33 protein-coding genes are annotated in these 40,923 nt (G+C 48.7%); 9 read left to right on the top strand and 24 right to left on the bottom strand.

All coding sequences use genetic code 11. The features are described 5' to 3' along the window. Positions 1 to 297: 297 nt before the first annotated feature. Complete coding sequence (gene recO / locus P8O70_13775; GenBank protein MDG2197927.1) at positions 298 to 1,053, bottom strand: DNA repair protein RecO; 756 nt, start codon at positions 1,051 to 1,053, stop codon at positions 298 to 300. Positions 1,054 to 1,236: 183 nt separating this feature from the next. Then, positions 1,237 to 1,962 carry a hypothetical protein gene (locus P8O70_13770; protein ID MDG2197926.1) on the bottom strand — a complete coding sequence of 242 codons (726 nt, stop codon included), beginning with the start codon at positions 1,960 to 1,962 and terminating at the stop codon, positions 1,237 to 1,239. A 213-nt stretch (positions 1,963 to 2,175) separates the two neighbouring features. Here P8O70_13770 and P8O70_13765 point away from each other — a divergent pair, with 213 nt between their 5' ends. Further along, entirely contained in the window at positions 2,176 to 3,606 is a 1,431-nt protein-coding gene (locus P8O70_13765; protein ID MDG2197925.1) for a hypothetical protein, read from the top strand. A gap of 12 nt (positions 3,607 to 3,618) precedes the next feature. Here P8O70_13765 and P8O70_13760 read toward each other — a convergent pair whose 3' ends face one another. From P8O70_13760 to ahcY, 9 genes are all read right to left on the bottom strand, one after another. Further along, positions 3,619 to 4,971: a FliI/YscN family ATPase gene (locus P8O70_13760; protein ID MDG2197924.1), complete on the bottom strand. Its 1,353-nt coding sequence runs from the start codon at positions 4,969 to 4,971 to the stop codon at positions 3,619 to 3,621. Then, on the bottom strand, positions 4,961 to 6,316 hold the full coding sequence (locus P8O70_13755) for a FliH/SctL family protein (protein MDG2197923.1): 1,356 nt from the start codon (positions 6,314 to 6,316) through the stop codon (positions 4,961 to 4,963). The genes P8O70_13760 and P8O70_13755 overlap by 11 nt, the downstream gene beginning before the upstream one ends. 78 nt (positions 6,317 to 6,394) lie before the next feature. Next, positions 6,395 to 8,008: a flagellar basal-body MS-ring/collar protein FliF gene (gene fliF, locus P8O70_13750; protein MDG2197922.1), complete on the bottom strand. Its 1,614-nt coding sequence runs from the start codon at positions 8,006 to 8,008 to the stop codon at positions 6,395 to 6,397. Between the two features lie 205 nt (positions 8,009 to 8,213). After that, positions 8,214 to 8,519: a flagellar hook-basal body complex protein FliE gene (fliE, locus tag P8O70_13745; protein ID MDG2197921.1), complete on the bottom strand. Its 306-nt coding sequence runs from the start codon at positions 8,517 to 8,519 to the stop codon at positions 8,214 to 8,216. A 64-nt stretch (positions 8,520 to 8,583) separates the two neighbouring features. Continuing rightward, a complete protein-coding gene (locus P8O70_13740; GenBank protein ID MDG2197920.1) occupies positions 8,584 to 8,871 on the bottom strand; it encodes a hypothetical protein in 288 nt (95 codons plus the stop codon). A 41-nt stretch (positions 8,872 to 8,912) separates the two neighbouring features. After that, on the bottom strand, positions 8,913 to 9,362 hold the full coding sequence (gene flgC, locus P8O70_13735; protein ID MDG2197919.1) for a flagellar basal body rod protein FlgC: 450 nt from the start codon (positions 9,360 to 9,362) through the stop codon (positions 8,913 to 8,915). Further along, the gene (gene flgB / locus P8O70_13730) at positions 9,362 to 9,775 is read right to left on the bottom strand and encodes a flagellar basal body rod protein FlgB (GenBank protein ID MDG2197918.1); all 414 of its coding nucleotides are present in this window, start codon (positions 9,773 to 9,775) and stop codon (positions 9,362 to 9,364) included. The genes flgC and flgB overlap by 1 nt, the downstream gene beginning before the upstream one ends. A gap of 560 nt (positions 9,776 to 10,335) precedes the next feature. Further along, positions 10,336 to 14,154 carry a DNA polymerase III subunit alpha gene (gene dnaE / locus P8O70_13725; GenBank protein MDG2197917.1) on the bottom strand — a complete coding sequence of 1,273 codons (3,819 nt, stop codon included), beginning with the start codon at positions 14,152 to 14,154 and terminating at the stop codon, positions 10,336 to 10,338. A gap of 208 nt (positions 14,155 to 14,362) precedes the next feature. After that, a complete protein-coding gene (gene ahcY / locus P8O70_13720) occupies positions 14,363 to 15,664 on the bottom strand; it encodes an adenosylhomocysteinase (GenBank protein ID MDG2197916.1) in 1,302 nt (433 codons plus the stop codon). Between the two features lie 244 nt (positions 15,665 to 15,908). Here ahcY and P8O70_13715 point away from each other — a divergent pair, with 244 nt between their 5' ends. Continuing rightward, complete coding sequence (locus P8O70_13715; GenBank protein MDG2197915.1) at positions 15,909 to 17,507, top strand: HAMP domain-containing sensor histidine kinase; 1,599 nt, start codon at positions 15,909 to 15,911, stop codon at positions 17,505 to 17,507. Between the two features lie 3 nt (positions 17,508 to 17,510). On the opposite strand, the gene P8O70_13710 is transcribed toward P8O70_13715, so the two are convergent. Then, positions 17,511 to 17,711 (bottom strand): hypothetical protein, encoded by a 201-nt coding sequence (locus tag P8O70_13710; protein MDG2197914.1) that lies wholly within the window; start codon positions 17,709 to 17,711, stop codon positions 17,511 to 17,513. Between the two features lie 240 nt (positions 17,712 to 17,951). Here P8O70_13710 and P8O70_13705 point away from each other — a divergent pair, with 240 nt between their 5' ends. Continuing rightward, positions 17,952 to 18,407, top strand: coding sequence for a hypothetical protein (locus tag P8O70_13705; protein MDG2197913.1), 456 nt, complete (start codon positions 17,952 to 17,954; stop codon positions 18,405 to 18,407). A 17-nt stretch (positions 18,408 to 18,424) separates the two neighbouring features. Here the strand turns inward: P8O70_13705 and hemH are convergent, their stop codons facing one another. The 3 genes from hemH to P8O70_13690 form a co-directional block, all read right to left on the bottom strand. Beyond that, complete coding sequence (hemH, locus tag P8O70_13700; protein MDG2197912.1) at positions 18,425 to 19,444, bottom strand: ferrochelatase; 1,020 nt, start codon at positions 19,442 to 19,444, stop codon at positions 18,425 to 18,427. Between the two features lie 17 nt (positions 19,445 to 19,461). Continuing rightward, entirely contained in the window at positions 19,462 to 19,839 is a 378-nt protein-coding gene (locus tag P8O70_13695) for a protein-disulfide reductase DsbD family protein (GenBank protein MDG2197911.1), read from the bottom strand. Positions 19,840 to 19,979: 140 nt separating this feature from the next. Then, positions 19,980 to 21,938 (bottom strand): SurA N-terminal domain-containing protein, encoded by a 1,959-nt coding sequence (locus P8O70_13690; GenBank protein MDG2197910.1) that lies wholly within the window; start codon positions 21,936 to 21,938, stop codon positions 19,980 to 19,982. 108 nt (positions 21,939 to 22,046) lie between these two features. Between P8O70_13690 and rodA the strand changes: the two genes are divergently transcribed. Genes rodA through P8O70_13675 form a run of 3 tightly spaced genes read left to right on the top strand, consistent with a single transcriptional unit; the run spans position 22,047 to position 26,406 of the window. After that, on the top strand, positions 22,047 to 23,159 hold the full coding sequence (rodA, locus tag P8O70_13685) for a rod shape-determining protein RodA (GenBank protein ID MDG2197909.1): 1,113 nt from the start codon (positions 22,047 to 22,049) through the stop codon (positions 23,157 to 23,159). Between the two features lie 23 nt (positions 23,160 to 23,182). Continuing rightward, the gene (gene gltX, locus P8O70_13680) at positions 23,183 to 24,628 is read left to right on the top strand and encodes a glutamate--tRNA ligase (GenBank protein MDG2197908.1); all 1,446 of its coding nucleotides are present in this window, start codon (positions 23,183 to 23,185) and stop codon (positions 24,626 to 24,628) included. A gap of 8 nt (positions 24,629 to 24,636) precedes the next feature. After that, a complete protein-coding gene (locus tag P8O70_13675; protein MDG2197907.1) occupies positions 24,637 to 26,406 on the top strand; it encodes an SUMF1/EgtB/PvdO family nonheme iron enzyme in 1,770 nt (589 codons plus the stop codon). Here the strand turns inward: P8O70_13675 and ftsY are convergent, their stop codons facing one another. Together ftsY and P8O70_13665 are read right to left on the bottom strand one after the other, a co-directional pair. After that, entirely contained in the window at positions 26,407 to 27,663 is a 1,257-nt protein-coding gene (ftsY, locus tag P8O70_13670; protein ID MDG2197906.1) for a signal recognition particle-docking protein FtsY, read from the bottom strand. Between the two features lie 83 nt (positions 27,664 to 27,746). Continuing rightward, on the bottom strand, positions 27,747 to 29,426 hold the full coding sequence (locus P8O70_13665; protein MDG2197905.1) for a hypothetical protein: 1,680 nt from the start codon (positions 29,424 to 29,426) through the stop codon (positions 27,747 to 27,749). A 147-nt stretch (positions 29,427 to 29,573) separates the two neighbouring features. On the opposite strand from P8O70_13665, the gene P8O70_13660 reads away from it, so the two are divergent. Then, positions 29,574 to 31,283 carry a hypothetical protein gene (locus P8O70_13660; GenBank protein ID MDG2197904.1) on the top strand — a complete coding sequence of 570 codons (1,710 nt, stop codon included), beginning with the start codon at positions 29,574 to 29,576 and terminating at the stop codon, positions 31,281 to 31,283. Between the two features lie 33 nt (positions 31,284 to 31,316). On the opposite strand, the gene hisI is transcribed toward P8O70_13660, so the two are convergent. The 4 genes from hisI to P8O70_13640 all read right to left on the bottom strand — a co-directional run bounded on the left by hisI (position 31,317) and on the right by P8O70_13640 (position 34,910). Further along, positions 31,317 to 31,703, bottom strand: a complete 387-nt coding sequence (gene hisI / locus P8O70_13655) for a phosphoribosyl-AMP cyclohydrolase (GenBank protein ID MDG2197903.1) — start codon at positions 31,701 to 31,703, stop codon at positions 31,317 to 31,319. A gap of 4 nt (positions 31,704 to 31,707) precedes the next feature. Next, positions 31,708 to 33,219 (bottom strand): lysine--tRNA ligase, encoded by a 1,512-nt coding sequence (gene lysS / locus P8O70_13650; GenBank protein MDG2197902.1) that lies wholly within the window; start codon positions 33,217 to 33,219, stop codon positions 31,708 to 31,710. A gap of 76 nt (positions 33,220 to 33,295) precedes the next feature. Then, entirely contained in the window at positions 33,296 to 33,529 is a 234-nt protein-coding gene (locus P8O70_13645) for a hypothetical protein (protein ID MDG2197901.1), read from the bottom strand. Position 33,530: 1 nt separating this feature from the next. Beyond that, positions 33,531 to 34,910, bottom strand: coding sequence for a TrpB-like pyridoxal phosphate-dependent enzyme (locus P8O70_13640; GenBank protein ID MDG2197900.1), 1,380 nt, complete (start codon positions 34,908 to 34,910; stop codon positions 33,531 to 33,533). Between the two features lie 566 nt (positions 34,911 to 35,476). On the opposite strand from P8O70_13640, the gene amt reads away from it, so the two are divergent. Beyond that, positions 35,477 to 36,694: an ammonium transporter gene (gene amt / locus P8O70_13635; GenBank protein ID MDG2197899.1), complete on the top strand. Its 1,218-nt coding sequence runs from the start codon at positions 35,477 to 35,479 to the stop codon at positions 36,692 to 36,694. Between the two features lie 91 nt (positions 36,695 to 36,785). Here amt and pyk read toward each other — a convergent pair whose 3' ends face one another. Further along, complete coding sequence (gene pyk, locus P8O70_13630; GenBank protein ID MDG2197898.1) at positions 36,786 to 38,195, bottom strand: pyruvate kinase; 1,410 nt, start codon at positions 38,193 to 38,195, stop codon at positions 36,786 to 36,788. Between the two features lie 19 nt (positions 38,196 to 38,214). Further along, positions 38,215 to 39,045, bottom strand: coding sequence for a VWA domain-containing protein (locus P8O70_13625; protein ID MDG2197897.1), 831 nt, complete (start codon positions 39,043 to 39,045; stop codon positions 38,215 to 38,217). Between the two features lie 3 nt (positions 39,046 to 39,048). Here P8O70_13625 and P8O70_13620 point away from each other — a divergent pair, with 3 nt between their 5' ends. Next, entirely contained in the window at positions 39,049 to 40,197 is a 1,149-nt protein-coding gene (locus P8O70_13620; GenBank protein ID MDG2197896.1) for a cysteine desulfurase family protein, read from the top strand. Positions 40,198 to 40,231: 34 nt separating this feature from the next. Here the strand turns inward: P8O70_13620 and P8O70_13615 are convergent, their stop codons facing one another. After that, on the bottom strand, positions 40,232 to 40,750 hold the full coding sequence (locus P8O70_13615; GenBank protein MDG2197895.1) for a hypothetical protein: 519 nt from the start codon (positions 40,748 to 40,750) through the stop codon (positions 40,232 to 40,234). Between the last annotated feature and the right edge of the window lie 173 nt (positions 40,751 to 40,923).

Here is a 40,923-nt window from a genome sequence, read left to right as displayed (position 1 = left end):
CCAAAACCTGAACCAACTCCTGAACCAAAACCTGAACCAACTCCTGAACCAAAACCTGAACCAACTCCTGAACCAAAACCTGAACCAACTCCTGAACCAAAACCTGAACCAAAACCTGAACCAAAACCTGAACCAACTCCTGAACCAACTCCTGAACCAAAACCTGACCCAACAGGTCCTATTAACGATCAAGTCAATGATGCTGTTGGAGACTCAAATAGCGGTCCTACTACAATTCACATCCAATTGAATTATCAGAAGTAGGGCTGAATCCATTATTCTGGAAGACTAAAAAGACTACCGAATAGAAATCAATCCATGAGACTTAGGCTCTCGCCCTAGATGAAAGCGCAGGTAAATAAATATAGCCTTGTGGAGTTCGCGCAGGTTAAGCTTGGTCGGTTGCCACTGTAAGTCACCTGCCGAAAGCCTTCTCAGCCCAATCACAGTTCCACTTGAGAGCCATGCAGCATCTGAATTGGGTTCCGTATGGCCTGGACTGCGAATTCCGCCAAGGTGAGCGTCCAGTTGATAAAATACTTGCTCTGAAGGTAAGAAATCAGGAGGTAGTGGTTGGCCACTGATCTGACAGCAGTCCAGTTGAGGCTGAACACCGAGCAAACAGAGGAAATTCCACTCCCAGATCGCTTTGCAGAATAGATCAGCAGGTTCATTCTGTAGAGTCTCAAGGATGCCGGCCAGCCAGTTGAAGTAAAGCGGAGCTTCTGTGGAAGGAATTTCAGTGAGTAGGAGAAGTTCTGCAAAATAGCTGGCGTAGAGGAAGCGAGAATAATCTTTTCGGATAGCTGAAAACAGATCCAAAGCCTCACAATGTTCAACCTTCACCATGGCCGTCCGGCGTCGCTCAACATAATCGAATTGGGCTAATACCAAAGGCTCTGTAGCCGCCCTGTTTTGTGACTTTAGACTTCGAGCACCATAGACAATCCCCGAAACCTTGCCTTGTTCACGCGTCAGAAACGTTAGAATACGATCCCGTTCTCTAAAATCTACAGGACGTAGAACAATACCCTCTTCATTGTGACGATTCATCCTTCAGTACCAGCCAGAGTCTCGATCTATCATCCAGGGTTCCTATTTGTCAGTGGTTCCTTTTAGCAGTAAGGGATTCAACTGCTCCGCTTCTTGTTATTTGATTGGTTTTTGGGAAGCAATCCACCCAAACGCTACTGCTTTAGGCGATTGTGATGATAGATCTTGGAGAGTAGGAATGAATTAGAAGTGATAAGTGCTGTAAAATCGGAAGGATTGCTCTAGACGAGCTTTGCCTGTGGAACCAGGATAGCTAATGTCGATACCACTTTCTGGTAAGGCAAACGTGGACAGGTCGTACCAGGCATACTCGATCCCCACATGAAGAGAATCGTCAATCTGGATGGATACAGGAATTTCTAAACCGTTCAGAGATGGCTGAGCTCTCGCATTTTCTACCGAATCTGTGAGATGTCCAGATCCCCAGACACCTAGCACAAGTTCCGGTGCCAACATCAAAGTGGGACGATCAATCAGTAGCCAACCTGCTGTTAAAGCAAAGGTCTGTTGTTTATAACGCACCTCGTCAGTAGCGCTGGCACCGCCAGCAGCCTCTATTAGTAACCATTGTAGACCAAGAGTATATCCTATAGATTCAACCCAATGATATTGAACTGACAACGCAGTGCCATTCAGAGAAGTTTTTGGCCCACGGTTAGTATATGATCCTGCAGCGATACCGACCCCAATGCTGATTTGTTGCCGATAGCCTGCCTCATCAGCAACTTTCTCTTGACTTACAACTATTGTTTCCTCTGGTACTTCTTGAATAGATACAGCGGGCAGCTCTTCCTCAGTAATTTCAGTCTCTTCCTCACAAGTATATGCAATGACGCTTGCATCCAACCCGAGGCGCTGCATTTCTGCACGTTCCTCGTCAGTACAGTTTCCCCAAGCAGTACTCGTCAATAAAATGATTCCTATTATTGCTGTGCAGCAATTAGCAGCCCTCATCTATCATATTCTCTAAAGGTTGATTAAGATCTTGGCACCTGATGCAACAATCATGAAAGCACTGATTGTGGCCAGAACCTCTATATGTCAAATTCTACATTCCTTGCATCCCACAAAAACATTATCATCTTATAGATTTTTATTCTTCTGTGTTGAGTCCACAAAATCATGAATTACCCAAAATACTTTTGCCTAACCCTGCTGCTCATTGGCTACGGCTTCTTGACCAATTGTAGTGAGGAAGAATCACCTTCTTCTCCAACACCATCACCCGCAGCACCAAGTAATTATGGTAAAGGAGGTGATGTTTTAATAAATCCAATTAGTGACACACGGATCTCCAGTAAGCCTATCTTTACCATTACTTTTGGTGATGTAGTCCATTCCGTTATAATGGATAGTGTGGATTACCCCGGCAAACCAAACAGTACACTGAATTCATCTCAAAACAGCACCCTATGCCTAAGAGCAAACAGTAATAGTAATTGTGAGGCTTTAAGTGTTGTCTTTAACAACAATTCCACAATCGCCACTATTACTCCGCTGAACCACTTAAATGAAGGTAGTTATATTTTTACAGTTGCCGGGAGCATTCTAACATCCATTGGTTCCCTTGGAGAGGATCAGACATTTCGGTATACTGTGGTATACCCTCACGGGGGCGCTATCCAAAATCGCTTAATAAGCTTAGTTGGTGATGGGAATACGCTAATTGGAAGCTCACTTTTGGATGGTCCTAGAGGTCTAGCTACTGATGGCACATACCTATATGTTGCTGATACTTACAATGAAAAAATTCAAAAAATTACGCTGGCTAGTTCAGTTACAAACTTTTTTAACTTGAATTCATTGCAAGATGAAGTGCAGACGCTTCTCAAACCCGTGGATGTAACCGTTTCGTCAACACATCTCTATATCTTGGATCAAGGATTTCGTCGTGTGCTTGAAGTTCCGCTAGTAGGCGGCACTCCAACTTCAATTGCTGGTGGTGGAAGTGCAGGCTACGCAGATGGTATTGGCATCTCAGCACAGTTCAACTCACCCAATGCAATCACGAATACCAAGGATTCAGAAGGGATGGAGCACATCTTTGTTGCTGACACTTGCAACAATACCATCCGCCGGATTGATCCGTTTACGAATATTGTTACTTCTTTGCTGCCGCCAGAACCTGGATGTGGTAGTGGCTCAAGTGATTCAGACAAGTTAAAAGCACCTGTGGATCTAACTACAAATGGAGAGTACCTATACATTGCTGACAGGGACAATTCTGCAATTAAACGAATTGATCTCAACGATTGTAAGGCACATGGATGGCAAAGTTGTGTACTAAATCCATTACCAATACCAATTTCTTTGAACAAACCCATTAGCATAATTACGGACGGATCATACCTCTATGTAGGAACTAATGACCATAAAATTCATCGCTACGATCTAAATGGCAGTCCTGAATACAATGATCTATTCCCAATCAGCGCTATTACTCCGCAAAGTCTAACAACTGACGGACAAAGTCTGATTTATTCAGAAGAAGGAAGAAACCGAGTTGTGCGTTTACACTCAAAAGGGTTCGACAATGAGGAGGTCCTAAATTAGGAGAGAAAGAGTCTACTGAAGGCGATCACCAAAAATGTTCTGCAACTGAGAAATACATTCTTCGAAAGGAGTATTTTCGCGCATTCCCTGACGAACAAACTCCAGCATCATGGGGTATTTCTGGATGGCATAGTCAATCTCAGGATTACTCCCTCGAACATAAGCCCCAATATTGATCAGATCCTCCGCTTCTCGATAGGTGGCTAAGGTACCACGAAACAATTGTGCCATCTTTTGATGTAATTCTGAGGTCACTTCCGGCATCACCCGACTGGCTGAGAGTAGCAGATCAATTGCTGGATAGGTTCCCTTCGCAGCAAGATCACGGCTGAGAACGATGTGACCATCCACAATTGCCCGAGCTGCATCACCGATTGGATCATTCGCATCGTCTCCCTCTACTAATACGGTGTAGAAGCCTGTGATGGATCCGGATTCTCCTTGAGTTCCCGCTCGCTCAAGCAAATTAGGCATCATTGCGAATACTGACGGTGGGTAGCCCTTGGTGGTCGGTGGTTCTCCAGCTGCCAATCCAATTTCTCTTTGAGCCATCGCAAAGCGTGTCAGAGAATCCATGGTTAAGAGCACATCCTTGCCTTGCGCACGAAAGAACTCGGCAATCGCAGTGGCTACAAAAGCACCTCGCAGTCGTAGTAGAGCTGGCTGGTCTGATGTTGCGACCACAACGATGGAACGGGCCATGCCCTCTGATCCTAAAATTCCTTCAATGAAATCTTTGACCTCACGTCCACGCTCCCCAATCAGAGCAATCACGTTTACGTCCGCATCGGTGTAGCGGGCCATCATTCCAAGCAGCACAGACTTACCAACCCCAGAGCCTGCTAAAATCCCAACGCGCTGTCCACGACCACAGGTCAATGTCCCATTGATAACTCGGACGCCTACATCAAGTGGTTCGAAAACACGAGGTCGATTGAGAGGATTGATTGAAGGGGGATAGAGAGGTGTTTCCGTGTGCGTGAATAGTTCTCCTTGGCCATCAATCGGTCTCATCAGTGGATCAATCACACGACCCAAAAGACCTTCTCCAACACGAATGCTTGGATCTCTGTGGTTGTAGAGGATTCGACAGTGAGGCCCTACATTGGTCATCTGCTCAAGCAGCATCACCAAGATTTTGTCTTCTCGAAAACCGACTACCTCAGCTGGGACAGAAACACGAGTTTGCGGATCGTAGAGAAAACACATGCTGCCCTTTGAGCAGCCAGGATTAGTCGCCTCAATCAAGTGACCAATCATCTGGGTCACTCGGCCTTCCGCTCGTAAAGGCTTGAAGCTCTGTACTGTCTTCAGGTAGGGACCAAGGTGGGAGTAGCGTATCTGCTCAGCAGCTTCAGCGTTCATCAGAATTTCCAAACAACTCGTTGGGATCTATCACTGTGTCTGATTCTGTGGGAGTTTTTGTCTGTGAGGGTCCTCCAAAGAGTTCAGCCGGATCTATTTCAGCATTTGTATCGACAGTATCTACCGACTCTTCTTCCACTTTCATTCCTGATATCGATTCAGGACCCTCCTCAGCGACCATGGAATTTTCTTGCTCTTCAGGCGCTGTCAAAACGTGTTGTCCTTCGGGTTCAGTCCCTTGTACTGTGGGATCACCTGCTGCGGTTTGTAGTTCTTCCGGTACAGTAAAATCGTAGGCATCCATATCTACAGAGTGCATCTGCACCTGACGTTCTGCCAGTCGTTGACTCAGTTCCTCCTCAATTTGTTCAAACTGCTGCTGGAAGGTGAAGTTTAGCACGTCATCATCAGTTTCAATGAAGACAGATCCTGGCTCCGCTTCTTGATTGACCTTGAGCACAAGGGTCTGCTCCTCCCCCATGTACTGATCAAGGTTAACCCCAGTATTTTGCATAAATTCGTAGTCTTCTGGGTGCAGAAACACCTGAATCTTTCCCTTTGATTCAATTTCCCGGAGTGCCTTGACCAAGATATTCTGCAGCATCTCTGGGTTGATCATCAACTCTTGTACTACCACCTGCTTGGCAATCAGGACCGCCAATTGGACCAACTCCTGCTCTGCTTGAAAGCGGACAACCTGCCGCAGATTGGAAAGCTGTTCAATGACACCATTCATCTGATTGGCTAGATATTCTGACTCTTGGAAGCGTTTCTCCATTCCCGCCTGTAAGCCTGCATCAAAACCTTCCTGATATCCTTGTTCTTTGACCTTATCTGCTTCTAGATGAGCTTCTCTGAGGACGGCCTGCCGTTCGTCCTCCATAGTTTGCTTTATTGTGAGTGCTTCTTGCTTGAACTGCTCTGCCTCCAGGTTTGCTTTCTCAGTCTTCAGCAAAAGTTGCTGTTTATAAAGCTGAGCTCCCTCTCGAATTGACTTGGCAAAAGCTTCTGCATCCGTCAGTAGCGAGTTCTCCCGGATGAAGTTATCTGTTGCAAAAACACTCGCCAGTTCTTGCTTTTCCTCGTCTGAATAAGACTCCTCTCCAGTGTCCAACTCACCAAAAGCGGAACCATGCGAAGATTCCTGGTAAGAGGTGTCATAACCCTCGAAGTATTGGATGGCTTCAAATTCTTTCCCCTTGGCAAGGTGCTCAGGGACTTCACCAGTTGGTACTGGAGTAGGAACTACGTCAGGTTTATGATGAGGACGGCCTGGTTCTTCACTCTCAACATCCTCATCGAAACTGGGTAGCGTGAATTGCTCAAGGGCCTCTAGTGAGCTCATAAGACAGGAGTTATTAGGGGAAAAAGTGATAGAGAACGGCAGGGATTCCGAGACAGCCACCAAGACTGTCTTGGTTTATTACTTCTTGTCGCGTAGCCAAGTACGTACGAGGCCTGCAGTCTTGATCGGATCTCCCTTGGCCATCTCGAGAATTTTTTCTCGGGGAGGTAGTCCAGATTCGCGTTCGGTTGGAATCTCAAGTTCCTCACCTTCCAGTTCACCAATGGTTGCTGGCAGGCCCATCAGTAGATCAAGATCTGCAGGCTTAGTGCTCAAACGCTGGACCATCGGGCGGATGACCAACATGATCAGTGCTAGTACAGCAGCACCTAAAGCAATATAGCGGATGAGATCCAAGATGAACTGATTACGCACTCGAGTTGCTTCCAGTTCAGCTGCCTTATCTTCTTCAACAGCTTTACCGAACGGCATATTGACCACCGAAACTCGGTCTCCACGGGATTCATTAAAACCAATGGCGTTACGGACCAAGCTCTGAATTTCTTCTTTTTCGTTTTCGGACCAAGGAATGTTGTCTCGACCGACATAGTTACCACCCTCATCAAGAATTTGTGGGCGCTTATTGTCCAGCAAAACTGAAACCGTCAATCGTAAGACTTGGCCAGATGCAGTTTCTTTGACTATTTCACGACGAGATGTTTCATAATTTCTTGTGGAATTCTTCTTGGCAAATTCAGAAACAGTTGCCGCCTCACGACCCGTAGCTTCTGGAAGATTGGTAGTGACACCAGCAGGGCCAACTGGGATAGAACGTGTTCCCGTTGAGGCTTCGTCCACCAATTGTTCACTGACAACGCTAGTCTGATCAGGATCAATCAATTGCTCACGAATCGTCTCGCGGTCGAATTGGAGCACCGCGTTGACATTGACTCGAACCCGGTCTTCTCCAACGACCTCTTCTAACTGGGCAATCACTTTCTGCTCCAGTTCCATCTCCAATCGTCGCTTATAGGAATAGTGTTCATCCAAGCGTCCACCAACAGTCTGATCATCCATTCCCTCAGTCAGCAAGCGCCCTTTCTGATCAGTAATTCTGACCCGACGCGGCTCCAAACCCTCGACAGCACCTGCAACCAAATGAACGACAGTTTCGACCTGTTTTTCTGAAATACCTTGAGATTTAACAGTTAGAGCTACTGAAGCTGAAGCTTCTTCTTGAGAATCTGAAAACAAGGTTTTCTGCGGAACAGCTAGTGAGACTTTAGCCCGATCAATGCTCTCAATCATACCAACCAGACGCGCTAACTCGCCCTCTTGGGCAATCCGATACTTGACCTGCTGCTGAAATTCTGTTTCGCCCAGTGCTGGCTGTTCAAAAAGGTCGAGAAATCCAATACCACCACCTGGTAGTACCTTTTCGCTGGCCAACGTCAAGCGAGCTTGGTCAGCCATTTCTGGATGCACCATTACAGAGTTCCCACCAGGACCGAGCAGGTAAGGAATCTGATTTTCTTGGAGTTTTTGTACGATGCGTGCGGCGTCCTGAGTCTCTAAATTTGAGTAGAGTGGAGCCCAGCTATCTTGGTTGGAAATGATGATGATTGAAACCATCCCAACTAGGACGATCAGCAGCGATACCAGAACGGTGACCCGTTTGGCGATACTTAAGGAACCGAAAAAATCTTGGAACTGGAGTCTTACGTCGCCTAGAACGCCGGCCTGCTCTGCCATCTAAAGTGCCTTGAGCGGATATACTACAATAGAAAATTGATCGAAGACTTGTTTACAGTTCTTCGCAATAAGTGATTATTTTCAGGAAAGTCTTACACGTCGGCGATTAACGCCCTTGTGTACTCAATGTTGTGCGTGCGATGCCAGCAAAATTGATTCCACTACCTTGCTCTCAAAAAGTTCTACAGGAGCGATAACAAGTAGATCAGACCTGCATCCGCATAACTTCTTCGTAAGCTGTTGTTAGTTTGTTGCGTACCTGCAGCAGTAATCGCAGTGAGATTTCTGCCTTCTCCATGGCAATGACAGTTCCGTGGATATCTTTCTCAGAGGCTGTCAACAACTCTACTTGCTTCTGCTCAGCTTCCTGATGCTGACGATTAACTTCCATCAGCATCCGTTCAAATGTTTGTCCAATATTGGCGCCAGATTCAGCAACGCTGGGTCGGGACGGATCGGGCAGTAGGCTTTTGCCCTGCAAACTGGAGAGCGAATCAGGAGGCAATTTCATAAAATTTGATTAATAGAGTAAAACCAAGAAGTGGCAAGAGTTTCGGGCAAAAAATTCCACTCTTTCAAACACTTTCTGCAGAGCGTAGATGTCGATAGAGTTTTTGTAGAGACTGCTGCACTTCCATTGCTCGCTCATACATGCTGCGTGCTTGTCGCACTTCTGCTTGCAGATTCACACTACTGTGGAGGCCATCCAATACTGAATCCACATCCTTGCCAAAGTTATCAACAGAACTGAGGGCTTGCTGCATCTGATGCTGGAAGGGTCTCTCTGTTGTCACAGCAGTCTGGGTTGGACGCATAGGGACAGTGAGTTTATTATCCAAGGCGGTTGGCTTCTGCACGTTCATGGGCCCTCCTGAATGGCCGCCGAGGTCAAGCAACCAAAATCTTAGGCGTTTCGTCCGAGATCAAGGGCTGACTGAACCATGTTCTTAGTTGCATTGAAGGCCGCAGTGTTGGCCTCGTAGGAACGGTTTGCGGACATTAAGTTGACCATCTCTTCCATGATATTCACGTTGGGCATCTCCACATAGCCCTCTTCGTTGGCGTCAGGATGCCCTGGCTCAAAGCGAAGAATTGGTGGTCGCTCATCCTGCACAACGCCCACAACTTTTACCTCAGTTGAAGTGCTGACAGAACGATCTTGAGAGAGCAATTCTTCTTCAAAAGTTCGATCATTCGCCACGGATGCCAGAATTACTTCCCGACGCCGGTAAGGCCCTCCCTGAGGAGTACGGGTTGTCTCAGCGTTGGCGATATTTTCTGAAATTGTGTTAACACGCTGCCGCTGGGCAGTCATTCCAGATACGCTAGTATTAAATGCGGATAGAAAACTCATTATTTGGTCTCACTGATGGCAGTTTTAAGCATCCGGAACTGATGGGAGAGCATCCGAATCGATGCATTGTACATCAGCTGGTTCTCCGCCATCTTGGCCATTTCTTTGTCCAAATCGACTGTATTTCCATCAAAGTCAGCGAAGGGGGTCGCACTACGAATTCGCTGTCCTTCGACTGTATCCAGCAAGGGCGCATCATTTCCATCTAGATGCCGCTCATCTGTTACTTTCAACGGACCTGGCGTCTCAGCTTCTAGAGCTGCCACTAATGAATTCTCGAATACCAAATCTTCAGCTTGGTAGCCGGGGGTATCCAAGTTCGCAACGTTCGAAGAGAGCAGCTTGTGTCGCTCGGTACGCAGATCTAAAGTTTTCTGCGCAAGTAATTGGGCGGTATCGTTGAACAAAGACATGAATTACTCCTCATGGGCTGAAAAAAAGCTTAAAGCTTGGATGCAATTCCAAGACCAGCATTTGAACCCACTCCGCTTTGTTTCTGACTTCGCTGACATTGTCGGGTGGTAGGAACACCACTGCTTTTAAGTCTCATCAAACAAAAAATTGAGGATCACTAAAGCCTCTTGATCGGAGGATACTATGACCAAGACCACACACCTACCCTGTACCAACTCTTTACTGAACTAATGAGCCTATAATTGAGCAAAAAGTGCTGGCTGTAGCAGATTCACAACTAAGCGGGATCGCACTCCTAAACTGTTATTTTACTGGCGGACAATTAGGATTTTCTCGAGCTTTTAAAATGATATGGAGTTGCTATAAGATAAAGAGTATTCTTAATCAAATAGTCTAGGCAATCGTGCTCTCGAGTATTATTCTGCTCTGCAGAAGAGTGACCCTTCTACTGAGACTCTGGCAAACTCTTTCACTTTTATTAGGTCTTTCTATCGCTTGGATACGCACAAGGATTTTGGCAGAAAACCCCTGTGAGCAACCTACTAATTACTAACTGTATTCAAACAGCGTAGGTAAATAGAGCAGTTTGCTCCTTCCATAACTCCTCAAGTTCATCCATCATTCTTGGATTCAACTGAACCTGCATTGGGGTTTGGATCATTACAGAGGCATCACTCTCTGTAATGACACGAAAGTGAACCTCCTGGGATCCTTGGTACTTTTGAAATATACCACGCAGATGGCGCAACTGCTCCGGAGGCATGTGTTCCTGGTCAATACAAATCGTCATACTGAGTGCTTTTTCAGAGCGAACCTGACTGAGTAATTCCAAGCGATCTGCTACCAAACCAAACTCATCATCTCGAAAACTGATGCGCCCACTGACAAGCAGCGGCTCATCCATTTCAAGTAGATGTCCGTAGTCGTTGTAAATTCGACTATAGATGGGCAGCTCCAGAATACCTCTCAAGTCTTCGAGACGAACAATAGCAAATTTTTCAGAGTTCTTTGTCAATCGGATGGTCTTCTCAACGACAATCCCAGCTATGGAGACATTGTCTCCTTCTTTGTGAATACCAGTAAGAATATCGGCGGAACTGGTTGCCAAAGCTTTAACATCAGAAGCATATTGATCCAGAGGATGACCAGAGACATAAAATCCCAGAGCCTCCTTCTCTAATCGAAGCCTTTCCTTCAGTGACCAGTCTCGAATGTCTGGCAACTCTAGTTGTGTTTCGGTTTGACGTGCCTCTGACTCATCCATCAGATCGAATAGTGATTGCTGTGAGCCATCTTCTGCTCGTTGGAACTCCTGGGCTAAATGGATTGCATGATCCAGCACGTTGAGTAGCTGAGCCCGGTTAGGGCGAAAAGAATCAAACGCTCCACACTTGACCAGTGTTTCAAGCATCCGCTTATTCATCCGATTGAAATCCAAAATTTTCAAAAACTCCATAAAGTCACTAATCTCTTCAACTTCCTGGCGAGCTTCAACCAACGCATCAACGGCATTACCCCCAACATTCTTGACTGCATTCAAGCCAAAACGCACTGCTTCAATCCTAGCCTCTCGCCGCAGAAATCTTCGAATCGGAGATAGCTCTGCAGAATCTGCAGTGGTTTGAAGTTCAACCTGAAGTTGTTGGAGAATTTTGGATTCGGCAGGATCCAAATTATTTTTCAGGACTTCCATCTGGGTCTGTAGCGCCTGTAGAAACTCCAATTCCGTTCCAAAGTCTTTTTCGAGCATAGGAGTGAGGAGGTGCCGCAGTACGTTTCGAATAGTCTCTGCGTTGTTCATCGACTGGAATTGCTCCAAGTGAAGTCGAGTACGCTTGTGTACACGATATCCTTGGCGGGTGACCGTAAACTGCTTACGTCCTTCACGAACATCTGGAGGCAATACCTGAATTCTCATTTCTTTGCATTCGCCAATGAAATTGACGATCTTGTCTGGGTTATTGATGCTGGAGTTCAGCACTGCCGCCATGAACTGCACGGGGTAGTGAGCCTTCAGATAGGCGGTCTGATAAGAAATCAGACCATAAGCTACGGTGTGAGACTTGTTAAAACCATAGCCCGAAAAGTAATCGATCAGGTCAAAAATCTCGTTCGCTTTCTCCTCAGGGCTCATCCCACGAGGTACCCCCTCAACAAATTCTGGATTTGCACAACAGCCCTCAACAAACTTTTGACGCTGCTCAGCCAACACCTCCGGAATCTTCTTGCCAATCGCTCGACGCAACAAATCAGATTGTCCCAGAGTAAACTTGGCAAGTACTTGTACTCCCTGCATGATCTGCTCTTGGTAAACCATCACACCATAGGTTTCCTTGAGAATTTCTGCCATCAAGGGGTGGGGATAGACCACCTTCTTTCGCCCATGTTTACATTGAACAAAGTCTTCAACCATTCCAGATCCTAGAGGACCTGGACGATATAATGCTAAAATAGCTACAATGTCTTCAAAGACGGAAGGACGCATATCGAGTAGTAGTTTTTTCATTCCAGAAGATTCCAACTGGAAAACCCCAGTTGTGTCCGCTCGACAGAACAGTTCAAAGGTAAGTTTGTCATCCATCAGAATCTTATTTAGATCCAGTTTCTCTTCCTCAGTACGGTTGCGGTTGATCAATTCCAGAGCTTTGTCAATAACAGAAAGGTTGAGTAAGCCAAGAAAGTCAAATTTGACCGCTCCCTGATCCTCAGCGTATTTCATTGCAAACATCGACTGCACAGTGTTGTCTTTGCCTGTACAAACAGGCATCACCTCACGGATATCCTGATCCATAATGATCACCCCCGCAGCGTGAGTACCAAGATGTGTGCTGAGATTTTCCAAGGATTTGCTTAACCGAATCAACTTCTGCTCATTTTCTGTTCCTTCGCGCTCCATCCGGGCTAGTTCAGGTTCCTTGTCAATGGCATCCTGCAGACTGATATTGAGTTCGTTGGGGACTAACTTGGCAAGTTTATCAGCTTCTGAAAATGGAAAATCCATTACCCTTGCAACCCCCCTGACAACAGCTTTGGCCTTGAGCGAACCAAAGGTCGAGATCTGGCAAACTTTTTCTGAACCGTACATCTCACGCACATGTTCGATCACGCTATCCCTCCCTTCAACATCAAAGTCGATATCGAAATCAGGCATGCTGATACGATCTGGGTTGAGAAAGCGCTCAAATAGCAAACCATAGCGTAGCGGATCAACATCCGTGATCCGCAAAGCGTAGGCAACCAGTGATCCGGCTCCAGAACCACGACCTGGTCCCACAGATACCCCGTTGTCCTTGGCCCAATTGATAAATTCCGCAACAATCAGGAAATAGCCTGGAAACTTCATCTGATTGATGACCCTCAATTCAAAGCTAAGCCGCTCATCGTAGGATTTACGAAATTCCTCAAATGGCTCAGAAGATTGATAAAGCTCATGTAGAATTTTTAACCGCTGTTCCAAGCCAGTGTGAGATTCATACTCCAACCAACTATCCAGGGTGTAGCCTTGAGGAATCTCAAACTGTGGTAGGTAGTAAGTACTATTATCCAACGAGAGATCGCAGCTAGCTGCGATCGTAGCGGTATTCTCCAATGCTTCGAGTGGCAGACCACTCGACATGAAAGTCTCCTGCATCTCTGCTTCAGTCTTGAGATAGCACTGATCAGTTAGCATCTGGGGGGCATCACGATCTGTTACCTTGCGCTGCATGCCCATCAATCGGAGGATATGCTGGGCCTCAGCTTCTTCAGCATTCAAATAGAAACAGTTGTTCGTGCCTACCAAAGGCAAGCCCACATCTCCAGCAAGCTGCATTAATCCCTGGTTCACCTCCTCTTGTTCAGCAAGTCCCGTATTCTGAAGTTCCAGATAGTAGCGACCCGGGAACAGATCGGCGTACCACTGCGCTAGTTGACGAGCATCGTCCAAGCGACCATTGAGGATACGGCTACCTAACTCTCCCTCCACTCCACCACTCAGGACAATCAGTCCTTCTCGGTAGCGCTCTAATAGTATATGGTCAATCAAAGGAACACCTCGCCGCTTTCCATCCGTGAACCCAAGACTCGCTAGATAGGTTAGGTTTTGGTATCCCTGTCGATTCTGACAAAGCAACTGCGTGTGAAAGTAGCACAAATTGGCGTTTGGATCTGGATGTTCTGCAAGCGGCACTTCACTCACAAAGGCACCCATACCAATCAAGGGTTTCAAATTTTCCTTCTCAAGAGCCTGGTAGAACTCAACAGCACCGAAAAGATTGCCGTGATCAGTGATGGCACAGGTGCTAAAACCTCGCTCTTTCAAGACCTTTGCGAGCTGCTTGACGCGAATAGCTCCTTCAAGAAGCGAGTACTGGGTATGTAGATGCAGGTGTGTGAACATGGGGAACTGCTGCTGCAGGATTGACAAAGAGGATGGAATGGCTCCCAAGTCTTGTCAAAAAAGAGGTCTGATGCAAGGCGGTTTATCGATATCAGTACAGAAAGAAAGCAGTGAACTTTTAGGTCTGAAGAACTCGGGGAAGGATTGTACCGGTGAAATGAGCTTGGCTATCCATCATTCAGAGTAACCAAGCAGAGAGACGGAAGACTTAGTAGCGATAGTGTGAAGGTTTAAATGGACCTTCTGCTGAGACGCTCATGTACTCCGCTTGTTGCGGTGTGAGTTCAGTGAGTTTGACCCCAAGCTTACCCAAGTGCAAACGTGCTACTTTCTCATCTAATTGCTTAGGCAGAACATAGACCTGATTTTCGTATTTTTCATTGCTCTGCCAGAGTTCGATCTGTGCTAACACTTGATTGGTAAAACTTGCAGACATCACGAAAGAGGGATGCCCTGTCGCACAACCCAGGTTCACTAGGCGCCCCTCAGCCAATAGGATAATGCGCTTTCCATCTGGCCATTCGTACTGGTCTACTTGGGGTTGTACATTGATCTTCTTGATATGAGGGTCTTGATTGAGCGACTGCACATCAATCTCGATGTCAAAGTGACCAATGTTGCAGACAATTGTATTGTCTTTCATAGCATCTAGATGTTCTCGACGAATGATATCGCAGCAACCGGTAGTTGTAACGAAGATATCTCCTAGTGAAACAGCATCTTCTATAGTAGTCACTTCGAAGCCCTCCATCGCCGCTTGCAAAGCACAAATTGGATCGATCTCCGTGACGATCACACGAGCACCTTGTGCCCTGAGTGACTGGGCACTTCCTTTGCCTACATCCCCGTAACCCGCGACGACAGCAACCTTGCCTGCGATCATGACGTCTGTAGCTCGCTTGATTCCATCCAACAGTGATTCACGGCAACCGTATAGGTTATCGAATTTGCTCTTGGTCACCGCATCATTGACATTGATTGCGGGAATACGAAGTTTGCCTGCCTGAGACATCTTATACAAGCTGTGCACACCCGTTGTAGTTTCTTCAGAGACTCCTCGAATCTTATCTAATAGATGCGGAGCCTTCTCATGCACATAGCCCGTCAGGTCACCACCATCGTCCAGTAACATATTGGGCCCATCGCCTCCTGGCCACTTGAGCGTCTGCTCCAGACACCACCAATATTCTTCCTCAGTTTCTCCCTTCCAAGCAAAAACGGGAACACCTTGTGCGGCAATCGCTGCCGCAGCTTCGTCCTGGGTTGAGAAAATATTGCAGGAAGACCAACGAACCTCTGCTCCAAGGGCAATCAGCGTCTCAATCAAAACTGCTGTTTCCATTGTCATATGCAACGAACCCGTGATTTTTGCCCCAGCCAAAGGCTTGGATTCTCCATATTCTTTGCGTAATGCCATTAATCCTGGCATTTCATTTTCCCAAATGGTTATTTTTTTGCGTCCCCAGTCAGCCAAAGACAAATTCGCAATTTTGTAGTCAGTAAATGCCATGCTTCATCCTTTTTTGGTGTGAGCCCGGTAATTTTCTCCGCTGTCTTCTCTTTACGTATAGAAAAGATATTAGATTGCGTAGAAAGAGACCAAAGCACAAGCCTTTTCATCACTACATACGCATACAGTGATTTGTGATGAAATAAGAAATTTCAATGATCTGGTACTTGAAATCCGATCATAGTTGGGCTAGTACTTTCGGTTATTCTTGTTGAATGGATGCAACAGAATCTGAATTTCACATATGTTATCACGATCTCTCCGATCAAAGGGCAGGAAGCTCCTCTCCTCATCTCAACGTCGCAAACCAATACGACATCGTCCTGAGAGACGTTTGGGAACCCGCCGACTGAGAAAATTACCGCTTTCACTGTTGGCAGCAGTAATCTTTGCGCTTTCCTTGTCTCTGCAGTTGGCTTTTTTCACTTGGGAACCTACACAACCGAGCCTGCCAGTCTCTCAATTGACTGCACTGAACAAACTCGTACAGCAGATCAATCAGTTGCTGGGACAAGATGAACCGACCAAGCAACTTGCAATTCAAGATCTGCTGGACCAAGAAGTTCAGGGGGCTGTTCAACTGCTTTACTTGGATCGCCAGGTCAAGCAGTCGCAGGTCAGCCTCCCTGGTCTACGGCCCCACCAAGTCTTTCAGCCACTTGATGACTCACAAATTTTGCTAACCCTGCCAGTTGGTCTAGATAAGGTACGTGGTCTGTTAGTTGTCCGACAAAAAGTACCTCCACCCCCTCCACCAGATTGGTTAGCGGCAATGCTGCTAAGTGGAGCGATAGCTGTTGCCTCGATAGCATTGGTACTCTGGTTAAAAACCAGCAACACAATGGGTCAGATTGACCTCCTATGCCGACAATTTCTGCGCTATCGACGAGAAAATGAAACACAGGAGATGGAGTTTCCAACGACCAGTCGACGCCCTAGCGAATTGGAACTACGAGTCGCAGTTCTACAAGATTTGTGGATGAAGTTTCAGAATGTTCAGGTGGAATTGAAAGAAAATGTCGAGGCTCTTGAACAATCCAAGCAACAACTGGAAAATACCATTGAAGACTTGCGGAAAGCTAAGCAGCAAGAACAACGTCTGATTGAATTGGGATATGCCGTTGCGGAATTTGGCCATGATATTGGCAACACCAACGGATCCATCATGAGTTATTCCTCTCTCGTTCTTCAGCAGTTGGATAAGCCCACACTTGAACCAATGGAAGTGGCCCGTGCGTTAGTACACATTCGTAAGATTGAATTGGCCTCAAAAAATGTTGCCGGTCTTACGGAAGATATTCTTGAGTTCACTCGTGGTAAAATGCAACTCAACAAGACTCAGCACCAAGTTGAAGATTTTATTACTCAGCTAGAAGTTTATCTTGGTTTTGCTGAGGACATGGACATTCAATACAAATATCCTAAGAATATCCACGCAAGGCTAGAATTTGACGGCCGTAAAATTAGTCGCGTACTAATCAATCTGGTGAAGAATGCTTGGGAGAAACTCAGGGAGCAAGAAGGAGGAAGCATCACGGTGATGCTGCATCAGGAACGTAGAAATCTATTAATTCGAGTCAGAGATAACGGAGCACCGATTCCTACACAAGTTCTACCAGTAATTTTTCATTCTTTCCAAACAGAGGGCAAAGAAAAGGGGACTGGTCTTGGACTAGCAATCAGCAAGAAAATGGTGGAAGCACACGGGGGAGAGATTCGTGCAGAGAATCTAGGGACTGGAGGCGTCCAGTTTGAAATCTGGCTACCAGATGCATATCAAACGACTTCAGCAAATTCCCCGGCAGGGTCCGATGAAACCCTGCCACAGGCTGCCAACTACTGAATTTCAGGCGAGGGCTAACCACTCAGAGGGGCTAATTTCTCGGTCGAACTGATAGGCTTGGTGCTGACGCTCCGGCTCTTGAGCCAGCATGGACTCAACACCTTCCATGAAGGATTGCACAGCGCTGTTTACGCGGCCGTCGAAATCTGCAGACTGAATTCGCATTTCCAGACTATCTTCAAAAACAAGGTTGCTGATCAGCATAGGAACTCCTGAGGAAGCAAGGGAAGAAAAGAAGGGAGATTTCAATTCGTCTCCATAGAGAGACGGGGTTAACTCCCACCAATTAACTTGTTGCTACTGTTATCGGTTCCCGATTGCCAAACTTTAGGAAAAAAAGCACGTATCTTGAATTTTTTCGGCAACATGCCAAAAAACTAAATCGCATTGCCTAACTTTTCTCAAAGCTGCAACAGGCGAACCATTCATTTTGAGGAATCCCTGATGTTGAAAAAACTCCTTCTCCTTGGCCTTCTGAGTTTCAGTAGTATTGTAACGGTTCTGGCCAACGAGTATCCCACCCAAACTCGCTGTGTCCTCTCTGAAAGAGCCCAGCTCTATTTGGCTCCCAGTGATAAAGGAATGGCTTGGCCCACACCACGCTATACTCCGTTCCGACATGTTGATACCAACGCTGATTGGCATTTGGTTGAAGATTTCGAAGGAGATCGCTTTTGGGTCCACAATCAGTACGTCACTGACAATGGCTTCTTAATCTGTGGGGTTTTGAAGACAATGGTCACAGCCTACAGCGGACCAGGGCCAGATCATGAATTGGTGGGAACGCTGCCTGCCTTGATGGGGCTACGCATTGTTGAATACACTTCTGGTTGGATTCATGGGGTTTCTTCCGATGATCGGGAAGTTTGGGTACCAGAGGCAACTGTAAAAATATTCTGACTCAAATCATAGCCTGCTCAAAGTTTCTCGCGTAGCAGGCTCGCCACTCCATCTACCCACTGAGGACTGCTATTGAGCGAAGGCACCAGTTGTAAGTCCTCACCTCCTGCCTCTTTGAAGTCTTCCACTGCTTCCATTCCGATTTCTTCCAGTGTCTCCAAGCAATCGGCCACAAAAGCTGGACAGAAGATCAGTAACCTTTTGATTCCCCGCTTGGGCATTTCTTCGATTGCCTGATCTGTGTAGGGTTTGAGCCAAGGAGTACGTCCCAACCTCGACTGGTAACTAATGCTGTATTTCTCCTGAGGAATACCGAGCTTCTCTGCTAAGCGAGTAGCAGTGTGATGGCAATGTGCGCCATAGCACATCCGGTTCGCATCACAAAGCGTTGCACAACAATTGGGCTGTTTGAGACAGTATTCACCTGTGTCATCACTTTTCTGTACGTGCCGCTCTGGCAGACCATGGAAGCTGAAAAGCACATGATCTGGTTGCTTTTCCCAATAAGGCCGACCGACAGCTGCAAAGGCCTCAATGAATCGCTCATCATCGTAGAAAGGCTCTAGCAATTGTAGATGAGGTGTATTCCAATGCCTTGATGCTTCTCGGTAGGCTTCCTCCACCGCCGAACCAGTTGAACTCGAAGCGTACTGTGGAAACAGCGGTAGTACGAGAATCCGATCGCACCCTTCTTCACGCAGCAGTTCAATCGCAGAACCAACTGAGGGGTTCCCATAGCGCATTCCCAATACCACCGGGGTTCCCAATTCTTGGAGGTGTTGTCGGACTCCTTCGGCCAACTGCTGTCCATACACCAGCAGTGGAGAGCCTTCTGACATCCAGACCTTGCGATAGGCTTTGGCTGAGCGTCGAGATCGAAATGGCAGAATGATCAGGTTCAGCAGCAACCAGCGTCCCAGTGGATTGATGTCTAAAACTCGTTCATCACTCAGGAACTGCTTGAGATAGCGACGGACTGCTCCGGATTCTGGGGCATCCGGAGTACCTAGATTGATCAGCAGGACACCGGTTTTCATTACAGAGAATCTCCTTGCTATTCGATGGTCAGGGATGCAGCCAAGAACTCCGTCTGGAGTGGTGCACAGATCCGATTGTCACAGACTTGGTAAGCAAGCTGTGCACGTAATTCATCATAACCAGACGGATGGTTGGCAGCAATGCGGATGCGTAGGCGGAGTTCCAGTCCATACTGATGAACAGATAACTCCTGGGCAAAAGCTTCATCGTAAAAACGAATTGGAGAGCTTTCCTGAAGGGGAGTGACAATTGCGTGACCAGAGAGGATAGTCAACGTGGTGGGTTCTGGTCCAAATTCACCAGCCGGTTTGATCGAATAGATATGCCAACCTGCTGGAATGAAAACCTGAACCTGAAGCTCCGTTTCTGCACCAGGAGCTATAATTTCAGGCACCAAAACCACTTGGGTTTCCAGCTTTGGCAAATCTGTCGTTGGAGAGCTTTCAAATAAATCTGATAGCGAGGAACTTTGACTCCAGACTGAAGAAACTCCCCAAAGCATACACCCCAGGCTACAGGTGAGTAGCTTCCACATTAGGGTTCGGTTGTCCGAAACACAGGGTCAACCACCTCAATCATCGCAGTTGAGCGCAATGCTTCAATCTGCTTGGTCTCAATAGCTCGCTGCAATTCCAGACGCAGATTTGTCCGGATTCTTTCGCGAGCTGTGTCTGGATCCTCTACATCCACGAATCGTCGATTGAAGACGATCAGGTCTGTGCGACCTTCATAAACACTAACAGCAGCTGGGTTGGAATCATCCAGTTTCAGGCTTAATTTCCGGAACTCTGGGTTGTCTCCAATTTCTGGAAGGAATCGTGTTGAAGCATTGAAGACAATCGTAGCAACTTCTAACTCGAGTTCTTCAGCAATCGGCTCCAGTGCGGTTGGCTCACTCTGCAATTCTGTCAACCAACCTGTTCCTTTTTGCTGAGCCAATTCACGAGCGAGCTTCTCTTGAACTTGAGTGGTTGCTATCTCACGGACTTCCTCAAAAGGTCGAGCTTGTGAATCCTGCTTCTCCTGAATCTGGTAAAACACGTAGCCTTGGAGAGGATTACGAGTCCACACCTCGTGATCTTTTGGCTGCAACTCACTGGCCTGTTGAGCCAATCCTTGAACGGATCCTAGATCGTCTGGTGTGCTGCTGCTATCCAACCATTCACTCTCCTGAGCAGTTTTCCCATACTGAGAAGCCCAGTCACTAATTGATTTTTCATTAAAAGTTGCTCGAAAGGTATCTCTGGCTTCTTCCAACTCCCGCTGAGCCATTTCCTCTACCAAGATTGCCACAATTTCCTCACGAACTTTTTCAATCGGCTGCTGACCTCCTTCACGAAGTTCTTCCACTTTGATCAAATGAAGACCAAAGGGGGATTCAACAATATCACTCATTTCACCTGGTTGTAGCCCAAAGGCAGCACTTTCGAATGCTGGGACCATCTCGCCTGGCTTGAACCAACCAAGGTCTCCCCCTTTCTCCTTGGTCATGTCTTGAGAGACCACTTTAGCCTCTTCTGCGAAGTCTGCTCCAGCCACAATACGTTCACGTACCTCCTGCAGTTGTTGGCGCCGTTCGGCTTTGGCTGTATCATCAGCATCACTAGGCGAGCGAAGCAGGATATGCCTAGCACGCACTTCTGGCGGGGTCGTGTACGTTTCAAGGTTTCGCTCATAGTAGCGACGTACGGCTCGTTCACGAACATCTTCTACCTTCGTCAGATCGTTGATCCCCAAAGTAAAGTAGGCCAAGCGGTAACGTGGCAATGTCTGGAATTCATCAGGATTTTCTTGATAATATTGCTGAGCCTGCTCCTCACTAACACTCACCTCGTCCAGAAAGACCTGCGGCAAGAGTTGCAGTGTTCGCACTTCCAATTTTTCATTCTGAAGTTGGAATCTTTGCTCCACATCTCTCTCACTGATGATAATCCCAGCTGTCAGCAATTGCTGTTTTTTCTGGAGGAGCAGGTCTAAACGTATAGATTCTTCGTAATCTTCCGTAGGTAGTCGATTTTGACTGAGCAGAGTTTCGTAGGTTTCAAAGTCAAATTGACCGTTTTTCTGAAAATATGGTTGCTGACGGATGTATTCCTGCACCTCCAAATCCGTGGCACGCAGATTGAGGCTCTCGGCCATGTTGAGTAGCAACTGTCGATCGATCAGTTGCTGGAATACCTGCTGTCGCAAATTTACCTGTTGAGCAATCTGGTCAGCATTTTCTCCCAGCCGCTGACGTAGCGACTCGAGTTGCTGACCATACATGCGCTGGAAATCCCTTTGCAGAATCTCCGATTCATCGACTCGGGCGACCACTTCCTTACGGTCGCCAAAAAAAGAGCCCATTCCAAAGGAAATGACAAAGGTGACACTGATGAAACCCAGCAACAGCTTGAATAGAAAACTGTCAGTGTATTTGCGTAAGTCCTGAATCATAATTACCGAGAAGTACAGAAGAGAGAGTTGGGGCAAAAGACTGATAATTACAGTCAACTTCAGCTTTGTTTGCAAGCTGAAAGCCGGACACAGGCTTTGCTAGCAACCGACTTTCATCTTGTTTTCTCCAGATAGCCTTTTTATCGTCATTTGATTTTGCAGCCTATGCTGGATCGTCGCCTATTTGCAAACTTCGACTGGGTACTGTTGAGTATCGTACTCATGCTCTGTGCTGTAGGTATTGTAGCGATGTACTCTGCTACGATGGGAAGCCCACAACTTGGTCGTTTTTTGCCAAGACAAGTCATTTGGATGGGGATGGGGCTAGCACTAGCGCTAACAGCAACGGTAATAGACTACCGAATCTGGGCGCAGTTCGGGCCATTCCTTCATCTTGGTGCGATCTTTCTACTAATATTGGTACTGTTTATCGGCACAGGCGGGCCTGGTTCACCAGTAGAGCGTTGGTTACAGGTGGGACCCGTATTCGTGCAGCCCTCAGAGTTTGCCAAGCTGACTCTTGTACTCTCCTTGGCGCACTACTTTCGGGAAGGCCAACGTATCGGCAGATTAGGTATCAAGGAACTCATCTGGCCAGGTTTGTTGATGCTAGTTCCCTTGCTGCTGATCCTCAGACAGCCTGACCTAGGCACAGCTCTGTTGCTGCTGATAGTCTTTATGCCGATGATCTTCCTAGCTGGACTCAAGCTGTGGGTACTACTCGCATCCATAGTGCTGGGACTCTGTTCTCTACCGATTGCGTGGCATTTCGTGCTCAAGCCCTATCAACAGGAAAGAGTACTGACCTTTCTGGATCCAACCCGTGATCCATTAGGCGCTGGCTATCACATCATCCAATCAAAGATTGCTGTTGGTAACGGAGGAATCTGGGGTCAAGGTGTTGGGGAGGGAACTCAGGGACAGCTTAACTTTTTGCCAGCTCACCACACAGATTTTATTTTCTCTGTGTTTGCAGAAGAATGGGGCTTTGTAGGAACTCTGACAGTCCTACTGCTGTTCATGGCATTGATCTTCTGGTCACTTGGGCACATCCTCAATACTCAGGATCGGGTCAGTGCGATGCTGACTGTAGGCGTGGTCACGATTCTGACCTCGCATGTACTGATCAATATCGGCATGACTATTGGACTCATGCCCGTTGTCGGAGTACCCCTGCCCTTCTTCAGTTATGGTGGCTCGGCAATGCTCTCACAAATGTTTGGCATCGGCTTACTCCTCAATGTTCGGATGCGACGTTTTCGCAACGATGAACTCTGAAAATCTTCAATATTACCTGCTGCATGGTTCGACTCCGCTTTGCTCCAAGTCCGACGGGTTACTTACACGTTGGTGGCCTGCGTACCGCGCTCTTCAGTTTTCTCTATGCCCAACAGCAGGGTGGACGTTTTGTGTTCCGCCTTGAAGATACCGATCAGCAACGACTGGTGGAGGGATCCGAACAAGACCTTCTGCAAATGTTACAATGGGCTGGAGTGAACTGTGACGAAGGCCCCAACATTGGGGGTGAGTATGGTCCCTATCGTCAGTCAGAGCGACTCACACTCTACCAAGATCATCTACATATCCTGATGGATTCTGGCCATGCCTACCCTTGCTTCTGCACGCAGGAACGCCTGGATAACCTCAAGCAGCAGCAGAAAGCCCAAGGCCTGAATCCCAAATACGATGGACACTGTCGAGAGTTGAAGGCTATGGAAGCACAGCAGCGCCAGGCAGATGGTGAAGCGTATGTCATTCGGATGCGGATTCCAGATGATGGAGAAAAGATCCTGATTGACGACCTAATTCGTGGGCATGTCAGTATTGATAGCAGCCAACTGGACGACCAGGTACTGCTCAAGTCTGATGGATTTCCCACCTACCACCTAGCCTGTGTTGTTGACGATCATCTGATGGAGATTACACACGTAGTTCGTGGGGAGGAGTGGCTACCTTCCTTCCCCAAACACCTTCTGCTTTATCGCTACTTCGGCTGGGAACCACCGCGTTTTGCGCATCTTCCACTGATTCTAAACCCTGATCGTTCCAAGCTCAGCAAACGACAAGGTGATGTAGCCGTTGAAGATTTCAAGGCTCAGGGCTATGTTGCCGAAGCGCTGGTCAACTTCATTGCTTTGTTGGGATGGAACACTTCTGATGACCAAGAACTGTTCTCAATGTCTGAATTGATCGAAAAATTCAGCTTCGAACGAGTTGGGAAGGCTGGGGCTGTCTTTGATCGCAACAAACTTGACTGGATGAACCAGCAGTATCTGCAGCGTCTAGAGTTGGATGACCTGATGCGATGTCTGCAACCTTGGTTGGACAACTCGCGTTATTCGGGAGCAGATCCAGAATTTCTACGGAGGGCAACTCAGATCATTCAGCCAAGACTAGTTACTTTGCCTGAAGTACTGGACAAACTGGCGATCTTCTTTGAGGATAGGCCTCAACTTGGACAACCAGAGTTGATCGATTACTTACACCAATCAACAGCACAAACTGTGTTGAGAACTTTCCAAACCGCCCTGGTTGACGCTGATACTTGGGATGAAGGCAACTTCAAGCAGTTGGTCAAAGGAATTCAGAAAAGTACCGGTATTAAAGGCAAGGATCTCTGGACTCCGCTGCGCTACGCGATCACGCTGGAAGAACACGGTCCAGATCTCAGCATGATGGCTGCGCTCTTCGGCAAGGAAAAATGTCAACAGCTTATCAAAAATGCGCTAGCTCTCACAACTTCCTGAGGCGATTGATGCGAAAATTTCTTCTGCTCAGTTGTCTATTCCTCTTGCTTGGTCAAATCTCTTTTGCTCAACCTACAGAAGGACTACCCACCGAATGGGATGGCTTTCGGGAACGCTTACTAACGCTTGCTCTGGACCCCAGCGTTTTGGCTCCTGTACTGGCCATTGTGCCCGTTCCACCAGCAGGTTCAGAAGAAGTCACTGAGATCTCTCGCCAACTGCAGCAACTTCTATTTCTCAGCCTAAGTCTCGATCTTCCTCGTCAACTCATTCATCCCCCTCAGTTACAGCGCATTCTGGATGACTGGAATGGCAGCTTGCGTCTGCAAAGTCGACCATTGACCAATCGTGAGCTTGCTGGGCTTGCTGGGGCCGATTGGCTACTGGAAGGCCAATACAACCAGACTCAGGATGGAGTTCAAGTTGATTTGGAATTGCAGGAATTACTGACCAACCGCGTGCTGCTAAGCGAACAGTTAACCTGGTCAATCAGTGTATTCAAAACTCCCCAAGCTTCCGAAGCTACTGAGATCAAGGCGCCCGCTGAAAGTACGGAAATCACCTCTCCTTCTGAGGAAAAAAACACTTCTGAAACGGAAATAGTCACCACTAAAGACACTTCTACAATAAGCACAACAAACGAGACAACAACCAATAGTGAAAGTGCAACTACTCCCTCAGCGACTGTGGCGATCCCCACAACACCAAGCCTCGCTTCAGTACCGACTGGTGAAGTAAGCGAACAAGAAACCCTCCCAGATGAATCCACCCAAGTAATTTCTGAACCAGATACTACCGCTAACACCAGTGATGAAGTAGTTCAACCAGAAGTCTCTCCTGCTGTAGATAATCAGGAAGGTATTGGAGAGGAAACCACAGAATCCCAATCAATCACTGTTGAGAACGAAGAGGCCATCACTCCAACAGTAGACCCGATCAACGAGGTTGATGATTCACAGGACACAGAAACAGTGGCAATGATAGCCCCATCAACCGAAGCCACAGAGGCAGAACCTGAGGATTCTGTTGAAACAGAAATTTCTGCTGAGCCTGATCCTACTACAGCACTAGTGATCCCGCAGGGTAGCAGTGATCGTCCGGGAATGGCTTTGCTTGAAGGGGGCTCGTTCCAGATGGGGAGTTTGGAAGGAGAAGACGATGAACGGCCAATTCGCCAGATCGAATTAGCACCATTCTATCTGGATGTGCATGAAGTCACGAACGCAGATTACGCTCAGTGCAGCGAATGCATGCGTGGTTATGGAGGCTTCGACACAACCCTGCCAGAACAACCGGCAGTCTATGTAGACTGGGAAAACAGCGCACGTTACTGTGCTTCCATCGGTAAGCGGCTTCCTACCGAAGCTGAATGGGAGTATGCCACTCAAGCCGTTAATCTTGTGGAGACCTCCAACTCTGTTCTAGCTGAGCTGAGAGATCAGGCCTGGTTTGAAATGACCTCGCAAAACCTCCGTTCCGCAGCCGTGGTTGGACAACGGCAACCCAACGCTTGGGGCCTCTATGATCTGCAGGGGAATGTTATGGAATGGACTGCTGACTGGTATGCTCCCTACAACCAAGCGAAACTACAGGATCCAAAAGGACCGGAAGCACCACCAAATCCAGCTTATCCACAGAAAGTGGCTCGTGGAGGAGCTTGGCAGGGCTTATTTGGTCGGGCTACTGAAGCTGGCTTGCGCAGTAGCCGTCGTTACGGCTTAGCAGCCTGGACTCAGGCTTTCAACTTGGGATTTCGCTGTGCTGCAGATGTGCTATGATCAAGAAAACAACGAGTCTGTAAACTGCTTGGCATCGTAGGGACGCAAGTCTTCGATGCCTTCTCCTACACCGATGTAGCGAACGGGAATATCAAATTCGTTGACGATCCCGATAATAACTCCACCCTTGGCCGTACCATCCAGCTTGGTCATCACAATCCCTGTCAAATCTGCAGCTTCACGAAACTCACGGGCCTGAAAGATGGCATTCTGTCCCGTAGTCGCGTCTAGTACAAGCAGCACCTCGTGAGGTGCATCCGGTATAATCTTCCGAATCACCCGCACCATCTTACGTAGTTCCTCCATAAGATTCTTCTTAGTATGCAGTCGTCCTGCAGTATCACAGATAACAACGTCATATTCCTCACGAACTGCCTTCTCGACGGCTTCATACATCACCGAAGACGGATCAGCTCCTTGGCTCTTGGCAATAATGTCACACTCAGCACGACGGCTCCATTCAGTCAACTGTTCAATGGCAGCAGCACGAAAGGTATCTCCAGCTCCCATTAGTACACGATGTCCATCTCGGCGATACTGAGCAGCGATTTTACCAATCGTTGTGGTCTTGCCCACGCCATTGACCCCGACAAACATCAATACTAAGGGCTTACGATCTACAACTGTGGGAATCGGCACTTCCTTGTGCAGAATGCGTACGATCTCCTCCTTAATCACTTCTCGTAAGGCATTCACATCGCGTAGTTCCTGACGTTCAACTCGAGAAGTCACCACCTCCAGAATCTGCTCAGTAGTCTCCGGCCCAATATCGGCTCCTAACAGGGCTTCTTCCAAGTTCTCCAAGACCTCTTCATCAATTTCTTTCTTTCCAAGCAGGGCATTGCTTAGCCCACCAAGCATCTGTTCACGGGTCTTACTGATCCCGGAGCGTAGCTTTTCGTAAAAGTTCTGAGGTTCTGGTGTTGGTGCTGGAGCTTCTGGGATTGCTTCCCCAAAGCGTTTGGTGAGCGTACGCTGCTGTCGACGTTCTTCCTGCTTGCGTGTGATTTCCTCTTGAAGAACTTCGTTCTGTTGTTGCAGTCGATCAAGCCGGACTTCCCGTTGTTTTCGTTCTCGGGCTTCTTCTTCCTGTTGGCGCTGCTTTTCCAACTCTGCCAGGTGCAATTCTGCCTGTTGCGGAGTCAGCTTTTCACTGACCTCACCAAGCTGACCACCCGTCCACAAGAGCAGCAACCCTGCAACCAGGGCACCGCTACCAAACACCGTGAAGACAAACCAGATAACCGAAAAAATCATAGTAATTATTGACAAACAAAAATTGAAAGATTTGCTGAATCTGTCTATTTCACAGGTCAGTGATCGAACAAGCAATCGTTGAATCAGCGTTGCGAGGCTTGCTCCTCAAGCAACTTCGTCAGCTCATAGGGGGAGAAGATGCCCTCGGTTACCTCGCCATTGCGAAGACGAAGTTGGGTTCCGTCATCATTTTCGTAGAGAGTTCCCACCACATTGCCTGACTCATCCTGCCATTCAACCCCGTAGCGGGCTTCACCATCAGACTGAGTGGGAACCACCCGTCCCTTGAAGGGTACCTGAGCCAGGTTTTTCAAATTCTGCTGCATCTGTTGGTACTGACGTTCCAACTTTTGCAGGGTACGTTGGAGTTCCAGAGTGTTTTCAAAGCGTGTCAGTTTATCTGCCCAATAGAGATAAATATCACCAGCTGCTTCTAGAACCGCAGTGGGCGCTCCTAAATCACTTAACTCTGCCGGCAAACTACTTTTATTTTGTAGGGAAGACTCCAGTTGGCGTGCTGTCCCCTTGGATACCTGGCGTGTTGGCATATCAAAGCTAAGATTGATCAGCATATCCTTGACATCCACAGGCTCTGGATCTGGCAAAGCAGGGTTACTCTCTACCGTTCGGGTTGGTCCAGTGGGTTTGAAGACCAATTGAGGTAGTTTTTCTCCCAATCCTGCACGGTCTGAGGAGGGTAAGAATATCGCCAACAAGAACACCGCTGTCCCGACTACTGCGGCTGTACCCACCCACCACCAGATTGGCCGTTTTTTGCACTCTGTCCGGTTTTCTTCCCGACCATAAGTTTGGCCTGAACCATCATCCGTGTATCCCCTGACTTTTCGTTCTTCTCGCTCTGGTTGGTTCTCTTCCGCAATATTCAGTAGGTCTGGAGTGATAATCGTCTCTCGAGTCAGTCGCTCAAGTTCAGTTACCAGTTGAGCGTTGCGACGCTGAACCCACTTGACCTTGTCCAGCAGTTCAAAGCCATTGGTCTGCACCTGAATCTGACGGGCATCATCAATCAGGCGCTGCACGCTGGGAGGAAATCTGGAAGTCGGTACCGGTGTCTTGAGTATATCTCGGCACCGATAACGAAGTTCTGTCGTCAGCATCTGGGACATCGAAACCAGCACATGCCATCGTTCCCGATTGAGCAGTGGTGGTGGCTGTGGAATCTTTAGCAGGACTTCCTCATCCAGGGGCATATCTGGATTGTCTTCTCCAGGTTCTGCCTTCCCTCCAGCCTCTCGTCGCTTTCGTGCTTGCTGTTGGCGGTGCAGGTGTTCCCATTCCTTTTTGTAATCCCGCCAGGCGCTGTGGAAGGAGTCCCACAGCTGTCTCAGTTCATCTCCGCACTCCTGATGCATGCCGAACAGGGGAGCCATTTCTGGATAGCGCTCTGAACTACGCTTGCGCAAGTGAACAGATAGCTTATACATTTGCTCATATTGGTTGGTCACTTCCTTCTGTTGTGATTCACAGTTCAGCCACTCTCTCTTGGTCAGTGGCTTCTTCCAGTCGATCACAATCGGGTAGCTGAGCACTTGCAGGCGCAGAAAGTCGAGGTAGAGTTCATCCAGCACCAACGGACCAGTACCTGGCACATGCGCCTCTGTCTGCTGTTTGAGTTTTCCCCAAGCATAGATGATCTCATTTTCCTTGCGACTGACATCTGTCAACGACAATAGATTGCGCCAGTGCTCGGTTTGGATCGGTATAATTTTGGGAACCTCTGCGGTAGTTGCAACTTCTGACATAGGTTGTCGATGGTTTGGTTTGAAGGTCTGGTTGTTTTGTGTAAGCTAACTCATTTTCCTGCAAATTTCTCGCAAAGCTTTTTGGATTCCTAACAAAGCTCTCGCTATGAGGGAATTCTACAAGTTCAAGTTTCCTGCACGAGCCGCATGCAACTGGTAGGTATCGGTTTTAATCCATCCTTCTGGCGTTTTCTTTTACAGCGACTAGAAAAATACACGGGACACGGTCCACTTGTCGGCACACTGCTAGACCCTTCCTACTTACAACCAGACCGTCTAGTGTCCACTTGTGCCCACTTGCAGGACCTGCAACCTGTCTTCACCTTTTTCACGCCACATGGCTTCCGAGAGCATCGGGACTGCATCTTTTTTCTTTCACAAATGCAGGCACGACTGCGAGAAGTTCCCTTGGCACTGGTACTGGAAAATATTCAGGAAGAGTTGAGTCCTTTTTTGCCACCCAGTCCCTGGGTTCGCCTAACCAACCAGATGCATTTTCGGGTTTCCCATCCCGGAGTGTTCCTAACCCAAAAGTTACACTCTTTTCCCTGGATCAACCTGCAATCCCGTGTTTCTATGCTGGAGTACGTTGACCCACGAGAAGGCTGGTGTCGTCGCACTGTTCAGGATCTACCACCACAAACCCTGCTGGCGCTGGATCAGATTCGCTTCCTGGAAGCTGACGACAGGACCCTGTCTGTGCAGGAGTGGTTGACCACTTTTCTGGCACAACAAGCCAAGAGTGTAGAAGTCCAGCAGGTCAAAGGACTGCTCCGAACCGACAAGGGATTTTTTCTTTTCCCAGGAGTACCACTGGATGGTGTGATCGAGTTTTCACTTGGAGATGTGAAGATCAAAACCATATTGGTGCATCGACAGCTTTCCGACCATTCGGCTGCGTTCCGGCGTACTCTGCAGTATCTAGAGACACACGCCAAACGCCAGCAACAGGTTGCTCCAAGGCCACAAGCTCTCCGTTGTTTGGGTAGTCTGCCAATCTTGAATGAACTAGCCCGCTCCATTCTAGCCACTCGCGGATTCAACAACGTCGAAAGTGTCGAAAGCCTACAACCCGGACAACATCAATTGGGCAATGATCTTCAAGGCTTCTACCTACGCACCCTGCCTTCAGTAGAATTGAAAGGCAACGTCATTGACCTCAGGAAAGCGATCAGTGGATTACTTGAACCGGTGTTGGATTTTGTAGAATGGCCCACGATAGAGGTACCCAAGACGATTGCCAGTACTCCCATGCAACGCAAGGAGTTGGACGAACGACGAGAAAAATTACTTCGTGAAGATGAAGAAATTCGACAGGAACAGCAACGACTGCGGGCTCATCAGGAGCTGTATGATCAGGAACAACAAGTACTTGATCGAGTCGCCATAGTGGGAAGACAGTTGGTTGAGCAACTGGGTAGGAGTCTACCTTGGGAGGAGGTTGCTCGAAATCCTGCTGAATTCAACGGCCGGCAAGTCCTGTTATGGTGTGAAGAAGAAGAAATTGTTGCGGAGATGATGCGGAGTCTGGGCAATGTTCCCAAGCGGCTCTGGGTCAACCCAAACGACTACCGGGAATCCGATGATCTACTCCGCTTGGACATTAACACTTATTGTAGTTATGCACAGAATGGCAACTGGATCGTCACTACTCACAGTCGACAACACCTAGAGCAACTGGTCAGCGTTATCTTTACAGAACAACAGCGGGTTCAAGCAGTCAACCGACAGCGAGAACAGGCGCTGGAAGGCATCGAACACTCACTGCAACAACTGCAGCAACGCAAGGAGCAACTGGCGTTGCACTGGCTCTACGTTTCTTTGCAACAGACCCTCAGCCCACATCTGACAAACTGAGTATGAGAGGCTTCTGCAAAGCGGTTCTCATCCTTAGTTCGTCTCTCCGCTCAACCCTGCTTCTGTAGACCACTCCAACTGCGGACCGACCACCTTGCGATAGAAGCAATTTTGCCTCCCTGTGTGGCAAGCTGGACCCTGCTGCTCCACTAGGTACAGCAGCGTATCCTGATCACAGTCAATCCGGATCTCACAAATTTTTTGAATGTGTCCCGATGACTCTCCCTTTTGCCAAAGCTGATCACGAGAACGAGAATAGTAGTGAGCCAGCCCCGTTTTTTGTGTGAGTGACAGGGCCTCTTGATTCGCATAGGCCAGCATCAGAACTTCTTGAGACTGGGCATCCTGAACCACCACAGGCATCAAGCCGTTCAACTTGGCAAAATCTGGCTGAAAATCAAGACCCTCGTCCAAGTGCATTGTGTCATTCCCCAAATTGTTCGGGACGTAGGGTTGGGAAGAGGATCACGTCACGGATGTTGTTCTGTCCGGTCAGTAGCATGACCATCCGGTCCATGCCGATACCAATCCCACCCATCGGAGGCATCCCGTATTCCATCGCTCGTAAAAAGTCCTCATCCAGCGGATGGGTTTCTGCTTCTCCACCTCGGCCCCGCTCCACCTGCTCTTCCATCAACTGCCTTTGACGGATTGGATCGTTCAATTCCGAGTAGGCGTTCGCGACCTCCCAACCCATCACATAGGCCTCAAATCTCTCAATCAATTCTGGATTCTGCCGATGTTGCTTACAAAGTGGGCTGGATTCCTGTGGATAATCCGTGATGAAAGTGGGCTGGACTAACTGGGACTCACAGCTTTCCTCAAAAATTAACTGCATGGCACGACCACGACTGAAGCTTCCATCCAAATGCCAGCCCTTGGCAGTTAACAATGACCACACTTCTTCATCACTGAGTGTCGTGAAGGAGATTCCAGCAAACTGCTCGATTGCTTCCAACATCGTCAACCGAGGCCACGGTGCCTTAACATCGATCGTTGTTCCCTCAAATTCAAACTGCGTAGAACCATGAACTGCTAAAGCACAGCGTTCGAAGATGCTCTCACAGTGGCGCATCATGTCATGGTAGTCCGCATAGGCCTGGTAAAATTCCAGGGCTGAAAATTCGGGATTGTGCGTGCGGTCGATGCCCTCGTTGCGGAAATTCTTGATGAACTCAAATACTCGATCAAAACCCCCGATCACCAGGCGTTTTAGGAACAATTCATTTGAAATCCGCAGGTAAAAATCGATCCCTAGGGCCTTGTGCTGAGTCACAAAGGGAGTCGCGTTTGCACCACCGTAGACTGACTGCAATGTTGGGGTTTCAACTTCAAGAAATTGCTGCTCCAGCAAATAGGTTCGTACTGTCTGGAAGATCAGTGAGCGCTGTCGGAAGACCTGAGCTACATCAGCATTGAGGGCTAAATCGACATAGCGCTGGCGATAGCGGAATTCTTTGTCCTTGACCTCATCATAGACAACGCGTTCACCTGCTACCTCCTTGACCTTGGGAACCGGCATTGATCGAATCGCCTTTGACAACACTTCCAAGCGATTCGCACGGAGTGTCAGCTCTCCTGTCTGCGTGCACATCATCACCCCCTGCAAACCAAGAAAATCTCCTAAGTCACAAAGGTTGAAAACTTCGAAGGACTCTTCACCAACCTCATCTTTGCGCACATAGACCTGAAGCCGCTCATGGGCTGCCTGAATGTTGGCAAAGATCACCTTGCCCTTACCACGCACAGCCATTAAGCGGCCTGCGAGTGATACTGACGTTGCGGCTGTCAGCAATGTATCTGCCTGATCACGTAGCTCCTGGATCGTATGAGTGCTCTGGAAGGAATAGGGATAGGGTGAAGCACCCTGATCACGTAGCTGTTGCAGTTTTTCCAGACGAATACTGCGGCTGTCTGCGGTTGAGTCGGGTTGCATGAATATTTGAATCAGTCAGCGTGAAAAGGAGGGCGAAATAGTCGTGTTACATCTACCAAGCGTCGAATCCCTCGACTCAACGTCGGCGGGATTCAAACAACTGTTGTGAGAAACCCAGCATCTGCTGCTGGATTTGCTCGTGAGAAGCCTCGGGATAGGCCTCCTGGAACATCGTGAAGCCAAGCATGTTCCAAGCAACCAGTCCTTCTTCTAGGGTCAAGTGGTGCTGATCAAGAACCATGAAGAAGTCCCGCACCACCTGTTCGACCTTGATCCTGCGCTTTGCTTCATCAAGAGGTTGTTCTGACACCTCAGGCTCCAATCGTATTCTCAACAGAAGGTAAACCAGCCAAGGCCATCGCCAGTTCTTCTTCCGAATAGCCCGTGTCTTGGAGCTTTCCAGCAAAGTAATCGGTATAGGCCTGCATATCGAAGTGACCGTGTCCACAGAGATTGAAGAGAATCGCTTCGCTCTTTCCCTCTGCCTTGCAGCGTAGTGCCTCAACAATTGCACCTTTGACCGCGTGATTGGCCTCAGGAGCTGGAATGATCCCTTCTGCTCGGGCAAACTCGACACCCGCTTCAAAACAATCCAACTGTGCATAGGCCGTGGCCTCAATCAACCCAAGTTCCTTGATGTGACTGACGAGTGGAGCCATACCATGATAGCGCAATCCACCTGCGTGGAAGCCTGGAGGTATAAAAGTCGAACCCAAAGTGTGCATTTTTGTCAAAGGAGTCAGGTGACCGGTATCTCCAAAGTCGTAGGCATAGCGGCCCTTGGTCAGTGAAGGGCACGCAGCCGGTTCCACCGCAACGATCCTTACATCTTTTCCACCCCTCAGTTTCTGGCCAAGGAAAGGGAAGACAATACCCGCGAAATTGGAACCACCACCGGTACAGCCAACGATCACATCTGGATAGGCATCTGCCATCTCCATCTGTTCAATCGCTTCCTGTCCTACTACGGTTTGATGCATCAATACGTGATTGAGAACACTTCCCAGAGCATACTTCGTGTCCTCTCGTTGAGCAGCCATTTCTACAGCCTCCGAGATTGCAATGCCCAGGCTGCCTGTTGAATCGGGGTTGTCTTCAAGAATCTTGCATCCAGACCTTGTCTTGTCCGAAGGAGACGCTGTACAGGTTGCACCATAGGACTCCATCAGCGCTCGACGGTAAGGCTTCTGCTGAAAACTCACCTTGACCATGAAGACCTCAATCTCCAAATCAAACAAGGCTCCTGCAAAAGCTAATGAAGAACCCCATTGTCCTGCTCCAGTCTCCGTCGTGATGCGCTTGACACCCGCTTCCTTGTTATAGAAGGCCTGAGCCACTGCAGTGTTTGGCTTATGGCTTCCAGCCGGGCTGACACCTTCATACTTGTAATAGATCCGTGCCGGTGTATCGAGGACCTGCTCTAGGCGCCGGGCTCGATACAGCGGAGTAGGTCGCCATTGTCGGTAAATATCTCGGACCGGATTGGGGATCTCAATCGTCCGTTCCGAGGCAACTTCCTGCAGGATCAAAGACATCGGAAAGAGAGGTGCCAGATCGTCTGGCCCAACTGGCTGGTGGGTACCTGGATGCAATACTGGAGGTGGTGGAGAAGGTAAGTCAGCGATCAGATTATACCAATCGCGGGGAATACGGTCTTCAGACAACAAGTACTTGATCGAATCGCTGCTCATGTGGCCTCCCAAGTTATTCGGTGTTCACCAGAAAAAGGAAAAACCGTAGCGAATTCGCAAGACAAGCGCAAACCTTTCAAAACGAAACGCTATCCTGCTTTGAAAAGTTGGTTGCGGAGGAGCGTTTCATTCAATGCTGTAACTCAATCATCATACGCGCAACATTCATGATCTTGCCTGGGAATGCAATCTTTCGCCACCTCCAGGGTAGCGACTGTGAATTGGGTAACTCACGACAACTATCGGTTTGATATTTCCGTTTTCAGACTCGCTTACGAGTTCACAGTTTTTCTGTAAGAAGAGTTGCTGCTTTCAAATTCAGCATTTTGCTCTCACCATTCAGCATCTGTTTTTACCAACTGACCAGTTTTTCGACTCTTTGCATAAAAAATAATCAATAAACAGCCGGATCAAAAGAATAATTAAATATTATTGTTTAATTATTAAACATTACATCAGTGACTTGCCGCTGATTTGAAAATATTTTCAGCACAGGCACATCCCCTGCTGAGTGTGTAGGAACATTCCCCCTACATTCTTCATTTTTATTTGGCAGAGAGGACATGATGGAATTTCAAGCTGAGATGAAATATGTGTTGGATACAATCTGGCTGCTGATCAGTGGGGCACTGGTTATGTGGATGGCTGCTGGATTTGCAATGCTCGAAGCAGGAATGGTTCGCACAAAGAACGTAACTGCAATTCTGACTAAAAACATAGCACTTTATTCTGTAGCCTGTATCGCTTTCTACCTGATCGGTTACAACCTGATGTACGGTGAGGGCAACGCAGTCTTTGGATCTGGATTTGCTCTTTCTGGCACTTCTGCAGACGGTCACAGCCTACTCTCAGACTTCTTCTTCCAGGTTGTCTTCGTCGCTACCGCTGCCTCAATTGTCTCCGGTACGGTCGCCGAGCGGGTGCGCTTCTGGCCCTTCATGACCTTCACTCTCGTATTGACAGCGATTATCTATCCCATTCAGGGACACTGGACCTGGGGTGGGACCTCACTGGGTGGGCTCATCGACGGCTTCAGTGACTTTGCAGGCTCGACCATCGTTCACTCTGTTGGTGGATGGGCCGCTCTTGCAGGTGCTCTGCTCCTTGGCGCTCGCAAGGGCAAGTACGACAGCCAGGGCAATGTTCATCCAATCCCTGCATCCAGCTTACCGATGGCAACGCTTGGGACTTTTGTGCTCTGGCTTGGTTGGTTCGGCTTCAACGGCGGATCCCAGCTGGCACTGGGTTCCAAGGATGATGCTGATGCGATTTCTGCGGTCATCGCCAACACAAACATCGCGGCCTGCGCTGGAGCTGTTGTCGCCATGATTCTGACGCAGCTTCTCTTTAAGAAAGTAGATTTGACGATGGTATTGAATGGTGCACTGGCAGGCTTGGTCTCCATCACAGCAGGACCAGATTATCCCTCGATGGGTCTGGCGATGCTGATCGGTGGAATCGGTGGTGCGTTGGTTGTCTTCGCAGTGCCTTTCTTCGACAAAATGAAGATTGATGATCCCGTAGGTGCTCTTTCGGTTCACCTAGTTGCTGGAATCTGGGGTACGCTGGCCGTTGGCCTCTTCAAGGAAGATGGCTCCTTAGGTGCCCAGATCATGGGCATCATCGTGATTGGACTCTTTACTTTCGTCTCCAGCGCCATCATCTGGTACATTCTCAAGGCGACTATGGGTATCCGCGTCTCTGAGGAAGAGGAGTATATCGGCTCTGATGAGGAAGAGTTTGGTATGCACAGCTACCCCGAATTTGTCTCCCGCTCGGTTTAAATCTCCTCCCCAGGGTCCGATGCGTGCTGCCTCTGCCATCGGGCCTTCGGCGACTCTGTTCCTCCCCACAGGGTCGCCACTCCCACCTGTTTCAAGGAATCTTCCGCACCTGCAGTGAATTGACAAAGCCTTCCGCAGTCAGGATGTTCGCCAATATCATGAACTGTTCCCCACGTTGGTAACCCTCACGATCACGTAGTGTCCGTAGCGCCTGTTCCAGCGTAAACTCCGGATTGATCGAAAAGTCTTCCACGAGGAAAGGATAGACCGAGCGGCAGAAGAGCAACGTACGATAGGTTCGTGCGCTGTTGGTGAAAGCATAGATTGGTAAGCCCCGTGGACGCATGTTCGAAATATACTCAGCTCCACGCCCAAACTGAGTGATTGCAACAAAGCCTTTGAACTGTAGTTCACTCGCCATCTGAGCTGCTGCTGCTGCAAGGTGCATTCGAGCGCTGGACAAGTTCATCTTGCTGGCGTAATCCACCCCCGGATAGCGCTCTGTTCTACGGACAATCCGGTCCAGTGTCTCGACCGCTTCCACGGGAAACTTGCCCGATGCAGTCTCTCCAGAGAGCATCACGGCATCGGCTTGTTCATAGACTGCATTGGCCACATCCGTCACTTCAGCCCTGGTGGGCACTGGAAATTCGATCATGGATTCCAACAGATGTGTGGCCACAATCAGGCGCTTACCGTGGATTGCGCAGAGATAGGCCATCCGACGTTGTAGCTGTGGCAATTCCTCCATGTCGACTTCTAAGCCTAGGTCTCCTCGGGCCACCATGATTCCATCAGCCTCCTCCAGGATCTGCTCCATGTTTTCCACACCTTCCTGGTTCTCGATCTTGGCGATAATCTTCATCCCCTTGCTCTCATCTCCAAGGATCTCCTTGGCTTCACGCACAGCGTCCGCGTTCCGCACAAAGGAGAGCGCAATGCCGTCAAGATCCATTTCCTTGGCAAATAGCAAGTCTTCCTTGTCCTTGGCCGTGATGGAAGGCAGCTGCACTGCCACTCCTGGTAGGTTCACATGTCGGCGCCCCTTGAGGAAGCCACCATGAATCACCTCACAGCGCAGATGATCTTCTTCCCGACTGAGCACCTTGAGCTTGACGAGGCCGCTATCCACGGAGAGCGATTGACCCAGTTTCACTTCATCAATTAGGTACTGGTAGTTGACGTGCAGCGTGTTGACAGGCGGATCCGCTTGTTCCTCGGTTGGAGGCATCGTGACCCTAAGTTCATCCCCCACGATTAGATCAACTTCGTTGAGACCAGTGCGAATTTCAGGTCCCTGGGTATCCAACATCACCGCTACCGGATACTTGAGGGTCTGGTTTAGGTCACGAATCCGGCGCACGACTTCACCGTGGGTGTTATGGTCACCATGAGAGAGGTTCAGGCGGGCGATGTTCATACCAGCTTGCTGCAGGCGTCGCAGCATTTCTGGTTCACAGCTGGAAGGGCCGATGGTACAAATGATCTTGGTACAACGCATGGATTCTCCGAAATGATGTTCAGGAGCGGGTGAAGGAACGGATCAGCGTCTGTAATTCCGTGGATGATGACGTAACTAGGCAATCGGCTGCCGGACGGGCCAACTCACAGAGTTGGCGATGTGTTTCACTATTGGGGGTGACACCGAAGCCGATCACCTTGACCTCAACCTCCTCAACCTGCTTACGTTTTTGCAGCACCTGGGTGCGATTGATCGCCGAGTAGCCATCGTCCTGACCATCGGCCAGCAGCACCACGACAGGGAAGCGCTTTACATTCGCTTCAGGAACTTGGTAGCTTGGCGAGCGGAAATATCGCAGAGCCTCAAAGATCGCCTGGTAGAGATTCGTTCCACCACGAGTCTCTAGTCCAGCAATCTGCTGCTGCAGGTGCTGACGGACAACCGAACCAGAAGGACCAATTTCTTCAAAAATAATCTGCTTGCTCTTGGCCGCTGGAGAGTTCGGGTGTTGCGTCAAGCGGGCGTTGAAACTCCACAGCTGAAAGCGAGTGCCTTGAAGCATGTTCAGAGCAAAGAAATCCAGCGCCTTCTGGGCTGACTTCAGCTTGCTCTGTTTCTGTCCCGGCAGAAAGGCATCCATCGAGCCGGAAGTATCCAGCAGGAAAATCACATCAGAAACCGAATGATTCGCAGGAGGTGGAGGAGTCAGCTGGGGTTTTGGCGGTGGTCGGACAGGCGTTGGAGGTGGGGGTGGGGCTTCCTCCTTTTGTACCGGGGGCTGCTTCTTTGGCACACGGAAAAAATTCGTACCCTGGGCGTCCAACATTCCGGGCAACCACAGACTCAAGAGCAACAGTAGGCAGCAACGTCTCCAGCAATCAAACAACATGCAATGAACTCAAACGAACACTATCTGGATTACAACGCCACCGCTCCGCTGCTACCCGAAGTGTGGGAAGCAATGCAGACCGTTCAGGCCACCAGCTACGGCAATCCATCCAGCCCACATGGACCCGGACGTCGAGCCCGGAATCGCCTGGAAGAGGCCCGTCGAAAACTAGCCTCGTTGATGGGGGTGGAATACCAGGAACTGTGTTTCACCAGCGGTGGCAGTGAAAGCAACAATGCGATCCTCCGACAATTTCTGCAGGCGGACAAGCCAAATCATTGGATTCTTTCCCCACTCGAACATCCTTCGCTACTGGAAACCGCACAGCATTTGGCCGAACAAGGACGAGCTTCCTTGGATCTGCTGCCAGTTGACCGTGGAGGTCGTGTGCTGCCAGAGGCACTGCCAGAACTGATTCGTCCAGAGACCTGCCTCCTCAGCGTGATGGGTGCCAACAATGAAACTGGTGTAATTCAGCCGATTGCAGAACTCCAGATCATTGCCCAGCAACATGGAATTCCACTGCACACCGACAGTGTTCAAATCTTGGGAAGAGTGCCTGTTTCCTGGCAGGAACTGGGAGTGAACTACGCCACAGCCACCGCACACAAGCTTGGAGGACCTGGTGGAATTGGTTTGCTCTACGTGCGAGAGGGTTCGGCCTTCACTCCCATGATCACTGGGGGCAAGCAGGAACGAGTTCGGCGCGCTGGAACCGAGAGCGTCGCGTTGGCTGTTGGTTTTGCTTCAGCCCTAGCCTGGGTGCTCAAGCAACAACCTCAACTCTCCGAGCGGTTGCGTAGCTTTCAGCAGCAGGTTCTGGAGAGATTACAGACCGTGGAAGGTTTCTTCTTGAATGGAGATCCACAATTTCTGCTACCCAACACCCTCAACGTCGGCTTTCAAGGCTTGAGCGCAGAGACTCTGCTGATCTCGCTTGATCTGGATGGAGTTGCTGTCTCGACAGGATCGGCTTGCTCCTCGGGTGCCCTGGGACCAAGTCCTGTTCTGCTGGCGATGGGTCTCACTCCCACCGAAGCTCGCTCCTGCCTACGCCTGAGCTGGGGCTGGCAGACCACTCAAGCCGACATCGATGCCCTGCTGGAGCGGTTGCCTCATCACGTGCAACGGTTGCGGGAGAAAAAGAAGTGAACTCAAGGTGGGGAAACGATCGTGGACGTAATCACTATTGCCGGACCCAGTAGTGTTCGGATTCAATCTTCAATTTATCGTCTTCTCGATCATTTGCGACGTACATCCTGTCTCCTTGAACGTGGAAGTATCGTCGGGTTGCGTAGGTGATCCCAATGGATTCAGAGTCAGGTGAGAGCGAGCGGGTAAACGTGGATTCTACCTCAATCAGATCTTTTCCTTCCACGTTGATCTGCTCCTCCAAGATGCTGAACGATCCTGAGGTTTTTTGAACGTCTTCCATCCCTTCCCCACTGCAGTCAGCCAACTCCTCGTACTTTCTAACTACAGAATTGGCGGAGTTACCCCTAAAGACAACGGTTTCCCTTGCAGAATACGTGGTGCCTTCCAACTCCACGGGGTAGCAGACACTTGCCCAAGCACCCTCCAGGACGGTTGGTTCTCCTGGGCTGTTTTTTGTGAGGTCCACTCGGCTCATTTCGGAACATCCACTCACCACGGCAAGCAGGCCCAGCAAACTGAGTGAAACTGAAAATCGGACTCGCTGCATCATCACACCTCCTGGCATTTTTAGGTTTCGCGTCCATTGCTCACCTTTACTGATCTTTCCCCCAGCTTCGGGGATGCTGAATCCTACGGAGGATTCTCTTCTTCTGCAACAGAATTCAAGGATTTAATCTCAACTCTCCTGCTACAGCACTTCCCATCCTTTTGAATAGTTTGTAG

The sequence above is a fragment of the SAR324 cluster bacterium genome, from assembly GCA_029245725.1.
Taxonomy (GTDB): domain Bacteria; phylum SAR324; class SAR324; order SAR324; family NAC60-12; genus JCVI-SCAAA005.
This window is presented reverse-complemented; position numbering and strand designations above follow the sequence as displayed.

What these genes read in the sequence shown, in the direction of transcription:
- recO (MDG2197927.1), bottom strand. Translation starts at nt 1,053, where the DNA reads ATGAATCGTCACAATGAAGAGGGTATTGTTCTACGTCCTGTAGATTTT.
- P8O70_13765 (MDG2197925.1), top strand. Translation starts at nt 2,176, where the DNA reads ATGAATTACCCAAAATACTTTTGCCTAACCCTGCTGCTCATTGGCTAC.
- P8O70_13760 (MDG2197924.1), bottom strand. Translation starts at nt 4,971, where the DNA reads ATGAACGCTGAAGCTGCTGAGCAGATACGCTACTCCCACCTTGGTCCC.
- P8O70_13755 (MDG2197923.1), bottom strand. Translation starts at nt 6,316, where the DNA reads ATGAGCTCACTAGAGGCCCTTGAGCAATTCACGCTACCCAGTTTCGAT.
- fliF (MDG2197922.1), bottom strand. Translation starts at nt 8,008, where the DNA reads ATGGCAGAGCAGGCCGGCGTTCTAGGCGACGTAAGACTCCAGTTCCAA.
- fliE (MDG2197921.1), bottom strand. Translation starts at nt 8,519, where the DNA reads ATGAAATTGCCTCCTGATTCGCTCTCCAGTTTGCAGGGCAAAAGCCTA.
- P8O70_13740 (MDG2197920.1), bottom strand. Translation starts at nt 8,871, where the DNA reads ATGAACGTGCAGAAGCCAACCGCCTTGGATAATAAACTCACTGTCCCT.
- flgC (MDG2197919.1), bottom strand. Translation starts at nt 9,362, where the DNA reads ATGAGTTTTCTATCCGCATTTAATACTAGCGTATCTGGAATGACTGCC.
- flgB (MDG2197918.1), bottom strand. Translation starts at nt 9,775, where the DNA reads ATGTCTTTGTTCAACGATACCGCCCAATTACTTGCGCAGAAAACTTTA.
- dnaE (MDG2197917.1), bottom strand. Translation starts at nt 14,154, where the DNA reads ATGTTCACACACCTGCATCTACATACCCAGTACTCGCTTCTTGAAGGA.
- ahcY (MDG2197916.1), bottom strand. Translation starts at nt 15,664, where the DNA reads ATGGCATTTACTGACTACAAAATTGCGAATTTGTCTTTGGCTGACTGG.
- P8O70_13715 (MDG2197915.1), top strand. Translation starts at nt 15,909, where the DNA reads ATGTTATCACGATCTCTCCGATCAAAGGGCAGGAAGCTCCTCTCCTCA.
- P8O70_13710 (MDG2197914.1), bottom strand. Translation starts at nt 17,711, where the DNA reads ATGCTGATCAGCAACCTTGTTTTTGAAGATAGTCTGGAAATGCGAATT.
- P8O70_13705 (MDG2197913.1), top strand. Translation starts at nt 17,952, where the DNA reads ATGTTGAAAAAACTCCTTCTCCTTGGCCTTCTGAGTTTCAGTAGTATT.
- hemH (MDG2197912.1), bottom strand. Translation starts at nt 19,444, where the DNA reads ATGAAAACCGGTGTCCTGCTGATCAATCTAGGTACTCCGGATGCCCCA.
- rodA (MDG2197909.1), top strand. Translation starts at nt 22,047, where the DNA reads ATGCTGGATCGTCGCCTATTTGCAAACTTCGACTGGGTACTGTTGAGT.
- gltX (MDG2197908.1), top strand. Translation starts at nt 23,183, where the DNA reads ATGGTTCGACTCCGCTTTGCTCCAAGTCCGACGGGTTACTTACACGTT.
- P8O70_13675 (MDG2197907.1), top strand. Translation starts at nt 24,637, where the DNA reads ATGCGAAAATTTCTTCTGCTCAGTTGTCTATTCCTCTTGCTTGGTCAA.
- ftsY (MDG2197906.1), bottom strand. Translation starts at nt 27,663, where the DNA reads ATGATTTTTTCGGTTATCTGGTTTGTCTTCACGGTGTTTGGTAGCGGT.
- P8O70_13665 (MDG2197905.1), bottom strand. Translation starts at nt 29,426, where the DNA reads ATGTCAGAAGTTGCAACTACCGCAGAGGTTCCCAAAATTATACCGATC.
- P8O70_13660 (MDG2197904.1), top strand. Translation starts at nt 29,574, where the DNA reads ATGCAACTGGTAGGTATCGGTTTTAATCCATCCTTCTGGCGTTTTCTT.
- hisI (MDG2197903.1), bottom strand. Translation starts at nt 31,703, where the DNA reads ATGCACTTGGACGAGGGTCTTGATTTTCAGCCAGATTTTGCCAAGTTG.
- lysS (MDG2197902.1), bottom strand. Translation starts at nt 33,219, where the DNA reads ATGCAACCCGACTCAACCGCAGACAGCCGCAGTATTCGTCTGGAAAAA.
- P8O70_13640 (MDG2197900.1), bottom strand. Translation starts at nt 34,910, where the DNA reads ATGAGCAGCGATTCGATCAAGTACTTGTTGTCTGAAGACCGTATTCCC.
- amt (MDG2197899.1), top strand. Translation starts at nt 35,477, where the DNA reads ATGGAATTTCAAGCTGAGATGAAATATGTGTTGGATACAATCTGGCTG.
- pyk (MDG2197898.1), bottom strand. Translation starts at nt 38,195, where the DNA reads ATGCGTTGTACCAAGATCATTTGTACCATCGGCCCTTCCAGCTGTGAA.
- P8O70_13625 (MDG2197897.1), bottom strand. Translation starts at nt 39,045, where the DNA reads ATGTTGTTTGATTGCTGGAGACGTTGCTGCCTACTGTTGCTCTTGAGT.
- P8O70_13620 (MDG2197896.1), top strand. Translation starts at nt 39,049, where the DNA reads ATGAACTCAAACGAACACTATCTGGATTACAACGCCACCGCTCCGCTG.
- P8O70_13615 (MDG2197895.1), bottom strand. Translation starts at nt 40,750, where the DNA reads ATGATGCAGCGAGTCCGATTTTCAGTTTCACTCAGTTTGCTGGGCCTG.